This window comes from Candidatus Macondimonas diazotrophica, from assembly GCF_004684205.1.
Classification (GTDB): Bacteria; Pseudomonadota; Gammaproteobacteria; order UBA5335; family UBA5335; genus Macondimonas; species Macondimonas diazotrophica.
Map to the genome: position 1 here is coordinate 1 of NZ_SRIO01000004.1, position 54,199 is coordinate 54,199.

Annotated in this window: 60 protein-coding genes and 1 tRNA gene (1 of these 61 cut by a window edge); 33 read left to right on the forward strand and 28 right to left on the reverse strand. The window is 64.3% G+C overall.

Features of this window, described 5'->3' with window-relative positions:
* Positions 1-241: 241 nt before the first annotated feature.
* Entirely contained in the window at positions 242-1,042 is an 801-nt protein-coding gene (gene thiD, locus E4680_RS03825) for a bifunctional hydroxymethylpyrimidine kinase/phosphomethylpyrimidine kinase (protein WP_135281075.1), read from the forward strand.
* 26 nt (positions 1,043-1,068) lie between these two features.
* Here the strand turns inward: thiD and E4680_RS03830 are convergent, their stop codons facing one another.
* Entirely contained in the window at positions 1,069-2,238 is a 1,170-nt protein-coding gene (locus E4680_RS03830) for an alpha-hydroxy acid oxidase (RefSeq protein WP_135281076.1), read from the reverse strand.
* Between the two features lie 219 nt (positions 2,239-2,457).
* Between E4680_RS03830 and thiE the strand changes: the two genes are divergently transcribed.
* Both thiE and hemL read left to right on the forward strand, forming a co-directional pair.
* On the forward strand, positions 2,458-3,123 hold the full coding sequence (thiE, locus tag E4680_RS03835) for a thiamine phosphate synthase (RefSeq protein ID WP_135281077.1): 666 nt from the start codon (positions 2,458-2,460) through the stop codon (positions 3,121-3,123).
* Between the two features lie 2 nt (positions 3,124-3,125).
* A complete protein-coding gene (gene hemL, locus E4680_RS03840; protein WP_135281078.1) occupies positions 3,126-4,433 on the forward strand; it encodes a glutamate-1-semialdehyde 2,1-aminomutase in 1,308 nt (435 codons plus the stop codon).
* A 60-nt stretch (positions 4,434-4,493) separates the two neighbouring features.
* On the opposite strand, the gene E4680_RS03845 is transcribed toward hemL, so the two are convergent.
* The 8 genes from E4680_RS03845 to E4680_RS03880 all read right to left on the reverse strand — a co-directional run bounded on the left by E4680_RS03845 (position 4,494) and on the right by E4680_RS03880 (position 11,779).
* On the reverse strand, positions 4,494-5,432 hold the full coding sequence (locus E4680_RS03845) for a cation diffusion facilitator family transporter (RefSeq protein ID WP_135281079.1): 939 nt from the start codon (positions 5,430-5,432) through the stop codon (positions 4,494-4,496).
* 50 nt (positions 5,433-5,482) lie between these two features.
* Positions 5,483-5,698, reverse strand: coding sequence for a DNA gyrase inhibitor YacG (locus tag E4680_RS03850; protein WP_135281080.1), 216 nt, complete (start codon positions 5,696-5,698; stop codon positions 5,483-5,485).
* Positions 5,695-6,459 carry a cell division protein ZapD gene (gene zapD / locus E4680_RS03855; RefSeq protein WP_167792370.1) on the reverse strand — a complete coding sequence of 255 codons (765 nt, stop codon included), beginning with the start codon at positions 6,457-6,459 and terminating at the stop codon, positions 5,695-5,697. The genes E4680_RS03850 and zapD overlap by 4 nt, the downstream gene beginning before the upstream one ends.
* Positions 6,460-6,513: 54 nt before the next feature.
* On the reverse strand, positions 6,514-7,143 hold the full coding sequence (gene coaE / locus E4680_RS03860; protein ID WP_135281082.1) for a dephospho-CoA kinase: 630 nt from the start codon (positions 7,141-7,143) through the stop codon (positions 6,514-6,516).
* A 35-nt stretch (positions 7,144-7,178) separates the two neighbouring features.
* Complete coding sequence (locus E4680_RS03865; protein WP_135281083.1) at positions 7,179-8,063, reverse strand: prepilin peptidase; 885 nt, start codon at positions 8,061-8,063, stop codon at positions 7,179-7,181.
* A gap of 152 nt (positions 8,064-8,215) precedes the next feature.
* On the reverse strand, positions 8,216-9,439 hold the full coding sequence (locus E4680_RS03870) for a type II secretion system F family protein (RefSeq protein WP_135281084.1): 1,224 nt from the start codon (positions 9,437-9,439) through the stop codon (positions 8,216-8,218).
* A gap of 13 nt (positions 9,440-9,452) precedes the next feature.
* Positions 9,453-11,162, reverse strand: a complete 1,710-nt coding sequence (pilB, locus tag E4680_RS03875) for a type IV-A pilus assembly ATPase PilB (protein WP_205688742.1) — start codon at positions 11,160-11,162, stop codon at positions 9,453-9,455.
* 98 nt (positions 11,163-11,260) lie between these two features.
* Positions 11,261-11,779, reverse strand: coding sequence for an RNA pyrophosphohydrolase (locus E4680_RS03880; RefSeq protein ID WP_135281085.1), 519 nt, complete (start codon positions 11,777-11,779; stop codon positions 11,261-11,263).
* A gap of 129 nt (positions 11,780-11,908) precedes the next feature.
* Between E4680_RS03880 and E4680_RS03885 the strand changes: the two genes are divergently transcribed.
* The gene (locus E4680_RS03885) at positions 11,909-12,589 is read left to right on the forward strand and encodes a histidinol-phosphatase (protein WP_135281086.1); all 681 of its coding nucleotides are present in this window, start codon (positions 11,909-11,911) and stop codon (positions 12,587-12,589) included.
* Here the strand turns inward: E4680_RS03885 and E4680_RS03890 are convergent.
* Positions 12,580-13,347: an inositol monophosphatase family protein gene (locus E4680_RS03890; protein WP_135281087.1), complete on the reverse strand. Its 768-nt coding sequence runs from the start codon at positions 13,345-13,347 to the stop codon at positions 12,580-12,582. The two genes, E4680_RS03885 and E4680_RS03890, sit on opposite strands and share 10 nt — an antisense overlap.
* A 68-nt stretch (positions 13,348-13,415) precedes the next feature.
* On the opposite strand from E4680_RS03890, the gene E4680_RS03895 reads away from it, so the two are divergent.
* Positions 13,416-14,393, forward strand: coding sequence for a FecCD family ABC transporter permease (locus E4680_RS03895; RefSeq protein ID WP_135281088.1), 978 nt, complete (start codon positions 13,416-13,418; stop codon positions 14,391-14,393).
* Positions 14,390-15,157 carry an ABC transporter ATP-binding protein gene (locus E4680_RS03900; protein WP_135281089.1) on the forward strand — a complete coding sequence of 256 codons (768 nt, stop codon included), beginning with the start codon at positions 14,390-14,392 and terminating at the stop codon, positions 15,155-15,157. The genes E4680_RS03895 and E4680_RS03900 overlap by 4 nt, the downstream gene beginning before the upstream one ends.
* A 49-nt stretch (positions 15,158-15,206) precedes the next feature.
* Here the strand turns inward: E4680_RS03900 and pgi are convergent, their stop codons facing one another.
* The 9 genes from pgi to E4680_RS03945 form a co-directional block, all read right to left on the reverse strand.
* Positions 15,207-16,853 carry a glucose-6-phosphate isomerase gene (pgi, locus tag E4680_RS03905; RefSeq protein ID WP_135281090.1) on the reverse strand — a complete coding sequence of 549 codons (1,647 nt, stop codon included), beginning with the start codon at positions 16,851-16,853 and terminating at the stop codon, positions 15,207-15,209.
* A 135-nt stretch (positions 16,854-16,988) separates the two neighbouring features.
* Positions 16,989-17,375: an aspartate 1-decarboxylase gene (gene panD, locus E4680_RS03910; RefSeq protein WP_135281269.1), complete on the reverse strand. Its 387-nt coding sequence runs from the start codon at positions 17,373-17,375 to the stop codon at positions 16,989-16,991.
* Positions 17,376-17,553: 178 nt separating this feature from the next.
* The gene (gene panC / locus E4680_RS03915) at positions 17,554-18,411 is read right to left on the reverse strand and encodes a pantoate--beta-alanine ligase (RefSeq protein WP_135281092.1); all 858 of its coding nucleotides are present in this window, start codon (positions 18,409-18,411) and stop codon (positions 17,554-17,556) included.
* A gap of 13 nt (positions 18,412-18,424) precedes the next feature.
* A complete protein-coding gene (gene panB, locus E4680_RS03920) occupies positions 18,425-19,240 on the reverse strand; it encodes a 3-methyl-2-oxobutanoate hydroxymethyltransferase (RefSeq protein WP_135281093.1) in 816 nt (271 codons plus the stop codon).
* Positions 19,241-19,394: 154 nt separating this feature from the next.
* On the reverse strand, positions 19,395-20,069 hold the full coding sequence (locus E4680_RS03925; protein WP_205688743.1) for a class I SAM-dependent DNA methyltransferase: 675 nt from the start codon (positions 20,067-20,069) through the stop codon (positions 19,395-19,397).
* A 24-nt stretch (positions 20,070-20,093) separates the two neighbouring features.
* Positions 20,094-20,651: a Fur family transcriptional regulator gene (locus E4680_RS03930; protein WP_135281094.1), complete on the reverse strand. Its 558-nt coding sequence runs from the start codon at positions 20,649-20,651 to the stop codon at positions 20,094-20,096.
* A gap of 3 nt (positions 20,652-20,654) precedes the next feature.
* Positions 20,655-21,494, reverse strand: coding sequence for a metal ABC transporter permease (locus E4680_RS03935; protein ID WP_135281095.1), 840 nt, complete (start codon positions 21,492-21,494; stop codon positions 20,655-20,657).
* Positions 21,491-22,249: a metal ABC transporter ATP-binding protein gene (locus E4680_RS03940; protein WP_135281096.1), complete on the reverse strand. Its 759-nt coding sequence runs from the start codon at positions 22,247-22,249 to the stop codon at positions 21,491-21,493. Before E4680_RS03940 ends, E4680_RS03935 begins: the two co-directional genes overlap by 4 nt.
* Complete coding sequence (locus E4680_RS03945) at positions 22,246-23,139, reverse strand: metal ABC transporter solute-binding protein, Zn/Mn family (RefSeq protein ID WP_135281097.1); 894 nt, start codon at positions 23,137-23,139, stop codon at positions 22,246-22,248. The genes E4680_RS03940 and E4680_RS03945 overlap by 4 nt, the downstream gene beginning before the upstream one ends.
* Positions 23,140-23,196: 57 nt before the next feature.
* Here E4680_RS03945 and yidD point away from each other — a divergent pair, with 57 nt between their 5' ends.
* Entirely contained in the window at positions 23,197-23,496 is a 300-nt protein-coding gene (gene yidD / locus E4680_RS03950; RefSeq protein WP_135281098.1) for a membrane protein insertion efficiency factor YidD, read from the forward strand.
* Positions 23,497-23,505: 9 nt separating this feature from the next.
* Here the strand turns inward: yidD and E4680_RS03955 are convergent.
* Positions 23,506-23,582: transfer RNA gene (locus E4680_RS03955), tRNA-Pro, on the reverse strand.
* Positions 23,583-23,600: 18 nt separating this feature from the next.
* On the reverse strand, positions 23,601-24,578 hold the full coding sequence (locus E4680_RS03960) for a polyprenyl synthetase family protein (RefSeq protein WP_135281099.1): 978 nt from the start codon (positions 24,576-24,578) through the stop codon (positions 23,601-23,603).
* Positions 24,579-24,798: 220 nt separating this feature from the next.
* On the opposite strand from E4680_RS03960, the gene rplU reads away from it, so the two are divergent.
* The 4 genes from rplU to proB all read left to right on the forward strand — a co-directional run bounded on the left by rplU (position 24,799) and on the right by proB (position 27,874).
* Positions 24,799-25,113, forward strand: a complete 315-nt coding sequence (rplU, locus tag E4680_RS03965) for a 50S ribosomal protein L21 (RefSeq protein WP_135281100.1) — start codon at positions 24,799-24,801, stop codon at positions 25,111-25,113.
* 49 nt (positions 25,114-25,162) lie between these two features.
* The gene (gene rpmA / locus E4680_RS03970) at positions 25,163-25,420 is read left to right on the forward strand and encodes a 50S ribosomal protein L27 (protein WP_135281101.1); all 258 of its coding nucleotides are present in this window, start codon (positions 25,163-25,165) and stop codon (positions 25,418-25,420) included.
* Positions 25,421-25,504: 84 nt separating this feature from the next.
* Positions 25,505-26,578, forward strand: a complete 1,074-nt coding sequence (cgtA, locus tag E4680_RS03975; protein WP_135281102.1) for an Obg family GTPase CgtA — start codon at positions 25,505-25,507, stop codon at positions 26,576-26,578.
* A 171-nt stretch (positions 26,579-26,749) separates the two neighbouring features.
* A complete protein-coding gene (gene proB, locus E4680_RS03980; protein WP_135281103.1) occupies positions 26,750-27,874 on the forward strand; it encodes a glutamate 5-kinase in 1,125 nt (374 codons plus the stop codon).
* Positions 27,875-27,923: 49 nt separating this feature from the next.
* Here proB and E4680_RS03985 read toward each other — a convergent pair whose 3' ends face one another.
* Both E4680_RS03985 and rpsT read right to left on the reverse strand, forming a co-directional pair.
* A complete protein-coding gene (locus E4680_RS03985) occupies positions 27,924-28,298 on the reverse strand; it encodes an MAPEG family protein (RefSeq protein WP_135281104.1) in 375 nt (124 codons plus the stop codon).
* 147 nt (positions 28,299-28,445) lie between these two features.
* Positions 28,446-28,727, reverse strand: coding sequence for a 30S ribosomal protein S20 (gene rpsT / locus E4680_RS03990; RefSeq protein WP_135281105.1), 282 nt, complete (start codon positions 28,725-28,727; stop codon positions 28,446-28,448).
* A 196-nt stretch (positions 28,728-28,923) separates the two neighbouring features.
* Between rpsT and murJ the strand changes: the two genes are divergently transcribed.
* From murJ to lspA, 4 genes are read left to right on the forward strand one after another with little or no spacing between them, the layout of a single operon-like run.
* Positions 28,924-30,516 (forward strand): murein biosynthesis integral membrane protein MurJ, encoded by a 1,593-nt coding sequence (gene murJ, locus E4680_RS03995; RefSeq protein WP_135281106.1) that lies wholly within the window; start codon positions 28,924-28,926, stop codon positions 30,514-30,516.
* A gap of 26 nt (positions 30,517-30,542) precedes the next feature.
* Positions 30,543-31,484, forward strand: a complete 942-nt coding sequence (gene ribF / locus E4680_RS04000) for a bifunctional riboflavin kinase/FAD synthetase (protein WP_135281107.1) — start codon at positions 30,543-30,545, stop codon at positions 31,482-31,484.
* A gap of 20 nt (positions 31,485-31,504) precedes the next feature.
* Positions 31,505-34,321, forward strand: a complete 2,817-nt coding sequence (ileS, locus tag E4680_RS04005) for an isoleucine--tRNA ligase (RefSeq protein ID WP_135281108.1) — start codon at positions 31,505-31,507, stop codon at positions 34,319-34,321.
* Positions 34,318-34,839, forward strand: coding sequence for a signal peptidase II (gene lspA / locus E4680_RS04010; protein WP_479688843.1), 522 nt, complete (start codon positions 34,318-34,320; stop codon positions 34,837-34,839). Before ileS ends, lspA begins: the two co-directional genes overlap by 4 nt.
* Before the next feature lie 85 nt (positions 34,840-34,924).
* Here lspA and E4680_RS04015 read toward each other — a convergent pair whose 3' ends face one another.
* The gene (locus E4680_RS04015; RefSeq protein WP_167792371.1) at positions 34,925-37,006 is read right to left on the reverse strand and encodes a TonB-dependent receptor family protein; all 2,082 of its coding nucleotides are present in this window, start codon (positions 37,004-37,006) and stop codon (positions 34,925-34,927) included.
* Between the two features lie 196 nt (positions 37,007-37,202).
* On the opposite strand from E4680_RS04015, the gene E4680_RS04020 reads away from it, so the two are divergent.
* Genes E4680_RS04020 through E4680_RS04030 form a run of 3 tightly spaced genes read left to right on the forward strand, consistent with a single transcriptional unit; the run spans position 37,203 to position 38,810 of the window.
* Positions 37,203-37,571, forward strand: a complete 369-nt coding sequence (locus E4680_RS04020) for a VOC family protein (RefSeq protein ID WP_135281110.1) — start codon at positions 37,203-37,205, stop codon at positions 37,569-37,571.
* A gap of 41 nt (positions 37,572-37,612) precedes the next feature.
* Positions 37,613-38,419: a thioesterase family protein gene (locus E4680_RS04025; RefSeq protein ID WP_135281111.1), complete on the forward strand. Its 807-nt coding sequence runs from the start codon at positions 37,613-37,615 to the stop codon at positions 38,417-38,419.
* A gap of 58 nt (positions 38,420-38,477) precedes the next feature.
* Positions 38,478-38,810 (forward strand): excalibur calcium-binding domain-containing protein, encoded by a 333-nt coding sequence (locus E4680_RS04030; protein ID WP_167792372.1) that lies wholly within the window; start codon positions 38,478-38,480, stop codon positions 38,808-38,810.
* 56 nt (positions 38,811-38,866) lie between these two features.
* Here E4680_RS04030 and E4680_RS04035 read toward each other — a convergent pair whose 3' ends face one another.
* Positions 38,867-39,376, reverse strand: coding sequence for a hypothetical protein (locus E4680_RS04035; RefSeq protein WP_240696108.1), 510 nt, complete (start codon positions 39,374-39,376; stop codon positions 38,867-38,869).
* Complete coding sequence (locus tag E4680_RS04040) at positions 39,373-39,879, reverse strand: permease (RefSeq protein WP_135281274.1); 507 nt, start codon at positions 39,877-39,879, stop codon at positions 39,373-39,375. Before E4680_RS04040 ends, E4680_RS04035 begins: the two co-directional genes overlap by 4 nt.
* Positions 39,880-40,042: 163 nt before the next feature.
* Here E4680_RS04040 and E4680_RS04045 point away from each other — a divergent pair, with 163 nt between their 5' ends.
* From E4680_RS04045 to E4680_RS04110, 14 genes are all read left to right on the forward strand, one after another.
* Positions 40,043-40,840, forward strand: coding sequence for an ATP adenylyltransferase family protein (locus E4680_RS04045; RefSeq protein WP_135281112.1), 798 nt, complete (start codon positions 40,043-40,045; stop codon positions 40,838-40,840).
* Complete coding sequence (locus E4680_RS04050) at positions 40,831-41,142, forward strand: MTH1187 family thiamine-binding protein (RefSeq protein WP_135281113.1); 312 nt, start codon at positions 40,831-40,833, stop codon at positions 41,140-41,142. The genes E4680_RS04045 and E4680_RS04050 overlap by 10 nt, the downstream gene beginning before the upstream one ends.
* A gap of 38 nt (positions 41,143-41,180) precedes the next feature.
* Positions 41,181-42,485 carry an RsmB/NOP family class I SAM-dependent RNA methyltransferase gene (locus E4680_RS04055; protein WP_135281114.1) on the forward strand — a complete coding sequence of 435 codons (1,305 nt, stop codon included), beginning with the start codon at positions 41,181-41,183 and terminating at the stop codon, positions 42,483-42,485.
* A gap of 110 nt (positions 42,486-42,595) precedes the next feature.
* Positions 42,596-43,432, forward strand: a complete 837-nt coding sequence (locus tag E4680_RS04060) for a hypothetical protein (RefSeq protein WP_167792373.1) — start codon at positions 42,596-42,598, stop codon at positions 43,430-43,432.
* Positions 43,433-43,512: 80 nt separating this feature from the next.
* The gene (gene ccmA / locus E4680_RS04065; RefSeq protein WP_205688744.1) at positions 43,513-44,157 is read left to right on the forward strand and encodes a cytochrome c biogenesis heme-transporting ATPase CcmA; all 645 of its coding nucleotides are present in this window, start codon (positions 43,513-43,515) and stop codon (positions 44,155-44,157) included.
* Positions 44,154-44,837, forward strand: a complete 684-nt coding sequence (gene ccmB, locus E4680_RS04070; RefSeq protein WP_135281116.1) for a heme exporter protein CcmB — start codon at positions 44,154-44,156, stop codon at positions 44,835-44,837. Before ccmA ends, ccmB begins: the two co-directional genes overlap by 4 nt.
* A 1-nt stretch (position 44,838) precedes the next feature.
* Positions 44,839-45,570 carry a heme ABC transporter permease CcmC gene (ccmC, locus tag E4680_RS04075; RefSeq protein WP_135281117.1) on the forward strand — a complete coding sequence of 244 codons (732 nt, stop codon included), beginning with the start codon at positions 44,839-44,841 and terminating at the stop codon, positions 45,568-45,570.
* On the forward strand, positions 45,567-45,779 hold the full coding sequence (gene ccmD / locus E4680_RS04080) for a heme exporter protein CcmD (protein WP_135281118.1): 213 nt from the start codon (positions 45,567-45,569) through the stop codon (positions 45,777-45,779). The genes ccmC and ccmD overlap by 4 nt, the downstream gene beginning before the upstream one ends.
* Entirely contained in the window at positions 45,763-46,227 is a 465-nt protein-coding gene (gene ccmE, locus E4680_RS04085; RefSeq protein ID WP_135281119.1) for a cytochrome c maturation protein CcmE, read from the forward strand. Before ccmD ends, ccmE begins: the two co-directional genes overlap by 17 nt.
* A complete protein-coding gene (locus E4680_RS04090; RefSeq protein ID WP_135281120.1) occupies positions 46,224-48,200 on the forward strand; it encodes a heme lyase CcmF/NrfE family subunit in 1,977 nt (658 codons plus the stop codon). Before ccmE ends, E4680_RS04090 begins: the two co-directional genes overlap by 4 nt.
* Positions 48,197-48,739 carry a DsbE family thiol:disulfide interchange protein gene (locus E4680_RS04095; RefSeq protein WP_135281121.1) on the forward strand — a complete coding sequence of 181 codons (543 nt, stop codon included), beginning with the start codon at positions 48,197-48,199 and terminating at the stop codon, positions 48,737-48,739. Before E4680_RS04090 ends, E4680_RS04095 begins: the two co-directional genes overlap by 4 nt.
* The gene (locus tag E4680_RS04100) at positions 48,736-49,209 is read left to right on the forward strand and encodes a cytochrome c-type biogenesis protein (RefSeq protein ID WP_135281122.1); all 474 of its coding nucleotides are present in this window, start codon (positions 48,736-48,738) and stop codon (positions 49,207-49,209) included. The genes E4680_RS04095 and E4680_RS04100 overlap by 4 nt, the downstream gene beginning before the upstream one ends.
* The gene (ccmI, locus tag E4680_RS04105; protein ID WP_135281123.1) at positions 49,206-50,426 is read left to right on the forward strand and encodes a c-type cytochrome biogenesis protein CcmI; all 1,221 of its coding nucleotides are present in this window, start codon (positions 49,206-49,208) and stop codon (positions 50,424-50,426) included. Before E4680_RS04100 ends, ccmI begins: the two co-directional genes overlap by 4 nt.
* Before the next feature lie 75 nt (positions 50,427-50,501).
* Positions 50,502-50,903: a DUF6165 family protein gene (locus tag E4680_RS04110; protein ID WP_135281124.1), complete on the forward strand. Its 402-nt coding sequence runs from the start codon at positions 50,502-50,504 to the stop codon at positions 50,901-50,903.
* Here E4680_RS04110 and E4680_RS04115 read toward each other — a convergent pair.
* On the reverse strand, positions 50,888-51,946 hold the full coding sequence (locus tag E4680_RS04115; protein WP_135281125.1) for a glycosyltransferase family 9 protein: 1,059 nt from the start codon (positions 51,944-51,946) through the stop codon (positions 50,888-50,890). The two genes, E4680_RS04110 and E4680_RS04115, sit on opposite strands and share 16 nt — an antisense overlap.
* A 64-nt stretch (positions 51,947-52,010) precedes the next feature.
* Here E4680_RS04115 and E4680_RS04120 point away from each other — a divergent pair, with 64 nt between their 5' ends.
* Complete coding sequence (locus E4680_RS04120; protein WP_135281126.1) at positions 52,011-52,688, forward strand: hypothetical protein; 678 nt, start codon at positions 52,011-52,013, stop codon at positions 52,686-52,688.
* A 250-nt stretch (positions 52,689-52,938) separates the two neighbouring features.
* Here the strand turns inward: E4680_RS04120 and E4680_RS04125 are convergent, their stop codons facing one another.
* Positions 52,939-54,199, reverse strand: the 3' portion of a protein-coding gene (locus E4680_RS04125) for an ABC-F family ATP-binding cassette domain-containing protein (protein ID WP_135281127.1). Its footprint extends 629 nt past the window's final position; the window shows 1,261 of its 1,890 coding nt (coding positions 630-1,890); its start codon lies beyond the right edge, outside the window; the stop codon is at positions 52,939-52,941.

Below are 54,199 nucleotides of genomic sequence, written 5' to 3' on the forward strand. Positions count from 1 at the left end.
AAGCCGACCGGAGCGAGCCCGGTGCCCTGCAAAATCCACCAGATGCCCAGCAACAGGGCCAGGATGCCGATGATCCGGATGACTGCTCGCATGATTCGCTCCTCGGCTGATCCGGCTCCGCCGGCTTGGATGTCGACGATTCAAGCATAGTCGAGGGAGGCCCGGCTGGGATGCGTGCCACTGGGCTGGCCCGCCGCTACGCCGCCGGACGCGCAGCAGCGGGTGATAGACTCCGGATTCTATGACGCAACCTTCTTCCCCCCCCACGGTGCTGGTGCTCTCGGGACACGATCCGAGCGGCGGCGCTGGTCAGCAGGCCGATATCGAAGCCATCGCGGCGCAGGGCGTACACGCGGCCGTGGCGATCACCTGTCTGACGGTGCAGGACACGGCGAACGTCCGCCGCGTCGAGGCGGTCGCCCCGGAGTTGATCATCGCGCAGGCCAAGGCGGTGCTCGCCGACCAATCGGTGGCCGCGATCAAGCTGGGCCTGCTCGGCACCGGCGCGATCGTGACGGCGGTGGCGACGCTGCTCGCTCGCTATCCGGCGATTCCGGTGGTGACCGATCCGGTGTTGGTGGCGACCGGCGGGGGGCGGCTCGCGGCCGACGACCTCATCCCCGCGGTGCGCGAGGCCTTGTTGCCGCGCACCACCGTGCTGACCCCCAACGCCCCCGAAGCGCGCACCCTGGCCGGGGACGACGATCTCGCTGCCTGCGCCGAGACGCTGCGTGCGCTGGGCGCCCGCTATGTGCTGGTGACCGGCGGCGATGAACCCGGCGCGCAGGTGGAAAACCGCCTGCATGGCCCCGAGGGCGTGCAGGTCTTCACCTGGCCGCGCCTGACCGGACCGTTTCACGGGTCCGGCTGCACGCTGGCGGCGGCGCTCGCGGCCCGGCTGGCGCTGGGGGAACCCGTACCGCTTGCCGCCGAGCGGGCGCAGGCTTATGTGGCCCGCACCTTGGCGGCGGCGTTTCATCCCGGCTGCGGCGCGGCGATTCCCCGGCGTCTGGGCGACGGCAACGCGGAATCCGGGCGCTAGCGGGCCCGGCTCATCCGCGATGCCGGTCAACCGTTGGCCACGCGCTCGATCCGCTGGATGTACCGGGCATCGAGTGCGGAGATCGATTCACAGCCGATCAGTTGCATTACCCGTTCCATTTCGGTGCGGAGCAGGCCGAGTGCACGGCTGACCCCGGCTTCGCCACCGGCCGCCAGACCGAACAGGTAGGGCCGTCCGATGAGGCAGGCCTTTGCGCCGAGCGCCACCGCCTTGATGACGTCCGAGCCGCGCCGGATGCCGCCGTCAATGAGCACGTCGACCTGATCGCCCACGGCATCGACTACCTGGGGCAGCAGGGACAGCGCGGTCGGCGCCATGTCGAGCTGGCGGCCGCCATGATTGGAGATGACGATGGCACTCGCGCCGATTTCCACGGCTTTGCGGGCGTCTTCGACGCACTGGATGCCCTTGATGATGAAGGGCCCGCCCCATTGCTCGCGAAAGGCGATGGCATCATCCCAGTCGAGCGATGGATCGAGCTGTTCGTTGACGAACTCGGAGTTTTTCACCGCATCCCCATCATGCGGCAGATAGCGCGCCAAGGTCGCCAGGCGCATGGCCGGTTGGGTGGCCAGGCGATAGAGCCACAGGGGCGCTAGCAATGCGCCGAGGCCGGTCTTGATCTTGATTTCGAGTGGGCGCCCGAAGCCGTTGCGCAGGTCGCGCTCGCGATTGCCCAGGCTGGCGAGGTCGGCCGTCAGGTAAAGGCCCTGGTAGCCCGCGCTCTTGCAGCGCTCGATGAGGTCGTGGGCGATCGATCGGTCTTTCATGACGTAGAGCTGGAAGAACTTGGGCCCCGGCGTCAGCTGGGCGATATCTTCCAGCGCGGTCGAGGAGACCGTCGACAGTGAGTAGGGGATGCCGGCCGCATGTGCCGCGCGGGCGACGGCCACTTCCCCCAGATAGTGGAACATGCGTGACATGCCTGTCGGCGCACAAATCAGGGGCATGCTGGATGCGACGCCGAGCGCCTGGGTCGATAGATCGATCTGCGCCACGTTGCGGAGCACTCGGGGCGAGAATTCATAATCACGGAAGACCTCACGATTGCGTCGCATCGTGATTTCATCTTCGGCGCCGCCGTCGAGGTAATCGAAAATCGGTTTGGGGAGGGATCGCTTGGCTGTTATCCGAAGATCATCGATGCAATAGCAACGGGTTATATCAGGCCACATGGGCACTCCAGGGTATTTGAAGGAAGGAGGTCTTTGGCATGCCACAATCTAGCATGAGCAGTTCGCTGATCTATAGGGATCAACTGTTGCATGCCGTTGCGCGTTGCCAGGGGTGGCGCGCGGGTGCCTCAGCGGGGATCGACGGCGATGAGTCGAGCGCTCGGCGGCTGAGTTCGGCGGATTCAGGGGGAGTATCGAGTTGAGGGAAGGCGTGGCCTCATGACGGAGCGCGATTTCACGTGGCCGATCCGCGGGTTGTATGCGATTACCAGCGATGCACCCTCGCCAGCGGCACTGGCCGAGCGGGCCGCGGCATGGATTGCCGGTGGCGCGCGGGTGGTGCAATACCGCGACAAGGGCCGCGATATCGATCGCCGCTTGGCGGAGGCACAGGGTTTGCGGGCGGTGTGCCGCGCCGGCGGAGTGCCGCTTTTGATCAACGACGATGTGGCATTGGCGGCCGCGGTGGGCGCCGATGGGGTGCACCTGGGTCGCGACGACGCCGACCCGGCGCAGGCGCGCGCACAGCTGGGCGCGCAGGCGCTGATCGGGGTGAGCTGTTATGCGGATCTCGCCCGGGCACGAACCGCGGTTGCGCAGGGCGCCGATTACGTCGCCTTTGGGTGCTTCTTCCCGTCCGTCACCAAGCCCGAGGCCGCACTGGCGCCCATCGACGTGCTGCGGGCCGCGAAGGCGGCCTTGTCGGTGCCGCTGGTCGCCATTGGTGGCATCACGCCGGATAATGCGCCGATGCTCATCGCCGCGGGCGCCGATCTGGTGGCCGTGATCGGCGGCCTGTGCGGACGCGATCCGGCGGCGCAGGCGCGATCCTATGCCCAGCGGTTTACGGCGGCCGAGGCCGCATCTTTTTCCACAGGAGCCTGATCATGCCCAGTTCCGAAGCCTTGTTCGAAGAAGCGCAGCGCTATATTCCCGGCGGTGTGGATTCGCCGGTGCGCGCCTTTCGCGGCGTGGGCGGGGTCCCGGTTTTCATCGATCGGGCGCAGGGTGCCTACATGGTGGACGCGGCGGGGCGGCGCTACGTCGATTACGTCGGCTCCTGGGGGCCGATGATCGTCGGGCATGCGCACCCCGAGGTGGTCGGCGCGGTGCAGCAGGTGGCGGCCCGGGGGCTCAGCTTCGGCGCGCCGACGGCATTGGAAACGCAACTCGCGCGGCGGGTGTGCCAACTCATGCCGTCGATCGAGAAGGTGCGCTTCGTCAACTCCGGCACCGAGGCCACCATGAGTGCCATCCGTCTGGCGCGCGGCGCCACGGGGCGCGACAGGATCGTGAAGTTCGAAGGCTGCTATCACGGCCATGCCGACAGCCTGCTGGTCAAGGCCGGTTCGGGCGCCCTGACGCTGGGTGTGCCGACCTCCCCGGGGGTCCCGGCGGCGCTGGCGGCGCAGACGCTGACCCTGCGCTACAACGATTTGTCCACCGTGCGCGAGGCTTTCGCGCAATGGGGGCCAGAGATCGCGGCGGTGATCGTCGAGCCGGTGGCGGGCAACATGAATTGTGTGCCGCCGGCCGACGGCTTCCTCGCCGGTTTGCGCGCGCTGTGCGACGAGCACGGCAGCGTGCTGATCTTCGATGAGGTGATGACCGGGTTTCGGGTGGCGCTCGGCGGTGCGCAGGCGCGCTATGGCGTGCGGCCCGATCTCACCACGCTGGGCAAGGTGATCGGCGGCGGCATGCCGGTCGGTGCTTTCGGCGGACGGGCCGATCTGATGAACCAGCTCGCCCCGGACGGTCCGGTCTATCAGGCGGGTACGCTGTCCGGCAACCCGCTGGCCATGACGGCGGGACTGGCAACGTTGAATATCCTGAGCCAGCCCGGCTTTTTCGAACGGCTGGAGAACATGACCCAGCGGCTGGTCGACGGCCTCGCCGAGCGCGCGGCGGCGCATGGGATTGCGCTGACCACCCACGCCGTGGGCGGCATGTTCGGGCTGTTCTTTACGGACAACGCGGACGTGCGCCATTTCGAGGAGGTCATGGCGTGCGATGTGGCGCGGTTCAAGCGGTTTTTCCACGGCATGCTGGCGCGTGGGGTTTATCTGGCGCCTTCGGCCTTCGAGGCGGGGTTCGTCTCGGCCATGCATGGCGAAGGCGAACTGGCGGCGACGCTGCTGGCAGCGGACGAGACCTTTCGGGCGCTCTCCGCCCCCGTAACTCCGCGCGGCGCCTGACCTGCGACCTTCTACCTCGGCACACGGCGCTAGCGCGCCTGGGCGGTGACGCGCTGGGGCTTATCCGCGGTGGTGGAGGTCCGGCAGGGAGACGCTGAGTTCCTCATCGCTCGGCAGCATGGGCCACGGGTCCTGGTGGGCGATGACGTCACTGCCGGGAAAGCGCTTCCGCACCGCCGTTTCCACCCATTCCGCCGCCCGGTGCGCCTGCCAGAGCGGCAGGTCACGGCTCATCTCCAGGTGGATCTGCACGAACATCTGCTGCCCCGACTGGCGGGTGCGCAGATCGTGCACGCCGCGTACCTCCTCCGGTTGGTGTGCAAGATTCAGAATCGCCTCGCGTACGGCACCGTCCACTTCGCGGTCCAGCAGATGATGAAAGGCGTCCTGGGCGATGTGCCAGGCGCTGTAGAGGATGTAGCCGGCGATCGCGATCCCCGCCCACGCATCCAGTGCGGGAAAGCCTGCGGCCGCGGCCAGCAGGGCAAGGATGATGCTGAGATTGACGGCAAGGTCGCTGACGTAATGCAGGGAGTCGGCGCGTACGGCGGTGGAGCCGGTGCGGCGGATGGTGTAGCGCTGCAGCGTGATCAGCGCCAGCGTGACGGCGATGCTGAACACCATGACGGCGATTCCGATGCCGGCATCGTCCAGTGGTTTCGGACGGAGCAGCCGTTCGATGGCCTGCAGGACGAGAAAGACCGACGAGCCGGCAATGAACATCGCCTGACCGAGGCCGGCGAGCGCCTCGGCCTTGCCATGACCGAAGCGGTGTTCATCGTCCGGCGGGATCAGGGCGTAGCGGATCGCCAGGAGGTTGATCAGCGATGCGGCTGAATCCATCATCGAGTCGACCAGCGAAGCCAGCAGCGCAATCGAGTCGGTCAGCATCCAGGCCGCAGTCTTGGCCAGAATCAGCAGCATTGCGGTGGCCACGGAGGCCAGACCGGTCAGGCGCAGTAAACGGGCATTGGGAATCGACGCTGTCGTCTCAGCCATGCGGTCCTCCGGTATTCGCCGCTGCCCTGGGTGACGGTGCAGATATCAGGTCAACCCTGATGCTCAGGGTCCTCGGGGTGGGACCACGCATCACCGCCCGGATCGGCGGGCTGGGCTGGAATTCGGTAATCCTGACCCAACCAGGCGCCGAGGTCGATCAGCTTGCAACGCTGGCTGCAGAACGGGCGAAACGGATTGTCCCCGGCGCGCGTCATCTTGCCGCAGCGGGGACAGCGTAGCAGCCGTTCGGGCGTTTGCGATGTCATGACATCATGCCGCAACAGGCGAGCCGGAACGGGACATTTTCCCGGTAGAGCACGACGCGTTGGGAGAGATCGGGCTGATGCATGAACCGGAGCGTGAGGCGATGCCGGCCGGCGCTGATTTCCGGGAAAAGACCGCTGTCGGAGGGCAGGCTGATGCGCAGCATCTGATAGGGGCGCTCTGGGTCAAGGGTTTGCTCGAAACAGCCTTGGTGGGCCACTTCCTGGCTGCGCCGCGCAGTTTCCCGGATGAGTCGATTGTGGGTTTCCACGCATTCGGCCAACAGGTCGAACTCCCCCAGCCAGTGCTCAAGCTGAAGCTGGCGTTTTTCATGCGGCTGGTTGAGCCAACAATGCAGTGCGGGCAGATCGAATGGCGCTGCCCCGCCGGGAATGGCCGCGCGCTGCCGGAAGGTGGTCAGCAGTTCATGGTGGCGTAAGGCGTAGCCGGGTTGACCGGGAAGGGCATGCAGGCGATCCACCAGCTGCCGCAGCCGGGTGATGACTTCGCTCAGCTGGGACTGATCCACGCCATCGCGCTGCCTCAGCCGCTCGAGATGTTGGCTCTGGCGATCGAGTTCAGCGATGAGTTCGCTTTTGATGTCGCTGCGGCCCAGGGTATCCAGGATTTCGAGCAGATGGCCGAGCGTGGCGCGCGCATCCCAGGCCGTCCGCCCGTGCAGCGGATGCCGCGCTTGGGTCAGCACGAACTCCAGACGGAGAAACTTGCGGATGCGTTCGTTGAGGGGGTGTTCGAAATGCACGATGCCTCAAAATCTGCTGAACGAGATGGAAACGAACCGTGTGCGGGCAGGCGGTCAGGGTAATTGCCATCGCCTTTCGCGGGCATGGGGATCAGTCGCCATTTCCAGGTAGGCACGATGAAGGCTGTCCACCGCTGCATCCAGTGTTGCAGGTTCGCCTTCATTGTTGATGATATCGTGGGCCGCTGCCAAGCGCTGATCTCGACTTGCCTGTGCACCGAGGATGGCCTTCGCCTGGGTTTCGTCACAGCTATCGCGCCCCATGAGTCGGCGGACCTGAACCGATTCGGGGACATCCACGACCAGTACCCGGTTGACCAATCGATGCTGGCCAGTTTCCACCAGAAGCGGAACCATGAGGATGACATAGGGGCCCTGAGCGGCCTGCAAGGCCTGCTGCATGGCCCGGCCGATGGCGGGATGCATGATGCGGTCGAGCGCGCGGCGCTGCTCGGGCTTGGCGAAGACATGTTCGCGGAGTCGCTCCCGGTCCAGTCGGCCGTCCGGGGTGAGCATGTCGGTGCCAAAGGTCTGAATCAGCTGATCGAGCGCGGGCTGGCCGGGTTCGACGACATCGCGGGCCAAGGCATCGGCATCGATCACCGGGATACCAAGGCGCGTGAATCGTTCCGCAACGGTTGATTTGCCGCTGGCAATACCGCCCGTGAGTCCGACGATGAACATGGACCATCCCTCGTGGACGTGGCAAAAGCGTAAGCTTACGCCATACCCGACAAATTCAGATAGCCCCGATTCAGAAAGTCCCCGGCAATCAGCATGATCCACCCCCCGGCGGCGAGGAACGGGCCGAAGGGAATCGGCGTTTGGCGATTGCGCCCACTGACATGCAGAGCCACGCTGCCGATGAGGGCACCAAGCAGCGAGCCAATCAGGATCGCACCCGGAAGATGGGTCCAGCCCAGCCACGCCCCGATCAGTGCCAGGAGTTTGAAATCCCCGTAGCCCATGCCTTCCTTGCCGGTCAGCAGCCGGAACGCCTGATAGACGCTCCAAAGCGAAAGATAGCCGGCCATGGCGCCGATGAGTGCAGCCACAGGGTCGGTAAACGTGCCCCCGAGGTTGACCACAAGACCGAGCCACATGCCGGGCAGTGTCAGGTTGTCCGGCAGAATCTGGTGATCCAGATCAATCCCGGACAGCGCGATCAGCAAGCCCGTGAAGATCAGAGCGCCTAAGGCAGCGGGTCCGATCTCGAAACGCCAGGCGACGATTGCGAAGGCGAGCGCCGTGAAGAGTTCCACCAGGGGATAGCGCAGGCTGATGGGCGCGCCGCAGTGCCCGCAGCGTCCCCGCAGGGCGAGATAGCTCAACAGCGGGATGTTGTGCCATGGCCGCAGGTGCTGCCCGCAATGGCGGCAGCGCGACGGCGGACGGACGATGCCGGGCGGCGGTTCGGCGTCTTTACCGGTTGCGACCGGCAATGCCAGCGTTTCGCGCGCCTCGGCGCGCCAGCGATGGAACAGTCGGGGCGGCAGGCGCAGGATCACGACATTCAGGAAGCTGCCGACCAGCAGACCGAGTAAAAAGAACACCCCGATACGTATATCGGGTCGGGCTTGCAAGAGATTCAGCAGCGCATCCATGAAATGGTCCGTCGTTTATGGCCACGTATCGACCGGCGGTGTGGGAGCAGATCCCTGTCGCGTGGCCCCGATCGTGGCGGTATGTGCAGGCGGGCGCGGCGCCTCCGGGACCGTGCCCTGGGTGTCTCGCCCCAGGGCAGCCGGCGCACGCATCAAATCACATTCCCCATCTGGAAGATCGGCAGATACATCGCCGTGACCAGGCCGCCGACCAGCACGCCGAGAATGGCCATGATCAGCGGTTCCAGCAATGTGCTCAAATTGTCCACGAGATTATCCACCTCGGCCTCATAGAATTCCGCGACCTTGGCAGACATCTCGTCCAGTGAGCCGGATTCTTCGCCGATGGCGATCATCTGGATGGCCATGTTGGGAAAGAGGTCCATCCGCTCCTGCATGGACAGGTGCAGCTGCTGGCCGGTGGCCACCTGCTCGCGCATGGTCATGACGGCTTCCTGGAACAGGATGTTGCCGGTTGCGCCGGCGACCGATTCCATGGCTTCCACCAGGGGTACCCCGGCCGCGAACATGGTGGACAGCGTGCGTGTGAATCGGGCCAGCGCCGCCTTGTGAAGAATTCTGCCGATCACCGGTACGCGCAGCAGCAACTGGTCGCGCCGGCGCCGGAATTTTGGGGACGTCCGGTTGAAGTAGCGCAGGACGGCTGCGATGGCGCCAATGGATCCCAGGATCGCCCACCACCATGTCCGGACGAATTCAGACAGATTGATGACCAGCCGCGTGAAGGCGGGCAAATCCGCCCCAAAGCTGCCGAACAGCCCCTCGAATTGCGGGACCACGAAATAGAGCAGAATGCCGGTGACCACGAACGCCACGATCGTCACCACGGTCGGATAGGTCAGTGCCTTGCGAACTTTGGCCTTGATGGCTTCGGCCTTTTCCTTGTAGGTGGCAATCTTGTCCAGCAGGGTTTCCAGCGCGCCGGATTTTTCGCCGGCGCCCACCAGATTGACGAATAGATCGTCGAACTGGACGGGATGTGCAGCAAGGGCTTCGGAGAGAGAGGAGCCGCCTTCGATGGAGGCGCGGATACTGAGGATGAGTTCGCGCATTGCGAAGTTGTCATTGCCCCGCGCCACGATGTCCAGCGCCTGCACCAGGGGCACCCCCGCGCCGATCATGGTGGCCAGCTGGCGGGAGAAGATCGCGATATCGACCGGGCGAATCTTCTGCTTGCGCCGGCTGGAGGCCCGGTTGTTCTGTTTTTTGATCGTGGTCGGGTTGATGCCTTGGCGGCGCAGCAGCGCGCGGATGACCGCTTCGCTGGGCGCATTCTGCATTCCCTTGACGATTTTGCCGCTTTTGTTCTTGCCTTCCCAGACGAACAGGGCGTTTTTGACGGCTTGATTGGCCATGGGATGATCCGTTTCAGTCGATGGTGACGCGATGGATTTCTTCGAGACCGGTGAGCCCTTCCTTGACTTTGTTCAAGCCGGCGCGGCGCAGGTCGATGACGCCTTCCTCGGCGGCCTGTTTGGCAATATCCAGTGAATTGCCGCCGTCCATGATGATGCGACCGATGGCCGGGGACACCGGCAGAACCTGATAGATGCCGACTCGCCCCTTGTATCCATCGGTGCAGTGTTCACAACCTTTAGGCCCATAGATCACCAGTTCATCCAGTTCTTCCGGCAGGAAACCCAGCTGCAACAGGGCATCCCGCGGAACCTCCATCCGTGTCCGGCAATGACGGCACAATCGCCGCGCCAGCCGCTGGGCGATGATCAGGTGGACCGATGAGGCGATGTTGAACGGAGCCACGCCCATGTTGATGAGCCGTTCCAGGCTCTGCGGCGCGTCGTTGGTATGCAGGGTGGAAAGCACCATGTGGCCGGTCTGCGCAGCCTTGATGGCGATTTCCGCGGTTTCGAGATCGCGAATTTCCCCGACCATGATCACATCCGGGTCCTGACGCAGGAAAGCGCGCAGGGAATTGGCAAAGTCCAGACCGATGCGCGGGTTCACGTTGACCTGGTTAATGCCGGGCAGATTGATTTCGACGGGGTCTTCGGCCGTCGAGATATTGCGGTCGGTGGTGTTGAGGATGTTCAGACCCGTATAGAGGGTGACTGTTTTGCCGCTGCCGGTCGGGCCGGTAACCAGAATCATGCCTTGTGGTTTGGACAGGGTCTTGAGATAGATCGCCTTCTGATGCGGTTCGAAACCGAGGGAATCGATGCCGATCTGGGCGCTGGTGGCGTCCAGGATACGCAGCACGATCTTCTCTCCCCAAAGGGTGGGGCAGGTGCTGACACGAAAATCGATGGCGCGCTGTTTGGATAGTTTCAGTTTGATGCGACCGTCCTGCGGGACGCGCCGTTCGGCGATATCCAGCCGCGCCATGACCTTGAGACGGGCAGCCAGGCGCATGCCGAGCGTCACCGGCGGGCGATTGATGTCGTACAGGATGCCGTCCTGACGCCGGCGAATGCGGTAGAACTGCTCGTATGGTTCGAAGTGGATGTCGGAGGCGCCCTTGTTGACGGCATCGAGCAGAATCTTGTTGATGAACCGCACGACCGGCGCGTCGTCCACATCCGGTTCGGTGACGCTGGCTGCCGCGTCGCCGCCTTGGACATCGAGTTTTTCGAGATCGGCATCGGCCAGCGCGGTCAGGCGTGCATCATGGGCATCCAGGGCCTTGTCGAGCATCTCGAGCAGTTGCGTGTGCTCGCTGATGAGTCCCACGGCCTGCTTGCGGGTCGCAAAGGCGATGTCGTCCAGTGCCTGTTGGTTGGTCGGATCGCTCATGGCGACGTACAGGCGGTGGCCGCGCACAAAGATCGGCAAGACCTGATGCCGGCGCAACAGTTTTTCATCGACCAGGCGCATGGGCATGTTGCGCAGATCGAGCGCCGTGAGATCGATCACCGGCGTACCGAATTCCTCCGCCACCATCCGCGCCAGTTCGCGCTCACCTACCAGTTTGTGTTCATAGAGATAGACCACCAAAGCCTGTCGGCTGGCGGCGGCCTCTTCCAGGGCACGCAGCGCTGCTTCGTCGGTGAGCAGACCCGATTGCACCAGGCGGCGTGCCAGACCGGACAGGCGAGAAGGGCTGAGGGAGCTAAGGGCCATGGGCCGTGTTTCCTCGATACATTAAGGGAGAGGCGCAGTATTGGGGAAACCGCACCATCATTCTTAATATCGTGAAACACCCGGGTCGGCTTGAGGGCTCAGGCCGGATTTCGGGGTCGGCGGGTACCGACGAAGCCGCCATTGGCGCCGGTGAGCAAAGGTTCGAGTTCCTGCAGGGCGCGGCGGTAGACGCGCCGCTTGAAGAAAACGACTTCATTGACTGGGTGCCAGTAGGGCACCCAACGCCAATGATCGAATTCGGGTTTGGGTCCCAAATCCAGTCGGACACGATCTTCGGCGGCCGTGAGCCGCAACAGGAACCAGACCTGTTTCTGCCCGATGCAGCGCGGCCAGGCGTTGCGGCGGATGAAGCGCTTGGGCAGGTAGTAGCGCAACCAACCGCGCGTGCAGCCGAGTATCTGGACGTCTCCGGCGGTCAACCCGATCTCTTCGCGTAGTTCACGGAACAGCGCCTGTTCTGCGTTCTCTCCCGGATCGATGCCGCCCTGGGGGAACTGCCAAGCGTTCTGGCCGATGCGACGAGCCCACAGGAGTTCATGCTTGGCATTGGCCAGCATGATCCCCACATTGGGACGAAAGCCGTCGACATCGATCACAAGTGCACTCCGGTCTCAATTCGCTTGTGTAGTTTAGATAGCAGAAAACCTTACCAGTTTGAAGGGTTTCTCGACCAGCCGGGGCCGTTTGGGTATGCTTCGGCTCGCTTGAACAGGGGAGATTGGCGCGTGACTTTGGCTCTTTTCGATCTGGACAACACCCTCTTGGCCGGTGACAGCGATCATCTGTGGGGAGACTATCTGGTCACGCTCGGCGTGGTGGACGGCACGCATTATCGTGCGCAGAACCAGCGCTTCTATGATGCCTATCGCGCCGGCACGCTCGACATCCATGAGTTTCTCGCCTTTGCGCTCAAGCCGCTTGCCGATCATCCGCGCGAACGGCTCGAAGCCTGGCGTGAGCGGTTCGTCGCCGAATTGATCGGTCCCATCGTGCTGCCTGCGGCGCAGGCCCTGGTGGACCAGCACCGTCGACAGGGACACCGAACCGTGATCATCACTGCGACCAACCGCTTCGTCACCGAGCCGATTGCCCGCCTGTTCGGCGTCGACGCCCTGATCGCCACCGACCCCGAAGAAGAGGCCGGTGCGTACACCGGTCGGGTGGCGGGCGTCCCATGCTATCGCGACGGTAAAGTGATCCGTCTGGCCGAGTGGCTGGCTGGAGCGCAGCCGGCCGAAACCTGGTTCTACAGTGATTCGCACAACGACCTGCCGTTGTTGGGACAGGTGGAACATCCGGTTGCGATCGATCCGGATCCGCTGCTGGAGGAACAGGCGCGCCAGCGCGGCTGGCCTGTCCTCACGCTACGCCGGGGCGAGCAGCCGGTGCCGCTGCCTCAGGACTGAAGCAATTCGTTGACCGCGTGGCGCAGCCGGCCGTTGGTGGCCAGAAGCGAGCTGGTCTTGAGGTCCACCGGGTTGCCGTCGAGCTGGGTCACATCGCCGCCGGCTTCACGGATGATCACGGTCAGTGCCGCGATGTCCAGGATATTGAGATCCGATTCGATCACCACGTCGATCTTGCCCGCCGCGAGGAGGTGGTAGTGGTAGAAGTCGCCATAGCCGCGTGTGCGGTTCACTGCCTGCACCAGCCGGCCGAGCCCGGCCCAGCCGTGCGAGGCGGCGAGCGTCTTGATGTTGCCGACCGACAGCGTTGCGGCCTCGAGGAGGCTGATGTCGCTGACCTGGATGCGTTCGCCATTGAGAAAGGCGCCGTGCCCGCGTTCGGCCCAGGCCATCTCGCCGAACAAGGGCGCATTGGAGACGCCGAGCACCAGCTCTCCTTCGTGCATGAGGGCGATCTGGGTCGAAAAGAACGGGTAGCGGCGCACGAAGCTCTTGGTGCCGTCGATCGGGTCGATCAGCCATACCCACTCGGCGTCGGCGTTTTCCATGCCGCCTTCCTCGCCGTAGAACCCGTGATCCGGAAAGCGTTCCCGGATGATCAGGCGGATCGCCTCTTCACTTTCGACGTCGGCAGCGGTCACCGGCGTCTGATCGGCCTTGAGTTGAACCGCAAATTCCCCTTCGTAGTAGCGACGGATGATGGCCTCGGCGGCGCGGGCCGCGGCGATTGCCGTGTCCAACATTGGGCTGGTGGTCATGGTGGTGTCCTTGTCGAGTGTTCGGGAGCGCCGGATGCCGGCAGCCAGCGCATTTATGATAGCGGCCCATGCCTCGCTACGTCGCGGTCCTGATCAGTCTGGCTTGCGCTGCGGCAGCTGCGGTGCTGACCGGGCTGATGGTGGGCAGCTTGAATCTGTCGCCCCAGCGGGTGCTGTTCGCCCTGGCGGGGCAGGGCGACCAACTGGCAGGGCAAATCGTCTGGTCTGTGCGCCTGCCGCGCGCCCTGGCGGCCTTCGCGGTCGGCGGTCTGCTGGCGGTAGCCGGGGCACTGATGCAGGTGATGTTGCGCAATCCCTTGGCGGATCCCTATGTACTGGGTGTTTCCGGCGGCGCTTCGGTGGCGGCGTTACTGGGCTTGATGGCGGGAATGGGGACGGCACAGATCGCCTTGCCGGCGTTCCTCGGTGCGCTCGGGTCCATTGCGCTGGTTTTCGGCCTGGCCCGTCAGGGCAGCGGCTGGAATCCGGCGCGACTGCTGTTGAGTGGGGTGGGACTGGCGGCCGGCTGGTGGGCCTTGATCCGCTTCTTGCTGGCGGTGGCGGATCCATTTCATCTGCCCGGAATGTTGTTCTGGCTGATGGGTGATTTGGGCGCTGTGGTACGGACTCCATGGTGGGCGCTGGCGGTACTGGCGATACTGGCCGGTCTGGCTCTCCCGCTGGGGCGCAGCCTCAACGTGCTGGCGCGGGGCAGCCTCCAGGCCCGATCCATGGGCGTGCCGGTGGGCCGATTGCAACCGGCGATTCATATCGTGGCTGCGCTGGCGACCGCCTCGGCCGTGACCGTGGCGGGGAGCGTGGGTTTCGTGGGCTTGGTCATTCCCCATCTGCTGCGTCTGGCGATCGGCAATGATCAGCGGTTGTTGATTCCCGCGGCCGCGTTGGCCGGTGGCGGCTTTCTGGTGCTCGCCGATACGCTGGCGCGAACGATTCTGGCGCCTCAGCAGTTGCCGGTGGGGGTGGTAACGGCCTTCCTCGGTGTGCCGATGTTCCTGTATCTGTTGAACCGGCGCATTGCCCGATGACGTGTTTGGCGGCGTCCCGTCTGGTCCTCGACCTTCCCCGAACGTCTTCCCTCCATTCGCTCGACTTCGCCCTGAAATCGGGCCACATGACCGCCGTCCTGGGCGCCAACGGCAGCGGCAAGACCACTTTGCTTCATACGCTGGCGGGTTTGCGTGCTCCGCGTAGCGGGTCGGTGATGCTCGATGGGCGTCCGGTCGGTGCCTGGTCGGCGCGCGCGCGTGCGCGGCGATTGGGTTTGCTGTTTCAGGATGATGTCGAGCCGTTTCCAGCGACGGTCGAAGAGGCGGTCTGCGCGGGCCGGTTTGCGCATCAATCCCTATGGCGCAGCCTATCTGGCGCGGATCGGCAGGCGATTGGCTCGGCGCTGGCCGTCATGCAGCTCGCTGACTTCGCTACGCGTGCGCTCGATACCCTCTCGGGCGGAGAACGCCGCCGGGTCGCGCTGGCCACGTTGTTGACGCAGGACCCGCAGGTGATGCTGCTCGATGAGCCCGTGAACCATCTGGACTGGCATCACCAGATCCTGGTCATGGATCACCTGGCGAGCCTGGTTCGCGAGGCGGGTAAAACGGTCCTCGTCAGCCTGCACGATCCCAATCTGGCGGCCCGGTATTGCGCGCAGGTACTCCTGTTGGGGCACGACGGCACCGCTCTGTGGGGCCAGTCCGCCGAACTGCTCACCGCCGAGCGGCTCGGCTGGCTGTATCGACATCCCTTCGCCTGTGTGCAGCAGGACGGCGTGCGCGCGTTCCTGCCGAAGTAGCGGCGACTGCGGCGGGGAGATTATGGTCGCTGCGGGTCGGCCGGAATATTCAGTCGGTGGGAGCCAGGCAGGTGGTGAGCAAGGCGGCGGACCATGGATCATGGCTGGCGCCGATCTGGCCGCTCTCCAGCTCGCCGATCACGGTCTGGGCCATGATCTTGCCCAGTTCGACGCCCCATTGATCGAAGGAATTGATGCCCCAGATGGCGCCTTGGGTGAAAATACGGTGCTCATACAGTGCGATGAGGCTGCCAAGGGCTTCCGGAGTCAGCGCGTCGAGCAGGATCGTCGTGCTTGGCTGATTGCCGGGAAAGACATTGTGTGGGGTCAAGGCGTCGATGCGAGACTCGTCCAGCCCACGAGCGGCCAAAGCGGCGCGGGTTTCGGCCTCGGTGCGTCCGTGCATCAGCGCTTCGCTCTGGGCCAGCATATTGGCGATCAGTGCACGGTGATGGCGGGTATGGGGATGGTGCGGTCGAATGCAGCCGATGAAATCGGCGGGAATCAGGTGCGTGCCTTGGTGCATGAGCTGGAAAAAGGCGTGCTGGCCGTTGGTGCCCGGTGCGCCCCACACGATGGGGCCGGTGGCCCAGGTGACGGCCTGACCGTCCCGTGTGACCCGTTTGCCGTTGCTTTCCATGTCGGCCTGTTGCAGGTAGCTGGGCAGGCTGCGCAGGCGATCGTCATACGGCAGGACGGCCTGGCTCGCTGCGCCCAGGAAATCGGCATACCAGACGCCCAGCAGGCCCAGCCGCAGTGGCAGGTTGTCGATCATGGGGGCGTGGCGGAAATGCTCGTCCATCAGCCGTGCGCCGGCCAGCATCGATTCGAACCCGTCCATGCCGATCGCAATGGCGATGGCCAGGCCGGTGGCTGACCAGAGCGAGTAGCGGCCGCCGACCCAGTCCCAGATGGGAAACCGGTGTTCCTCCGGAATGCCGAAGGCCGACAGTGCCGCCTGGTTGGCCGAGACGGCCAGGAAATGCCGGCTCATCACGGCATCGAGCGGCAGGCCGGACTGTTGCAGCCAGTGCTTGGCGGTATCGGCGTTTGCTTTGGTTTCCAGCGTGCCGAAGCTCTTGGAATTGACGATGAAGAGGGTGCGGCGCGGATCCAGCGGCGCCAGCACACGGCTGATCTGTGCGCCGTCGATATTGGAGACGAAATGCACACGCGGCGTGTCGGTCAGGTAGGGTTGCAGCGCTTCGCAGGCCATGAACGGACCGAGATCGGAGCCACCGATGCCGATGTTGACGACATCGGTGACCGGCTCGCCGGCGGCGCCCAGCCAGGCACCGGCACGAAGCGTCTCACAGGCTTGGCGCATACGGGCCCGCGTCGCCATGATCTGGGGCATCACATCCTCGCCATCGACGCGAAAGACGCTGTGGGCATCCCCGCGCAACGCCATGTGCAGTACCGCGCGTTGCTCGGTGGTGTTGATGCGCGCGCCGGCAAACAGTCGGGCGATCTGCGCGGGCACGTCAGTCTGTTCGGCGAGAGCGAACAGGTGATGGAAGGTGTCTTCGGTGGCGCGGTGTTTGGTGTAGTCGACTTCGAGGTGACCCACGCGCGTCCGCCAGCGGTCTGCGCGCCCGGGATCGTCTGTGCACAACGCGCGCAGATGGCGATTCTTCATCTGATCGCGGTGGGTTTCGAGTGCTTTCCAGGCAGGCAGTTGGTCGACGGGGGTCACGACGCGCTCCTCGGAAAAAGGGGGGACCATGAGGATTGCACAGCTGGGCGTGTCGAATAAAGCAAAGCCCCCGTATCCGGACGGGATACGGGGGCTTCACGAAAAAAACACTCAAGAACTCGAGCGGGCTTCCGATCAGGCAGTAGCGAGCTGCACCGGAATGGTATTGCGGGTATGGGTCACGAAATTCTGTTCATCCAGATACACCAGCTTGGGCTTGAAGCGGGCGGCTTCCGTAGCCTCGAGGCCGACGTAGGCGCAGATGATGATGCAGTCGCCCACATTCGCCTTGTGGGCAGCGGCGCCGTTCACCGAAATGATGCGCGATCCTTCCTCGGCCCGAATGGCATAGGTGGTGAAGCGCTCACCATTGGTGACGTTATAGATCTGGATCTGTTCGTAATCCAAGATGCCCGCTGCATCCAACAGACGGCCATCGATCGCGCAGGAGCCTTCATACTCGAGCTCGGCGTGAGTGACGCGCGCGCGGTGTAGTTTGGCTTTGAGCAAGGTCAAGTGCATATCACCCATCTCGGCAGTGATGTGGATACGGAACGATCCATGGCCCTCGAGCGCAGCCGGCATCCCTGGCGACTCGCTCCCCAATTGCGTCAAACGACGGTATTCGACGTGAATTCAGAAATCCGGGCTGCCAATCGCGCGGCAACCCAAACCTGTCCCCGGCAAGGGGTGAGATTCATCATTCTGAGATGTTTACCTCAATATTGTCAATAAGCCTTGTTGATCCAACTTTGGCGGCCACCGCTACGACCAGCCGCTTTTCCCCGCCCTCCGGGGCTTTCAGATCATCAGCTCGAACGATGCGGACGTATTCCACGGCGAATCCGGCGTCGGTCAACCGCATGCCGGCCCGCGCTTCCAGCGCTGGATAGTCACGCTCGCCGGCGATCAGCTTCTCGGCGGTATCCGACAGGATCGCATGGATGGTCGGGGCCAGGGCGCGCTGCGGTGGATCCAGATACTGGTTGCGCGAACTGAGTGCCAATCCATCGGCTTCGCGTTGGGTTTCCACACCCACGATGCGGATCGGCATCGCCAGTTCACGCACCATCGTGCGAAGGATGGCCAGCTGTTGGTAGTCTTTCTGCCCAAAGATCGCCACGTCTGGCTGAACCAGATTGAAGAGCTTGGTCACAACGGTGGCCACCCCGCTGAAATGGCCAGGCCGGGAGGCACCGCACAAGCCTTCGGTCAATGGACCGCTCACCTCCACGCGTACGGCGCCGGGTGCGCCCGCCGGGTACATCACGGCCACCGGCGGGAGAAACACCAGATCGGCACCGCGTTCGGCCAGCGCGGCGCAATCAGCCTCGGGGGTGCGTGGATACACCTCAAAATCCTCGCCCGGTCCGAACTGGGTGGGGTTGACGAAAATGCTGACGACGACCCGCTGTGCCAATCCGCGCGCGCGGTCGACCAGGGCCAGGTGTCCGGCATGCAGGTTGCCCATGGTCGGCACCAGCGCGATGCGTTGCCCGGCCTGCCGCCAACGCGTGATCCGCTGACGCAGTGCTTCGGCCGTTTCGACGCGTTCCATGTCCGCCTCTCCGTCAGAAAGTGTGTTCGGCAGCGGGAAACGCGCCTTGCTTGACCGCTTGCGCATAGGCCTGCAGGGCTTCAGCGATGCTCCCACGCCCTGCTAGAAAATCCTTGGAAAAACGGGGGCGTTTGCCCAGCGAAATGCCCAGGATGTCATAGACCACCAACACTTGGCCGTCGACATCGGCACCGGCGCCGATGCCGATGACCGGAACCGGCACGGCGGCGGTGATCTCCGCAGCCAGGGTGGCCGGCACGCACTCGAGCAGCAGCATGTCGGCACCGGCTGCGACCAATGCTTCGGCTTCTCGGCGCATGGCGCTTGCGGCTTCGGTGCTGCGTCCCTGCACCTTGTAGCCGCCCAGCTTGTGAACGAACTGGGGTTGCAGGCCGATGTGGGCGCACACCGGCACCCCACGCGCGGTGAGATAGGCCACCAGTTCCTGCTGCAAAGCGCCGCCTTCGAGTTTGATCATGCGCGCGCCGCCTTCCTGCATCAGCCGCGCTGCGCTCTGCATGGCCTGTTCCGGGGTGTTGCAGGTGCCAAAGGGCAGGTCTGCGACGAGGAAGCCGCGCTGCAATCCCCGAGCCACGGCGCGGGTGTGGTGAATCATCGTGTCCAGTGTGACCGGCAGGGTGCTGTCGTAGCCTTCGATCACCATACCGAGCGAATCGCCGACCAGCACCCACTCCACCCCAGCGGCATCCATCTGGGCCGCAAAACTGGCGTCGTAGGCCGTGAGCGAGACAATCTTTTCACCTTCGGCCTTCATGCGCCGCAACGTGTCGAGGCTGATGGGCCGGGCCGAACGGTCGCCGCTATACATCGCGAACACCTCGGGGTGGCTGGGGAGGGACCCAAGAGTAACTCAGCCCGGGCATGGCTTCCATGGCCCATTGGCGTGCCGATGGCGGGGGCATGGTTCATGTGGCGCATCGGCGCTGGCGATGCCGCGCAATGCCGGAATTTCCCGCGAGGGTTCAGTCGCGACGGGCAATGAAGAGGATGGATGCAGGTGTGATGCTGCCGGGGGCCATGGGCTCGCGCAGGTCGATCAGCTTCAGGTGATGATCGCGGAACAGTGCGGCCCAGGACTGCAGGGTCCGGAAATACCAGGGCGGCGCAGTGTCGCCAACCGCGCTGAATGCGGCCCAGGAATCCTCCCGCCAGCCGTCCTGATAATGATCTGGAGCCAGCGAGAGAGGGTGCAGCGTTTGCACGATCAGATGGCCGCCCGGCTTCAGGATGCGGGACAGGGATGCGAACAGACCTCGGACCGATTCATCGCCCAGCAAGGCAAAGTTGCTGACGGCCATGGCGAAGGGGCCGAAAGGAATGGGCAGATCGCCGTAGTTTGCGACCCGAAAGGTCCCGATGCCCGCTTGTTGCGCGGCATGGATCAGCCGTGGTTCGGCATCAATGCCCGTGACGCCAATGCCAAGGGGGTGCAGGCGCCGGGCCAGCCAGCCTTCACCGCAGCCCAGGTCGAGGAGGTCGGTCGGCCGCTGGGTGAGAATGGCATCAATCAGCGCCTGATCGGTCGCGCCGATCCGGCTGCCGATGCGGCGTTCCCGGACGGCATCCACCCAGGCATCGCTGTGCTGGCGCCAGCGCAGTGCAAGCAAGGTTTCCATCGGGATTGCGGAGTCAGCCATCGCGGCGCGCTCGATGTCCGGGTTTCACGTATCGCTCCTGCGGAAAGTCTTGTCCGGCGCATCGGATGCGCTCGCGGTTTTTTCAGCCGGCTGATGCGGCGTGCAGCGTCGGCAGTAGCCCAGGATCTCGACGGCCTGCGCCACGAGGTCGAATCCGAGGTGATCGGCTTCTTCGCGAATGAGGCGGACCGGTGCCGGTGCGTCCAGTTCCATCACCGCGCCACAGGACTGGCAGATGAGAAACATGCCGGCATGCGGTTGGCCATGAGCGCCGCATCCAATAAACGCGTTAACGGTATCCAGCCGGTGGATCAGGCCGGCCTTGAGGAGGAAATCCAGTGCCCGGTAAACCGTCGGGGGGCCGGTCTTGACGCCCTGATCGCGGAGGGCATCGATCAGATCGTAGGCCTTGACCGGCTGATGATCCCGCCAAATGAGCGCGAGGATCTGACGGCGGATCGGAGTGAGCCGCAAGCCCTGATTCCGGCAGGTCGATTCGGCCTGTTCGAGCGCGCGATCGACGCAACGCCGATGATTGTGCCGGGTGTCGGCCGCGGCGCCGAGGATACGGGTGGCGGACATGGCTTACCTCGCGAGGGGGTGGCGGATGCGACGGCGCAGCGTGGCCAGAATCAGCGTGGCCCCGTAAGCGAACGCGCAGACCAGGATGATGGTGGGACCAGCAGGCCAGTCGGGTGCATAGGAGAGGGCCAGACCCGCCGTGGTGCAGCTGATGGCGAGTGTCGTCGCGCCGATGGTCAGCGCGGCAATCGAGCGCGCGAAGAGGCTGCATGCGGCAGCCGGCAAGGTGATCAGGGCCATGACCAGGATCAGACCCGCCACCCGGATCAGCAGGACCACGCTCAGGGCGACCAGGATCAGGAGAATCAGATAGGTGGCTGCGACCGGAATGCCGCGTGAACGGGCAAAAGCCTCGTCGAGGCTGATGGCGAGGAAATGGCGATGCAGCAAGACGACGATCCCCAGGACCAGCATATCGATCAGGAGCATGAACCATAGGTCCCGCGCGCTGACCAGCAGGATGTTGCCGAACAGATAGCTCATGAGATCTGTGGTGGCGCCTGGTGTGTCGTAAATGAACAGCAAACCCACCGCCATGCCGACGGACCACAGGGCGCCGGTCAGCAGATCTTCCTGGGTTTCCCAGTACAGATGGATCAATCCAATCAGCAGGGCCACGACCACGGCTGCAGCAATTGCCCCGACGAGTGGGGAACCGCCCAGAAAAAAGGCGATTCCGAGGCCCCCCAGAACCGCGTGGGCGATTCCCCCGGCCAGATGGCTCATGCGACGGATCAATACCCAGGGGCCGATCAGTCCACAACCCAGACTCGCCAACATACCGGCCAGCAGGGCGCGCTGCAGGAAGGCCTGATCGGCCAGGGCATCCAGAAAGCCGGTCATCCAGCAATCTCCGGAAAATGCGCAGCCGTGGACTGCATTTCTGGATGACGACTGTAGGCCCACTGCAGCGCTGCAGCATCGAGCGCATCCGGCTCGATGAGGCGCAGGCGGCCGTTCAGCAGCGCGATCCGGTCGGCATGCATGCGGAGTAGCGCAGGATCGTGAGATACCACGACCACGGTGCGAGCAGGCGTCATCCGGCGAAGCAGGGTCCAGATCCGGGTTTCAGCGGCTGGATCAATGTGCGCGGTGGGTTCATCCAAGAGCAGCAGGGCCGGGTCCGCGGCCAATGCCCGGGCCAGCAGGGCACGTTGCAGTTCGCCGCCGGACAGTTCGCGCAACAGCCGCGGCGCCAGTTCGGTGAGTTCCATTTCTATCATGGCGGTGCGTGCACGCTGCCGATCGATGGCGCGGGCGCGCCCCAGGGATCCCCAGCCCTGCAGGCAGCCCAGTTGCACCAGCGCGGAGACTGTCACCGGCACGTGAGTCACCTGGGGTGGTCGCTGGGGGACATAACCAATGTGGGCGCGCATTTCACGCAGCGGACGATCGAAGACTTCGATGTCACCCCCCGAAGGGGCGATCACGCCCGCCAGCAGCTGGACAAGACTGCTTTTTCCGGCTCCATTCGGTCCCAGGATGCCCAGGAATTCCCCGCTTTTGACTGTAAGATCAATTGCCTGAAGAACAGCGGCTCGTCCCGCGTGCGCAAATCCAAGATTCCGGGTGCGGATGGCCGGCGTGTCGGCACTCATGGGATTTCGGGTGCCGTTTGCAAGGCGCGGACGAGCGTGCGGATGCTGCCGAAATAATCCGCCGCCAGCGGGTCGGCGATGATCACCGGGATGCTCAGTTCGCGCGCGACTTGGCGTGCAAGCCGATCACCGTGACCCGGCTGCAGGAACAATGCGCGGGCCCCGCGCTGGCGAGCCAGATCCATCACGCGTTGCAGCTGGGCCGCGCTGGGTTCACGACCGCCCACCTCGATCGGGATCTGGCGCAGACCGTAGCGGTCCGCAAGGTAGCCCCATCCAGGATGAAAGACCAGCAGGACGCCGCCGCGCAGGGGCGCGAGCACCGGGGCGATTTCGGCGTCGAGCGCGCGCAAGTCCTGGCTTACACGCTCACTACGCTCCCGGTAGTGCGCTGTCCCGTCCGGGTCAAGCGTGATCAAACGATCCTCGATGGCAGCGATCAGCTGCAGCGCGCGGACCGGGTCAGTCCAGACATGCGGGTCGGGTGAACCGCCGTGGCGATGGTTGGTCGTCAGAGAATCATCCGTCATGCGAGTGCCGCCGATCTGGCGCAGGTCGAGGATGTCCAGTTTCGGATTGATCGCCCTGAGGCGGGGTACCCAGCTGGTTTCGAATGGCAGTCCCGCGAGAACATAGAGTTGTGCATCAGCCAGCGCCGCGATCCGGCGTGCCGAGGGCTCGAATGCGTGCGGATCTCCGCCGCCATGCAGGACAAGCGTCTCGACACGCTCGCCGCCGACGCCTGAGACCAGCGTCTGGAGCGCCGGCACACCGACCGCCACCCGTAACGGGGCGCCGGCGGCGGGCGTGACGAAAAGGGCCAGCAACAGGATCACCAAACGCACGAGACGCCGGAGGCGCGTGCGCATCGAGGGGAAGAGCGCATTCATGGGCGTAATGGTATAACGTTTCAATCATGCCGGGGGTCAGGGGGTCAGACTGGGGAAATGCGGTGGATCACACGATGGCGTCAACGGCTGGATCGAGCCGTGCAGCGCGGACTGGAGGCGCTGATCGGGATTTACCAGCTGGCGATATCCCCATGGTTGGCGCCGCGCTGCCGTTACACGCCCACGTGCTCCACCTATGCGCGTGAGGCGCTTCGGTGTCATGGTCCGTGGCGGGGGGGCGTCTATGCGGTTCGGCGGCTGATGCGGTGCCACCCTTGGGGCGGGTTTGGGTATGATCCCGTGCCGCCTGCGAGAGACTGCGGAGGCGAGCCCAAAAACCGCTCGCATGATCCATAAGTGACGATTTGGTCGGGGTGACAGGATTCGAACCTACGACCTCTGCTTCCCGAAAGCAGCGCTCTACCAAGCTGAGCTACACCCCGATGGTGCTGGATATGCGGTTAGCAATCGCGCTGGACCGCGAAACGTGCCAGGGCGGAAAGTGATTCCCGATAGGGCGTCGGGTCTAGTTCCGACAGGGCATCAATGGCCTGTTCGCTCTCGTGCGCCGCAAGGCGCGCAGTGTAGTCGATGGCGGCGGTTGATTCAATTGCTTTGAGGATCGCGGGCAACTGTTCCAGGCTGCCCTTGCGAATTGCTTCGCGGATGCAGTCTGCCGCTTCGGTGGGAGAGTGTCGGATAGCATGGATCAAGGGCAATGTGGCTTTGCCATCGGCCAGGTCGTCGCCGAGGTTTTTCCCGATGACATCCACCGAGCCGGTGAAGTCGAGGGCATCATCGATCAGTTGAAACGCGTTGCCAAGATGAATGCCGTAGCGTGCCAGTGCCCGTTCGCGGGATTTGGATGCCCCGGAGATCATGGCGCCGACCTGGGCGCTGGCCTCGAACAGGCGGGCCGTCTTGTTGCGAATGACATCGAAATACTGTTGCTCGGTCAGCTCCGGGTTGTGGCGGTTGGCCAATTGAGCAACTTCGCCTTCAGCGATGTCGTTGGCTGCCGTGGCCAGGATTTCGACGATGTCCAGTCGCCCACATTCCACGATCATCTGCGTCGCGCGCGAATACATGAAGTCGCCGACCAGCACACTTGCCTCGTTGCCCCAGACCTGATTGGCAGTCGCGCGGCCGCGGCGCAGCCCCGAGCTGTCGACGACATCATCATGCAGGAGGGTCGCGGTATGCACCGCTTCGACCGCGGCAGCCAGGCGCAGATGTTGATCGCCCGTGTAGCCGCAGGCCCGCGCCGAGAACAGCAGCACCGCCGGCCGCAGGCGCTTGCCGCCGCTGCCGACAATGTAGTGGTTGATTTCGCCAACCAATGGCACGACGGAATTCATGGCGCGCTTGAGGACGGCATCCATGAGCTGCATGTCTGCCTGGATGGGCGCTAGGACTTCCGTGATCTCGGGATTGTGCATCGAAGGCGTTCCGTTTGCCGTGCTGAGTTCGATTCGCGCGCCGATCTGGGCACGGTGGGTTTAGGTAGGTTGGATGGCTGAATCATTGAATGGGAGGCCATGCCGCGAAGCAGGCGTCACGCGTCGAGGTGATGCCCGGTTTGACCTGTTCTGAGGGTAGCGGTAGAATGCCCGTCCTTTGTGACCCAAGCCGTCAAGGCCCTTGTGGAGACAGTGAGTAATGTACGCGGTGATCCATACCGGAGGCAAGCAATATCGGGTTCAGCAAGGCGAGGTGCTGCGCGTGGAGAAACTCCCGGCAGAAGCAGGTAGCCAAGTCGAATTCGACCGGGTTTTGCTGATTGGCGAAGGGGACAACCTGGCTGTTGGTCGGCCGTTTGTCGAAGGCGGCAAAGTGACCGCCACGGTGCGGAATCACGGCAAGGGTGACAAGGTCGAGATCGTCAAGTTCCGCCGTCGCAAGCACTACATGCGGCGCAAGGGACATCGCCAGTCCTTCACCGAGCTGGAAATTACCGGGATCCAGGGCGGCTGATTCCGCCAGAAGATCGCGATCCCAAGTCGAAGCGAGCAGGTAACTACCCATGGCACATAAGAAAGCAGGCGGCAGCACCCGGAACGGCCGTGACTCTCATTCCAAGCGTCTTGGTGTGAAGCACTTCGGTGGCGAGCGGGTGACGGCGGGTCATATTTTGGTTCGGCAGCGCGGTACGCGGTTTCATGCCGGTGTGAACGTGGGCTGTGGGAAAGACCACACCTTGTTCGCCAAGGCGGACGGCCGCGTGGTGTTTCAGGTCAAAGGTCCAAATAACCGCAAGTTTGTGAGTATTCTCGCGGACTGAGCGTTCCCAAAGACCACTTGTTCTCCAGCGGCCTCGCGTGAATCAGCGCGGGGCCGCTTTGCTTTTTTGGGATGGGGCCAGCCCATGCGATTCGTTGACGAAGCCATCATCACTGTCCAGGCCGGAAACGGCGGCAACGGATGCGTCAGTTTCCGGCGCGAGAAGTTCATTCCCCTCGGTGGCCCCGACGGCGGGGACGGCGGGGACGGCGGAAGCGTTTATCTGGTTGCCGATGGCGGCATCAACACGTTAGCCGATTTTCGGGTACAGCGGACCTATCGCGCGCAGAACGGAGCCGGCGGAAGTGGCAGTCAATGTACAGGTCGCGGTGGCGAGGATTGCTTCGTTCCTGTTCCGGCCGGAACGTTGGTTTACGAGGCCGATACCGGTGAGCTACTGGGTGATCTGATCGTGCCGGGGCAGCAGCTCAAGGTGGCGCAAGGCGGTTTCCACGGGCTGGGTAATCTGCGCTTCAAAAGCAGCGTCAACCGTTCCCCGCGCCAATCCACCGAAGGCACGCCGGGTGAAATGCGGCGCTTGCGTCTGGAACTCAAGCTGCTGGCCGACGTGGGGCTGCTCGGTTTGCCCAATGCGGGAAAATCGACCTTGTTGCGAGCGGTTTCGGCAGCCCGGCCCAAGGTGGCTGACTATCCGTTCACTACGTTGCATCCCCAGCTGGGCGTGGTGAGTCTGGGCATGAATCGTAGCTTCGTGATGGCGGATATCCCCGGCCTGATCGAGGGCGCTGCCGATGGTGCGGGACTTGGCCTCCGGTTTCTGCGTCACTTGCAGCGGACCCGTTTGTTGTTGCAGGTGGTCGACCTTGATCCTTCGGCCTCGGAGTCGAGCGTGGCGAAAGGGGTCGAGACGATCGATGCCGAGTTGCGGGGGTACAGTGAGGATCTGGCGGTCCGCGATCGCTGGCTGGTCTTCAACAAGGCCGATCTACTGCCTGAGCCCGAGCGATCCGCACGGGTCGCCGCATTGACGCATGCGTTGCATTGGACGGGGCCGGTCTTCGTCGTTTCTGGTGCTACGGGTGAAGGCATTGGGCGATTGTGCGAAGCGGTATTCGCCAGACTGCAGGCGCTGGCGATCACATCGGAAACCGGGGTTTCGGATGCGGCGGATATTCCTTACGATCCGACCCGCAGCTAGCGCAAATGCACCGGACTGTGGGTGAGCCGCCAGCGGTGCGAGCGATCTACCGGTTGTCGTGTTCGGCCGCCCGGGGCGCTGAGGTGAGTCGAATTTCGCGCGGCGCGAATACAATCCATGGTTCACCAAAGGTGTTTCGGCATCGGGGTGTGGCATAGGGAGAATTGGTGGATGAAGGATCGCGGTGCTCTGGGACGGAGCCGGCGGTGGGTCGTGAAGGTCGGCAGCGCGCTGGTGACCAACAATGGCCAGGGTCTCGATGAGGGGGCGCTGGCGGATTGGGCGGCGCAGTTGGCTGCTTTGCGTGCGCAAGGCAAGCAGGTTTGCCTGGTCTCGTCAGGCGCCGTGGCAGCCGGGATGCAGCGACTTGCCTGGCACAGGCGGCCCCAGGCGCTGCATGAATTGCAGGCTGCCGCTGCGGTGGGGCAGATGCGGCTCGTCCAGGCTTACGAAACAGAATTCGCACGTCACGGCCTGTATGCAGCGCAGATTCTCCTCAGTTATGCCGATCTCACCGATCGCCAGCGCCATCTCAATGCGCGCAGCACGCTGAAGACCCTGCTTGATCTCGATGCCATTCCCATCATCAACGAAAACGATACCGTCAGTACCGAAGAGCTGCGCTTTGGGGACAATGACAGCCTGGCTTCTCTGGTTGCTAACCTGGTTGAAGCGGAGCTGATGGTGATCCTCACCGACCAGGATGGGCTGTTCGACTGTGATCCGCGCAACAATCCGGGCGCGCGGCTGATTCAGGAGGGTCAGGCCGGTGATGCGGCATTGTTGGCCATGGCCACGCCAACGCCCGGTGCCCTCGGTCGCGGAGGCATGTTCACCAAGCTGACGGCGGCGGCACGGGCCGCGCGAAGCGGCGCAGCGACGATCATCGCCAACGGTCGCCATCCACAGGCGCTCCTGCGCATTGCCCAGGGTGAGGCGGTCGGGACGCTGCTCCATCCGGCCAAGGAACCGCTCGCCGCTCGCAAACAGTGGATCAACAGTCATCTTCAGGTTCGTGGCGAGCTGATCGTTGATGACGGCGCTGCGCGCGTATTGCGCGAGGCCGGACGCAGCCTGTTGCCAGTGGGGGTGACGGCGGTCGTGGGGTACTTCCGTCGCGGGGATGTGGTGATTTGCCGGGACGCGGCCGGGATGGAAGTGGCGCGCGGATTGGTGAACTACAGTGCTGAAGAGTGCCGACTGATCAAAGGGCAGGCGAGCGCGCGCATTCTCGATCTGCTGGGTTATGTGGATGAGGCCGAGCTGATTCACCGCGATAACATGGTGGTGAACTGACCGGAACGCACCGCCTCGGAAGCGACGGCTGCCGAGGCGGACGAGTCAATCAGGCGGCAGCAATGAACAGGCCGATTACACAGGCGAGGCCGGCGGTCCATACCAGGCTGCGCAAGGTGGCCAGATTGGCGAGATACATGCCGCCATAGACGAGTCGGATGATGATGAACGCCACGGCCAGCGAGTTGATGGTCCCCTGATCGGCGCCGGCCTGGTGCGCGATGATGACCGCGGCGGCGAATGCGGGGAAGGCTTCATAGCCATTCTGTTGAGCCCAGTTGGCCCGTTGCCGCCAGCCGGTCTGTTTGTCCAGATAGCTGCGTACAGCGTGATTGTCGAATCCCGGGCCGCCGGCTTTGGCGAGCGTGGACATCATCATGGGGATAATAGCGGCGATCAGCACGCACCAATAAGCGGTGGTCATGGGTCAGATTCCTGTCTGTTCAGAGCGCGAATCGCCCCGGTGGGATCATCTTAGCGGAGATCTACCATGTTTTCCGCCTTCGGATGCAAAAAAAAGCCCTGCGTGGCAGGGCTTTTTGCGGCCTTGTCGAGCCGGAATCTGATCGAATCAGCCCGCAGTAGCGGCCTGGCTTAGCGCTTTCAAGCGCTTGTTGAGGCGGCTTTTGTGGCGAGCGGCCTTGTTACGGTGAACGAGGCCCTTGTTGACCATGCTGTCGATGACCGGGATGGCGGCGGTGAGGCTGGCTTGCGCCGTACCCAAGTCGCCTTCGTCAACGGACTTGATGACTTTCTTAATGGACGTGCGCATGCGCGTCTTGTGGCTGATATTGCGCTGACGGGCCACTTCTGCCTGTCGCGCGCGCTTACGGGCCTGTTTGCTGTTCGCCATGGGCTGTTCGTCCACCGGAAAACTGGGAAAAAATCTGTGTCGGAGCTTTCGCGCCGCCGTTCGAGACGGGCAATAATGCGCCATCCGCCATGGGCTGTCAATCCATCGCCAAACGCATGGCGATCGAAGAGCAGGGTCGCTACCATGCCGCGTCATGACTCGTCCGCCGGACGGCCTTCAGGACAAGCGAGTATCTATGGCTCATGGTCTGATGCGATCCACCGCTGTGGTCAGCGTGATGACACTGGTTTCGCGGGGCTTTGGCTTTCTGCGGGATTTGCTGATGGCTCGGGCGTTCGGTGCGAGTCCGGCCATGGACGCGTTTTTCGTGGCGTTCAAAATTCCCAACTTCTTGCGCCGGCTGTTCGCCGAGGGGTCGTTTTCGCAAGCGTTCATCCCCGTGCTGGCCGAGCAGCGTACCCAGGGGGAATTGGCGCAAGTCCGCGCATTCGCCGATCGAGTGGCGGGTACGCTGGGCGCGATCCTGCTGGTGGTGACGGTGCTGGGCGTGGTTCTGGCGCCCGTGTTGATTTTTCTGTTCGCTCCCGGTTTCGATGGCGCCCATGGCCAGCGCGAACTGGCGATCGGGCTGCTGCGCATCACGTTCCCATACCTTCTGTTCATATCGCTGACCGCGTTCGCTTCCGGCTTGCTCAACACCTACGGCCAGTTCGCCGTACCGGCATTCACACCGGTGCTGCTGAATCTGAGCCTGATTGCGGCGACGCTGTGGGTGGCGCCACGCATGGAGGAGCCGGTTTATGCGCTGGCCTGGGGCGTGTTCATCGCTGGGATGGTCCAACTGGGGTTCCAGTTGCCGTTTCTGATGCACCAGGGTTTGCTGCCGCGGCCGCGCTGGGGCTGGCACTATCCGCCGGTGCGCCGCGTGATGACGCTGATGGTGCCGACCTTGTTCGGCTCGTCGGTGGCGCAGGTGAACTTGCTGGTGGATACGTTGATTGCGTCCTTGCTCGCGGTGGGCAGCGTGAGCTGGCTCTACTATGCCGACCGCCTGATGGAGTTTCCGCTGGGTGTCTTCGGAATTGCGCTGTCCACCGTCATTCTTCCGCATCTATCGGCACGCCATGCCGCGGCTGATCCGCTCCGTTTCTCGCAAACGTTGGATTGGGCGCTGCGCAGCGCCCTGCTGATCAGCCTGCCAGCGGCCGTGCTGATGGGGGTGATCGCCCATCCGCTGCTGGCGACCCTGTTCCATGGCGGCGCTTTCGAAGATCATGATGTGACCATGTCGGCTGCCGCCCTGTCGACCTATGGCCTCGGCCTGACGGGATTCATTCTGGTCAAGGTGCTGGTGCCCGGCTACTATGCCCGTCAGGACACCCGTACGCCGGTGCGGATAGGACTCATCGCGATGGGTGCCAATACCGGGGTCAACCTGATTCTGCTGATTCCCGCCGTTCAACAGAGCCTTTCGGCGCCGCACGCCTTTCTGGCGCTGTCGACCAGCCTGGCAGCCTATCTCAATGCCCTGCTGCTTTATCGCGGGCTGCGCCAGGCCGACGCCTACCGGCCGAGCCCGGGATGGCCGCGATTCCTGCTGCGCATGGTGCTTGCCAACGGGTTGATTGGGGTCGGGTTATGGTGGTTCGTGCCGGCGGGGCCTTACTGGGTCTCGATCAGTGGTCATGATCGGGTGCTGGCTCTGAGTGGTGTGCTGCTGGCCGTGGGACTGGCCTATCCGGCCTTGCTGCTGATTCTGGGTGTGCGCCTGCGGCATTTCCGGCTGCCCAGTGATGAGGCGGTGACAAGTTCAGCCGAGACTTTATAATCGACCCCTTTCACGACAGGTTGGTCATGGAACTGATCCGAGGTGTCCACAACCTCCGTCCTGCGCACCTTGGTTGTGTCGCGACGATCGGGAACTACGATGGCGTGCATCTGGGGCACCGCGCCGTATTGGAGCAGGTCCACAATCTGGCCCGGCCGCTGGGCTTGCCGGTTACGGTCGTCACTTTCGAGCCCTCGCCCCAGGAATACTTCGCTGCCGAAGGGGCACCGGCCCGGCTCAGCCGATTGCCGGAGAAGCTGGCTGAACTGGCGGGCGCCGGTGTGGATCGGGTTCTGTGCCTGCGTTTCGATCGGGCGCTGGCGCGTCTGTCGGCGACCGAGTTTGTCGAGCGCCTGCTGATCCGCGGCCTCGGTGTGCGCGAGCTCGTCGTCGGGGATGATTTCCGATTCGGGCGTGGCCGCGAAGGCGACTTCGACCTGCTTGCGCAAATCGGGCACCAAGCCGGATTCGGAGTCCATCGAACGCGCACCCTGACCGTGGACGGCGAGCGCGTGAGCAGCAGTCGAATTCGCTCGTGTCTGGCAAACGGCGATTTGCCGCAGGCTCGGCGTTTGCTGGGCCGACCCTACAGTCTCTGCGGGCGCGTCGTGCATGGAGAGAAATTGGGTCGCGAGCTCGGCTTCCCCACGGCCAACCTGCCAGTGCGGCGGCGCGTGAGCCCCTTGCGCGGCATCTTCGTGGTCCAGGCACAACTGAGCCACGGTGCGGCGCACGCCGGCGTGGCGAGTCTCGGCACCCGGCCCACCGTCAACGGACGGGAAACGCTGCTTGAGGTTCACTTGCTCGAGCCGGCTGGCAATCTGTATGGCCGGCGCATGCGGGTTTTCTTCCTCAAGCACTTGCGCGATGAACAGCGCTTCGAGTCCGTCGAGCTCATGCGCCAGCAGATTGCCCTCGATGTACAGGCGGCGCGCGACTATTTCAGCCAACCCGGCTGGGCCGAATGACCCGGTCGACCGAGAGACCCATGGACTACAAGCAAACGCTCAATCTGCCCGGCACCGAGTTTCCGATGAAAGCCAATCTGGCGCGGCGCGAGCCGGCTGTATTGGCCCATTGGCAGCAGACGCGGCTCTACGAACAGCTACGCGCGGCGCGGGCCGGCCGGCCGCGCTACGTGCTGCATGACGGGCCGCCGTATGCCAACGGCGAGATCCATATCGGCCATGCGGTCAATAAGATCCTGAAGGACATCATCAACAAGAGCCGCCTTCTGGACGGATTCGATGTGCCTTACGTTCCGGGCTGGGACTGCCACGGCCTACCGATCGAACTGGCCGTGGAAAAGGCGCAGGGCAAGCCGGGCGTGGATGGAGCGCGGGATTTCCGCCGGGCCTGTCGGGCTTATGCCGAGGCCCAGGTGGCCCGCCAGCGCGAGGATTTCATCCGTCTGGGCGTGCTGGCCGACTGGGAGCATCCCTACCTCACCATGGACCCGGCCTATGAAGCCGACATCGTGCGGGCTCTGGCGCAGATCGTCGCCAACGGCCATCTGCAGCGCGGGGCCAAGCCGGTGCACTGGTGCGTTGATTGCGGCTCGGCCCTGGCCGAGGCCGAGGTGGAATACGCCGAGCATCAGTCGCTCGCCATCGACGTGCGCTTTTCCTGCCCGGAGCCCGAAGTGCTGTTTGCCCGGTTGCAGCACGCGCCCGAGGGCAAGGGCGACGGCCCGGTTTCGGTCGTCATCTGGACCACCACGCCCTGGACGCTGCCGGCCAATCAGGCGGTGGCGGTGCATCCCGAGCTGGATTATGTGCTGATCGAAGTGGAGGGTGCTCAGGGTCGCGAGCGCCTTGTCTTGGCCCAGGCGGAGGTCGATGCCGTTCTGGCCCGCTGGGGCATCGAGACCCATCGCGTGCTGGCCTATGGTCCGGGCGCCGCGTTGGAGGGCGTGCGACTGCGTCATCCTTTCCAGGCGCGCGAAGTGCCGATGATCCTGGCCGATTTCGTGACCACCGGCACCGGCACCGGCCTCGTTCACATCGCGCCGGCGCATGGTCCAGACGACTATGCGGTGGGGCAGCGCAACGCGTTGCCGGTGGACAATCCGGTGGGGCCGGATGGTCGCTACTTTGACGATATTCCCGATCTGGCCGGAAAACCCGTCCTCACCGCGCACGATGCGGTGCTCGATCTGCTCAAAACGAGGGGCTCACTGGTCCATGTCGAGCGGCTCCGGCACAGCTACCCGCATTGTTGGCGGCACAAGACGCCGGTCATCTTCCGCGCTACGCCGCAATGGTTCATCGCCATGGACGCCACGGGCCTGCGCGATACGGCCTTGGACGAGATCGCACGCGTGACGTGGCTGCCGGCCTGGGGGGAGGAGCGCATCCGCGGCATGGTCGCCGAGCGCCCCGACTGGTGCGTGTCCCGCCAGCGTCTGTGGGGGGTGCCGCTGGCGCTGTTCGTTCATCGGCGCACGGGCACCCTGCATGCGGATACGGTCGCGCTCATGGAGCAGGTGGCTGCCCGTATCGAGCAGGCCGGCGTCCAGGCATGGTTCGATCTCGATCCGGCCGAGCTGTTGGGCGCAGAGGCAGCGGATTATGAGAAGGTGAACGATACGCTGGATGTCTGGTTCGACTCTGGCGTGAGCAGCGCGGCGGTGCTCGAGCGGCGCGAGGAGCTGGGCTTTCCGGCCGACCTTTATCTGGAAGGGTCCGATCAGCACCGCGGCTGGTTCCAGTCCTCGCTCTTGACCGCGGTGGCGCGGCGTGGCGAGGCGCCCTATCGCGCCGTGCTCACCCATGGCTTCACGGTCGATGAGAAAGGCCAGAAGATGTCCAAGTCGCGCGGCAACGTGGTGGCGCCGCAGGCGGTGGTGGACACCCTTGGCGCCGACGTGCTGCGGCTGTGGGTGGCGGCGACCGATTACCGCGCCGAGATGGCCGTTTCTCAGCAGATTCTGAGCCGCATCAGCGATGCCTACCGGCGTATTCGCAACACGGCGCGCTTTCTGCTCGCCAATCTCAAGGGTTTTGATCCGGCGACCGATGCGCTTCCCGCTCCGGAGTTGCTGTCGCTCGACCGCTGGATCCTGCATCGCGCCGATGTTCTGCAAGAGCGGCTGCGCGATGCCTACACGCGTTTCGAGTTTCACCGCGTCTATCAGGACGTCCACAACTTCTGTTCGGTGGATCTGGGCGCATTCTACCTCGACGTGATCAAGGACCGGCTCTACACCACGCCCGCCGACAGCCGCGCCCGACGTTCCGCCCAGAGTGCGCTCTACCACCTTGCCGAAGCGCTGGTGCGCTGGATCGCACCGGTCCTGAGCTTTACTGCCGAGGAGATCTGGCGATCCTTGCCTGGTGCGCGAGCGGAGTCGGTATTCCTGGCCGAATGGCATGTCTTACCCGAAGTGGCCCCGGACGAGGCGTTATGGGCGCGCGTGCTGGCGGTGCGCGAATGCGTCGGCCCCGAACTCGAACGCTGGCGCGTGGCGACCGGAGCCGGCGCCAATCTCGAGGCCGAGGTATCGATTTACGCCGGCCAGGAGCTCTTCGAAGCGCTGCAGCCGCTCGCCGGGGAGCTGCGCTTTGCGCTGATCACCTCCGAGGCTCACCTCGCCCGCGAGACGGCACGTCCGCCCGAGGCGGTTCACGCCACCCTGGACGGCGGCGATGAGCTGTGGATCACCATCCGCCCGGCGGAGCATGCCAAGTGCCCGCGCTGCTGGCATCGCCGTGCGGATGTGGGCAGTCATCCCGATCATCCCGAGCTGTGCGGGCGCTGCGCCAGCAATGTCGCCGGACCCGGCGAGGATCGGCAGTGGGCGTGACCGATGCTGGCCACGCATCCGTGGCCGCCCGGATCCTGGACCGGCCGGGCCGCATGGCCCTGTGGCTGGGACTGGTGGCCGGGCTCGTCGGCCTGGATCAGGCCAGCAAACAGATGGCCGAGGCGTTGCTCACGCCCTACATGCCACACGCGGTGGTGCCGGGCTTTTTCAATCTGACCCTGGCCTACAATCCCGGCGCCGCGTTCAGCTTCCTGGCAGGCGCCGGTGGCTGGCAGCGCTGGTTCTTTCTGGCCTTGGCACTGGGCGTGGGCGGCGTTCTGCTGCGCTGGCTGTTGCTGCGCCCTGCGCGGGAAGTCTTCTGGCCCCTGGCCTATACTCTCATCCTCAGCGGCGCGATCGGCAACGCGGTCGATCGCGCCCTGCACGGCCACGTCATCGATTTCATCCAACTCTATTACCAGGACTGGTACTGGCCCGCTTTCAATCTCGCCGACTCGGCCATCACGGTCGGCGCCGCGCTCTACATCTGGATGAGTTTTCGCGAAGGCGGGGACTGAAGGCCTTTCGCTGGAGACGTCGGGATATCGTGGTAAGAACCAGGCGCCGCATCGTTTGCAGCGCCCGGTTTTTTGCAACTGGGCGCTACCAGCGCATCGTCATTCCGGCGTAGACCGCCCGGCCGTCGCCGGGGATGAATTGATTGGTGTTGGGGCCGAAGGCACCCACGGCCGGCTCGGTGATGAGGCCGGTGGTGGCGGCATACTTCTCGTCGGTCAGGTTGCGTGCATCCAGGAAGATCTCGATCTGGCGCGTAATCTCGTAGTTGGCCGTGAGCCCCAGCAGCGCGTAGGCGTCCGTCTCGAGGCTGTTTTTGAAGTCGATCGGATAGCCCTGCGGCACCCACTCCACATTCGGTCCGATTGCGAATCCCGCCGGATGGCGATAGCGCAGTTCGGCGCGCAGGTAGTGATCGGGAATGCCGGGAATGGCGTTGTCGCCCCATTGCGGATCGCCGTCGAACTTGAAATCGTTGTAGGTGTAGGCGAGGCGACTGGTGAGGCTCTGGCCGTCGAACTCGGCGAGTCGGGTGCCCACACCCAGCTCGATGCCTTGGTGGATGGTTTTGTCGGCGTTGAGTACGGCGCTCTGGCCGCCGTCGCCGAGTGCGGTGAACATCAACTCATCGCGCACCCAGCTGCGATAGAGGCTGGCATCCCAGCTCAGCGCTTGCCATTCGCCCCGGCTGCCGACTTCCAGCGTGGTGGAACGCTGCGCGTCGATGTCCGCCAGTCCGCTCACGCCGGGAATGCTCTGGGTGAGTTCGGAGAACGTTGGCGGTTCGTAGGCCTGGCTCACGTTTGCAAACAGCTGTAGCGTCTCGGCGGCGTCCCAGAGCAGGCCCAGCCGCGGGCTCAGTCCGCGATAGGTCTTGGTGCCGCTGCGGTCGCCGTCGCTGGCAAAGCGGTCGTCATAGTCGCGTTCGGCGTAGGTGCCCTGCGCTGCGACGATGCCAGTCCACTCCGGCGCGAGCTCGGTGCGATTTTCGGCAAACAGGGCGGCGTTGCGGGATTGCTCGCGCGCCTTGCTGGTCAGGTCGCCATAATCGCCGGCGAGGTTCACGTAGCGCCGGGCGTCGGTATCCCCGGTGCCGACGCGGGTGCCGACCGTCAGCCGGTTGGCTCGGCCGGCCAGTGCTCCGTCCTGGCGCCATGTGGCGTAGGCGCCATAGTTCATCGAATCCTGGTCGATGATCTGGAAGATGGGGTGGTAGAGCTGTTTGCTGACGGCATAGATACCGCCCGAGATCTCCTGATCCTCGCGCTTCCAGGTCGTCTTGTTGGCGACACGCAACACCTCGAAGTCTCGCTGGTAGTTGTTGCGCACGTTGCCCGGATTGGCCTGTGTCGGATCGTCCTCGAGCTGGGCCTTGGACAGGCTGCCGGGGAGTTCCTGATTGATGTCGCCATAGGTGAGATAGAAACGGGTCTCCAGATCATCGCTCAGGCGATAACCCGCATTGCTGAATAACCGGGTGTTGGCCTGGTCCATGAAGTCGCGAAAGCCATCGGAGCGCAGGTGGCTGACGGACAGGAAATAGTCCCCCTTGCCGATGACATCGCCAGTGGCGACCTGGGCGCGGCCGGTTGTGAAGCTGCCGCCTTCGAGGCGTAACCTGAGCCGGTCGGCGTCGTATCCGGTGGGCGTGACGAAATTGATCGCGCCGCCGAGCGCGGCGGTACCGAGCTCCAGGGCATTGGCGCCCTTGAAAACCTCGACGTATTGGAAGGCGAGGGGATCGATATCCTGAAAATCACCGCCGCCATCGGCCAGGTTGATGGGGATGCCATCCTGAAACAGACCGATGCCGCGAAGATGGAAGGTCCGCGACAGACCAGAGCCGCGGATCGACAGGCGCAGCTCCTCGGCGTAGCGCGGCTGGGCGTAAACGCCCGGTACATAGTCCAGCATGTCCTTGATCGTGACCGCCCGGGTATCTTCATAGGTTTCCGCGTCGACCACTGCTGCGCCGCCGGGGATCTCGCGGATGCGTGCCTCGGCGGCGGCGGCGTCCGGCACGGTGAGGCTGCCAGCTGTCCCTTCCACGGTGACTTCCGGCAGAACGGGGCGGGTGATCGGTGATGAATTTTCGGCCTGCGCCGTTGCCGAAAGGGCACCGAGGGTCGCGAGCAGGCCAGACAGGCGGTGAGCGTTGGATGATGGCATGGACATTCCATTGTCGAGAATGACGGTTTGACTCGAAAGCGCGCATTCTCCTTGGAAGGCGGTGAGGGTTCGCGGGCTGCGACAATATGACGCAGGTCGGCGTGCGCTCCAGAGGGGCTGCGAATGGCTTGCGTGCGGCGAGGAGTTGTCTCAAGATAACGACTGCGCATGTGCGCGACCTTGAGGTTTCTGTCTTATGGATGTGCCCCAACGATGGGCGAGTGCATCTCCCACCATTCCCGCGCTTGAAGTTCGTGATCTCCTCAAATCCATCCGGTTCTACGAGCAGGCACTCGGGCTTGAACTGACCCAGTTCATGACCGCCGAGCGGCGTGCACTCCTGTCTCACGGCGATTGGCAGCTGTGCCTGGCCGAGGAGCGTGAGCCGCATCCCATTACCGCCTGTTTCCATGTTGCCGAAGCCGAAGCGCTCTATCGGCGGTGCAATGCGGCCGGCGCGACCGTTGCCGGCTATCTCCGTCGTGCAGCGGATGGACATCGACATTTCGAAATCGAAGACCCGGATGGCCATCGTCTGCGCATCGACGAACAGTCCGCGCCCTGAACGCCCACGCTGATGTTGCGACGACGTCAAGGAATGACGCCATGAAAGATGCGCTTTATCACCGCGATGGGCCGCTCTACGTCCCCACCGAGCGCACCAACTCCCCATGGGACAGCCGCCTGCTCCATGGCGGCGCGATCGCCGGGTTGATGGCCCATGTCATCGATCGGCATGAACCGGATCCCGAGTGGCGCATCCTGCGGTTGACGCACGATCTGTGCCGCCCGGCACCGCGGGTGCCACTGGAAGTGGTCACCGAGACCCTGCGTGCGGGCCAGCGCATCCAGCTCATCCAGGCGCGCATGCTGGCAGACGGCCAGGAAGTCGCGCGCAGCACCGCGTTGCGCGGTCGGCTCCAGCCGGTCGATTTGCCCGAACACGCCGTCGTGAGCGGTGGTGTGCCCAACGGCCCCGAAGGATTGGCATCGGAAGGATTCCTGGGCGGGCGCGGGCAGCCCGGAAAGCGGCCGCCCGGGCTCAATGCCGCCATCGAGATGCGGCGCGTGTCCGGTTTTGCCTTCAAGGGCGAGGGCACGGCCTGGCTGCGGATCGAGGCCGATGTCGTGGCCGGCGAGCCCACCACACCGATCAGCTACATGGGCATGATGTCGGATTTCGGCAACGGCATCGGCCAGCTTTATCTCGGCGGCAAGATGGGCTGCATCAACGCCGACATCGACCTGCACCTCAACCGTTACCCGGACGGGGAGTGGATCTGCCTCGAAAGCCATACCCACATGGAACCCACGGGTCTCGGCACCACCCACACCCGGCTCTACGACACCCGTGGCCCGATCGGTCGCGTCGATCAGTGCCTCGTACTGCGCCCGATGCAGTTTCTGGGTTAAGCCGGTAGTCGTCGCGCCGATCGGCGTGGGGCGACTGGCTTGAAGCGGAGATCTGCACATGAATCGGTGGGTTGTGGCTGGACTGATCGCGATGGCCGGCTGGCAGGCGTATGGCCGTTATGGCCAGCATCTCCCGTTTCCGCTGACGGCACGACCTGAGATTGCTACTGCGGCGCCAGCCGATCGATTGTCACAGTCGATGCCTGCCGCGGTCGTTCCTGCGCCGCCCCAGTTTGCCTGTGATGGCCGCCTTCACTGTTCGCAGATGCGCTCTTATGAAGAGGCGAAATTTTTTCTTCGTCATTGTCCCGGCGTGAAGATGGACGGGGATAGCGACGGCATTCCCTGCGAGCAGCAGTGGGGGCACGGTGATTGGAACGCCGCCCGTTAGCGTTTCCGGCTTTTCGTGGCCCGAACAGGCGGCACCCCGGTGCGTCTGACGCACCTTCAGGCCGGGACAGCGTCGGGCACCGCCAGCAGCCAGGCCAGCGCCCCGGCGATCAGCGGCAGCGGCAGGGACACAAGGAGGCGCAGCAGCACGAAGCGCGACCCCATGAGCGGCAGTTCGAAACTCAGCGTTCGGTGGATGGCGAGGACCGACCAGGCCGTCATCAGCGCGACCAGCGGGGCAAAACCCATCCCGGCCTGCTTGAGCAGAATCACGAACGGGAAGCTCACCATGGGCCCGCCGGGCAATAGAGCCCCCAGCCCGCTGGCCAGCACGATGCCCCACCACCCGCTCTGGGGTCCGAGTGCGTTGGCCAGGACGGCTTGCGGCAGTAATTTCCCCAGCAAGGAAGCAGCCAGCAGTGCGAGCGGCAAACGCAGCGCAATGAGGCGCAGCTGTGCTCCTGCGATCAGCGCTGCCTCCCGGTGCAGCTGACGATTGCGCCGATGTGCGACGGCCATCAGTGCGGCCAACAGGACGGTCAATGCGAGGAGGGATGAGCCGATCACGCGGTTTCCTCGCGTGTGGTGCGGCGTTCAAGCCGATATGCCCAATGGGCGGCCAGCCACGGTAGCGGCAGGGATATCAGCCAGCGCAGTAGCGCGAAGCGCCAGCCGAGCCAGGGGATTTCCCAGATGATCATGCGGTGCAGGCCGAGCACGGACCAGGCGGTGAGAAAGGCGATACAGGTGCTGAGTGGTGCGCCCGATTGACGGAGTACCAACACCACGGGAAACGCCGCAAACGGTCCACCGGGCATCAGGGCTCCGGCCAAGGCAGCCAGTCCGGTGGCGCGCCATCCGGCGTGGCGGCCGAGCTGGCTTTCGACCCAGCGAGGGGGGATGAGGCTTTGCGCGTATCCGGCAAGGAGTAGAGCCAACAGCACCAGCGGGGTGATCGAAATCAACAGGATGAGCCCTTGTGCGAGGCCATCGCGCAGCGCATCAAGGCCGCCGCGTTGGTAGAGCAAGCCTCCGGCGAGAACCGACAACATAATGAAAAACAAGGACATTCCATCGGGTCGACGGGGCTTTTCCGGCGTCGGATTGGTCATGATCGATCACAGCAGCGAAGCGGAAGGCCGGGGAGTGCATCCGGGTGACTTGCGTTCTCTCCAGAGTGGTTTAGTCTCAGGGAAAACTGCCTCATTCTGGCATGGCGGGAGAGCGGAACCAATGCAGACAGGATCGTCAGCATGGTGGATGGCCGTCGACCGGGCGCGGGAACGGGCGGAAGCGGCGAACTTGCTGGCGTCGCCGGCCACGCTGATTTCCTGTCCCGGGCACGACGGTCCCTACCTGATTGCATGGCGCGATGCGCGCCCGGGTGTAGGCGCAGCGGTGCCGCCGATCATGATGGATTCGTGTCTGCAGCAGGGCCTGCATCGTGTGGCGCTCCTTCGCCGCCCGCTGCTCAAGGGCCAGATGCGTTTGGCCCGACGTCAACCCTGTGTGCGCCAGGGCGGCCTGGATGCCGAAGATTTCACCATGCTGTGGCGTTGTCTGCAGGGGCGTGATGTGCTGGCTTTCGTACCGGCGCGCAGCGGGGACGTGCCAAGAACGGTGGACATTGTGCCGCTTCCACTGCATCCGGAAATCGCGCTTCCGGCATCCAAGGCATTGATTCAAGCGGATTTGCGCAGTCAATTCGGTGTCGTTCCGGGCTGGGCATTTCCCCATCGCGTCGCAGCGGTCTCGCCGGAATGGCTGGCGCAGCCCGAGCAGGGCGGCCGCATTGCTTGGGTGCTCTATCTGCGCATGCGACGCGCGTTGCAAGGAAAGCGTGGAGACCGGGATTTCCACATGCTGGTGACGCGGCGATGGATGTGGTTGGTGCCTTGTCCGATTGGAGCGGCCCTGGAATATGCGGGCGTGGTGGCCGTCCGAACCACGGAGCAGTGGGAAAGGATGATGCAATCCGGGCCCTGGAGCGCATTGTCCGCAATCGCCGAGGAAGCCTCGCTATGCGGGTGAGCGTGGATATCTGCGTGATCCCGATGGGTGTCGGCGCGTCGGTATCTGCCGAAGTGGCGCGCTGCGTGGAAATCTTGCAGCACCATGGTCTGCACCCTCGATCGCACCCCTTCGGAACGGCCGTGGAGGGCGAGTGGGATGAGGTATTCCGGGCCATCCGGGCTTGTCATGAGGCCCTTCATGCGACGGGGGTTCCCCGCTTGATGACGACGCTGAAGGTCGGGACACGGGTGGACAAGCCACAGAGCCTCGACGATAAAATGCGCGCTTTGGCCGATCAGTTGTCCGCACCGCTGCCTTGAGCCGGGCGCACTTCCCCGGCGCCGCAATCTGGAAGTCCATGCAAACTTTGCCCGATGCTTCAAGCATCCGTACGGCCCAGTTTCGTCAACTCACTGAAGCCTTGGAAAGCCTTCGTCAGGAGCGTTTGCCGGCGGATCGGGCGCTGGACCGATTCTTTCGGACGCGGCGATTCCTGGGTGGACGCGATCGCCGGTTCATTGCCGATGGCGTTTTCGGCATTCTGCGACGCCAGCGTTTTCTGGAATATTGCCTGCAGGACGGTTTGACCGGAACGCCGTCAGCGTCTGATCTGGCTGGATTGTTCCTGCTGACGCAGGGCTGGTCGGAGCGTGCACTCGCCCGATTCCTGCCCGCCGGCCAGGCCGCGCGGCTGAGCGATGCCCTGCGGCAGGCCAATCAGCAGTCGATGTCGTTTGCTCTTCGGCACAGTCTGCCCGACATCCTGGCCGAGTCTCTGATAAGGGACTGGGGCGAATCCGAAGCCGAGCAGCTGGCGTGTGCCTTGGCGACTACCGCACCGCTGGATCTGCGTGTGAACACCTTGCGGTCCGATCGTGATCATCTGCGTGCGCGTTTGTTCGAGAGCGGAATCGAGCTCGACAATACCCCCTTCGCGCCGCATGGTTTGCGAAGGGAAAATCGGGCTGCCCTGTTCAAGGCGCCGGGTTTCAAAGAGGGTGCCTTCGAGGTTCAGGACGAGGGGAGCCAGCTACTCGCGGCGCTGGTGGATGTGCCGACACGCGGGCGCGTGGTGGATTATTGCGCCGGGGCCGGCGGCAAGACGCTGGCGTTGGCCATGGACATGAATAACAAGGGCGAGATCCTGGCGTGCGATGTGATCGGTCGCAAGCTAACGGAGCTGGCGCGCCGGGCCCGACGCGCCGGAGCGCACAACATCCGCATTCATTCCCTTGCGGACAACGGCGCGCTGGCCCTGCAGACCCAGCGGCGACGGTATGACCGAGTGCTGGTCGATGCGCCCTGTTCGGGGTCCGGAACATTGCGGCGCAATCCGGATCTGCGCAATCGTGCGCTGGATCTGCCGGCATTAACCACGTTGCAGCGCCAGATTCTGGAGTCAGCTGCCGATTTGGTGGCCCCTGAAGGACGGCTGATCTATGCCACGTGCAGCCTGCTCCATGCCGAGAATCAGGCCGTCGTGTCCGCCTTTCTGGCGGATCACCCTGATTTCATCCATCTGCCCGCACAAACCGTAATGACGCAGCGGGGGCTCGGCTTGCCGACGAGCATGTTTCGTGACGGGAATTTTCAACCCGTTCCCCATTTGCACGGTACCGACGGTTTTTTTGGAGCCGTCCTGAAGCGAGCCGGGATGCCATGAGCCACCCATCGACCGGATTTGAAAGGGCGCGTATGCTACGCGCTCCGATGAGAACCTTTCCCGAGAGATCGGGGTCTATCCGTCACTTATTCACTTTTAGAGACGAAATAATGCGTGAAATTGCAGTGTCGTGGTCCCGCTTCGTGATGATTGCGCTGGCGCTGGCCGTATTCGTGGGGTCGCCGGCCCAAGCCGCCGACAAGCGCGCGCTAGCGGCCGAGATCATGCGCGCTTCCGGGCTGGAACAACAGCTGAGCCATACCACCCGGTCGATCAAGGACAGCCTGCAAAAGGCTGAAGAAAGCGGCAAGGCAACGTCCGAACAGCGTGAAATCGGACAGATCATGCTGGATGCGTTTGGGCCTCCGACCATTTTGAGTTCGGTCGGCAAGCAGCTCGCTGATCAGTTGAGCGAAGGGGAGCTTCAGAAAGTGCTGAGCTGGTATGAAGGCAATCCCGGAAAAAAACTGATCCAACTCGAGAACCAGCTGGGTGATCCCGAAAAAGCCAAAGATCTGGTCGAATTTGCCAAGCAGACGGAGCAAAACCCGATTCCTGAATCGCGCCAGGCGCTTTATCAGCAAATCGACAAGGCGACACTGACCACGCAGACCACGGTGGATATGCAGCTGAATTCCCGTGTCGCCATGGTCAAGGCCATGAACAAGACCGCCAAGAGCGAGAAGAAGCTCACCGATGCCGAGATCGACGCCAAGATCGCGGCTCAGCGTCCTCAGGCCACGGCCTTCCTGCAGCAGATCAATCTCATCAAGTTTGCCTATCTGTACAAGGATCTGCCGGAAGGCGACATGAATGCGTATCTGAAGTTTGCCCAGTCCGATGCAGGCAGCAAATTTTTCAAGGTTCGTTCCAAAGCATTGGATGCCGCAATGCAGGAAGGTTCCCGCAAAGTCGGGGCAGCCATGGGCAGTCGGATCAAGGAGTAACGTAGTCCTCTGCGCGGTCGGCCGGACCTTTGTGGCCCGTTCGACCCGGCTGGTTGCGCGAGCGGGATCGGATAGATCACATGGCGAGTGAAGAAAAGCCCCTGTTGGCGGCCGTCGATTTGTGCTGTGTGCGGAGCGATCGGTTGCTGTTCCAAGGCTTGGGATTCGCGCTTCGCCCCGGCACCCTGATCAAGGTCGCGGGGCCGAACGGTGCCGGAAAGACCAGCCTGCTTCGCATTCTGGCTGGCCTTGCCCAGCCTGAGGATGGAGAGGTGCAGTGGCAGGGACAGCCGATTGCGCATCATGCGGCGGAATACGCCGCCGATCGGCGCTATCTCGGTCACCACAACGGGCACAGTCTGGCGCTCACGGCGCGGGAGAATCTGCGTGTCGCGGCGGCGCTGCAAGGCGTCGAGCAGTCGGCTGCGGAGCGGGATGCGATTCTCGAAACCGTCGGCTTGGCTCATGTGCTCGACGCTCCGGTGGCGCGCTTGTCATCCGGACAGCGGCGACGTCTGGCGCTGGCCCGGCTGCTGTTGGGCCGCGCCGGGGTGTGGATTCTGGACGAGCCGCTCAATGCGCTGGATCGTGCGGGCCAGACGCTGGTGAACGGGATGCTGGCCGAGCACTTGTCTCGGCAGGGCGTAGCGGTGGTGAGCACGCATCACCCCTTGGCCCTGCCCTCTCCGGCGCGGCAGCAGACCTTGACCCTGGCTGCGTCATGACCGCTTCACTCGCCCATGCGTGGTGGGCTGTGCTGCGGCGGGACCTGATGCTCTCGGTGCGCCGGCTGGGCGAACTCGGCAATCCTGTGGTGTTCTTCGCGGCCGTGGTGAGTTTGTTTCCCTTGGCGCTGGGTGCCGATGTCGCCTTGCTGCGCGCCGTGGGCCCCGGTGTGGTCTGGGTCGGTGCGCTGTTGGCCAGCCTGTTGTCCCTCGAGGGACTGTTCCGGGCCGACTTCGAGGATGGCAGCCTGGAACAGCTGCTGCTCAGCCCGCATCCGACCAGCGTGCTCGTGTCGGCCAAGATTCTCGCGCACTGGCTGGTGACCGGTGTGCCCTTGTTGTTGATCACGCCTCTGCTGGGCGTCTTGCTACAATTGTCGACCCCGGCTCAGGTGGTGCTGTTCGGCGGCCTGTTGCTCGGAACCCCGATTCTCAGTCTGCTGGGATCGGTGGCGGTGGCGTTGACGCTGGGGCTGCCACGGGGCGGTCTGCTGGTGTCGGTGCTGCTGTTGCCGCTGTTCGCCCCGGTTCTGGTATTCGGTGCCGGTGCGGTGAGCAGCGCGCTTTTGGAGATGCCTGTGTTGCCTTATTTCTACATGCTCGGGGCCGAACTGGTGCTGGCGATCACGGTGGTGCCAGTGGCGACTGCGGCCGCACTGCGCGCCAGCCTGGGTTCCTGACATGATCGCCATGTTGAGCCGCTGGGCGTCCTTGCCCACATTCTACCGGTGGACCGGGGGGTTGATCCCGTGGCTCTGGGGCGCTGCGGTGGCGTTGCTCGTCGTGGGCGCCGTCGGCGGCCTGGTGCTGGCGCCGGTGGATTACCAGCAGGGGCAGGCCTATCGCATTCTCTTCGTTCATGTACCCAGCGCGTGGATGGCAATGTTCGTCTACATGTTCATGGCGGGTGCGAGCGCTGTCGGTTTCATCTGGCATGTCAAGCTGGCGGAGATTCTGGCGCGTGTCAGCGCGCCGCTCGGCGCGGCGTTCACCGGAATGGCACTGGCCACCGGATCGCTGTGGGGGGCACGCATGTGGAATACCTGGTGGGTGTGGGACGCGCGGTTGACCTCTGTGCTGCTGCTGTTCTTTCTCTATCTGGGATTCATGGCGCTACAGGCCGCGATCGAGGACCGCCGCCGTGCGGCGCGGGCCGGTGCGGTATTGGCACTGGTCGGGGTCGTCAACATCCCGATCATTCATTACTCCGTCGAATGGTGGAACACCCTGCATCAGGGGGCAACGGTTTCCAAGCTCGACAGCCCGTCCATGACCTGGGACATGCTCTGGCCGTTGTTGACCATGGCGATCGGTTTCATGATGTATTTTGCGGCCGCCGTCCTGGTCCGGGCCCGCTGCGAGATCCTCGAACGCGAGCGCCATCGTCGCTGGGTGAGTGAAGAAGTCACATGAACGCCGCGATCGCCGAATTTTTTGCCATGGGGGGCTATGCCTTCTATGTGTGGAGCGCCTACGGACTGGCCGTGCTGGTCTTTGTGTACAACGCCTGGATTCCGGCACGTCGCCATGGGCGTTTGCGCCGTTCGATCCAGTCCTCCAAGCGCATGAGCGGCACGCCGAGCCGGCCCGTGCATCGGATCGATGATGAAAGCAGCCCGTAAGAATCGATTGTTCCTCGTTCTGGTCTTGATCGTCGGGGTCGGGATTGCCGCCTTTCTGGCCAGCCTCGCCTTTCGCGAGAACCTGACATTTTTCTTTACCCCGGCGCAGGTGGCGGCAGGTGAAGTGCAGCCGGGCCAGCCCTTCCGCGTCGGCGGCCTGGTGATTCCAGGCAGTGTCGAGCGCTTGGCCGACGGGGTCACGGTGCGTTTCCAGCTCACCGATACCGAAGGCGTCGTGACCGTGCAGTACACCGGCGTGCTCCCCGACCTGTTCAAGGAGGGTCAGGGAATCGTGGCGCGAGGCACACTGGACGGCGCGGGAACGATCATGGCCGATCAAGTGTTGGCCAAGCACGATGAAAACTACATGCCGCCCGAAGTCGCCGAGGCGCTGCAGGCCAGAGGCGCGATGCCCGAGCATGAAATGCTGCGGAAGGTGCAGCCATGATCATCGAATGGGGGCATTTCGCGCTGATCCTGGCGTTCGTGCTGGCGCTGGTGCAAAGCGTGTTCCCAATTTGGGGCGCAGCGCGATGCCGCCCGGACTGGATGGCGGTGGCCGTGCCGGCGGCCTGGGGGCAGTGGCTGTTTCTGCTGCTTGCCTACGGTGCGCTCACCTATGCCTTCGTGACGCATGACTTCTCGGTCCTGTATGTGGCGCAGAATTCAAATACCTCATTGCCGCTGATCTACCGGCTCACCGGCGTCTGGGGCGGCCATGAGGGCTCGATCCTGCTGTGGGTGCTGATTCTCGCCAGCTGGACCGTGGCGGTCGCGATGAGTGCCCGCAGCCTTCCGACGGTCTATGCAGCGCGAGTCATCGGTGTCATGGGGCTCATCAGTACGGGCTTCCTGGCGTTCATTCTCTTCACCTCCAACCCGTTCGAGCGACTGTTCCCCGTTCCGGCCGACGGTCAGGATCTCAATCCGCTGCTGCAGGACCCGGGGATGGTGATCCACCCGCCCATGCTGTACATGGGCTATGTCGGTTTCTCGGTGGCCTTCGCACTGGCGGTCGCCGCGCTGCTCGGCGGCCGGCTGGATGCCACCTGGGCACGCTGGTCGCGTCCATGGACCACGGCAGCGTGGATGTTCCTCACCGTCGGGATCGCCCTTGGTAGCCACTGGGCGTACTACGAGCTCGGCTGGGGTGGCTGGTGGTTCTGGGATCCAGTGGAAAATGCCTCGTTCATGCCTTGGCTGACCGGTACCGCGCTGATTCACTCCTTGGCCGTCACGGAAAAACGCGACGGCTTCAAGGCCTGGTCGGTTCTGCTCGCCCTGACGACGTTCTCCCTGAGCCTGCTGGGTACCTTCCTGGTGCGCTCGGGCGTACTGACTTCGGTGCATGCCTTCGCCACGGATCCGGGCCGCGGCCTGTTCATCCTCACCTTCCTGACACTGGTGGTGGGGGGGGCGCTGCTGCTCTATGCCTGGCGGGCGCCGCAGGTGCGCGCGACGATCAGCTTCGCGCCGTGGTCGCGTGAGAGCCTGCTGCTGGCCAACAATGTGCTGCTGATGGTGGCGGCTGCAGCGGTGCTGCTGGGCACGCTGTACCCGCTGGCGGTCGATGCCTTGGGCATGGGCAAGCTGTCCGTCGGCCCGCCCTATTTCAACGCGGTGTTCGTTCCCCTGATGCTGCCGCTGGTGGCTCTGATCGGACTGGGGCCGCTGGTGGCCTGGCGGCAGGGCCGAATGGACGAGGTGCGTCGTCTGGTGCTGCGGATCGGGCTGCCAACTCTGATTCTGGCCGCATTATGCCTGGTGGTGTTCGGGCTGGGATGGCGGCGTTACGTACTCGGTTTGAGTCTGTGGCTGGCCTTCTGGACCTTGGGGTTGTCGGCCTACGGGATCGGACAGCGCCTGGCCCGTCGTGGATTCGCGTTGGGGGGATGGCGACAGTTGCCGCGTGGTTTCTGGGGCATGCATTTGGCGCATGCCGGGATCGCGCTGTTCATCATCGGCGCCGGCGTGGTGAGCACGCTGGAGGCCGAGCGGGTGGTACGCCTGTCATTGAATGAATCGACGGAATTGGCCGGCTATGATTTCCGGCTGGAATCGGTCTATCCCGTTTCCGGGCCGAACTACGAGGCCGATGAGGCACTGATCGTCGTTTCACGCGAGGGGCGTGAGGTCGCTCGCCTGAATCCCCAGAAGCGTTTGTATACGGTGCGCCAGCAGATGATGACGCAGACCGCTTTCGATGCCGGTATTACCCGTGATCTCTTTGCAGCGTTGGGCGAACCACTGCCTGACGGCGCCTGGTCGGTGCGGGTGCATTACAAGCCCATGGTGCGCTGGATCTGGTTCGGCACCATCCTGATGACACTGGGCGGCATCCTGGCGGTAACCGATCGTCGCTACCGGACGGCCGCGTTGAAGGCTGGGGCCAGCGCTCCGGCGGGAGCGGCCAGGGCATGATGCGTTTTTTTCTTCCGCTGGGCGCTTTCGTGGTGTTGGTGGGTCTGCTGTATGTCGGCTTGGGCCTGAATCCGCGCGAGGTACCCTCGCCACTGATGGGGCGTCCCGCGCCGGTTTTCTCGCTGCCCGCCCTGTTCGATTCCGAGCGGACCATCACCGAGCGCGATCTCGCCGGGCGGCCTGTGACCGTATTCAACGTATGGGCCTCCTGGTGCGCTGCCTGCATCGAAGAGCACCCGGTCCTGAGTGGCTGGGTTCAGCGCCGCGAGCTGCCGCTGGTCGGTCTCAACTACAAGGATGATTCCGACGAAGCGCGGGCTTGGCTGGCACGTTTCGGCAATCCATTCGATCTGGTCGCGGTCGACCGGGAAGGTCGTGTCGGGATCGACTGGGGTGTCTACGGGGTGCCGGAAACCTTTGTGGTCGATCATGCCGGCGTGATTCGCTACAAGCACATCGGTCCGTTGACCTCGAAGGTGATCGACGAGCGCCTCGATCCTTTGGTCGACGAATTGCAACGCACCGGGATCGCGCCATGAAGCACTTTTCACGCATCGTGATCATGCTGTTGGCGGGGCTGCTGTGCTGGAGCGCGGGTGCCATTCCGCCGCGCAGCTTCGAACAGGCCGATCAGCAGCGCCAGTACGAACAGCTGTTGACCGAGCTGCGGTGCCTGGTATGCCAGAACGAGACGCTGGCCGAGTCCGAGGCGCCGCTCGCCGATGACCTGCGCCGCGAAGTCGCGGAGATGGTTCGGGAGGGACGCGGCAACGCTGAGATCCGGGACTTTCTGGTGGCCCGGTACGGCGATTTCGTGCTCTACCGCCCGCCGGTCAAGCCGCTGACCTACGTCCTGTGGTTCGGGCCCTTTGCGCTGCTGGGGGTGGGTGCGGTGATCTGGCTGGTCTTCAGCCGCCGCCGGGGCCGCGCTGCATCGCCGATGCTGAGCGAGGTGGATCATCGGCGCGCGCGCGCGTTGCTCGATGGTGACGAGGAATCGCAGCCATGATCACGACCGTCTTCGCGCTCATCTGCTTGGTGCTGGCGCTGCTGGCCGTCGGGTTCGTGGCGCGACCCTTGTGGCGCGGCGCCGTTGAGGGCCAGTCCGAAGCCGATGCGCTGCTCGCGATTCACCGCCGCAAGCACGCCGAGCTGGCCGCAGAGCTCGCCGATGGGGCCATCGACGCCGAGCAGGCGCAGTCGCGGCGGGTCGAGCTCGAAGCGGCGCTCCTGGACGACTGGGCGGCGCAGAACCGGTCGCGGCCCGGCGATGCGCCGGCCAAAAGCCGCCGCATCGCCGGTGTGCTGGCGCTGGTCATTCCGTTGCTGGCCGGCGCGCTGTACCTCCAGCTTGGCGCCTGGCCGGTCATTGCGACGCCGCCCGAGGGGAGTGCGGATCTGGATCGGCTGGTGGACAATCTGGCCGAGCGGTTGGCCGCGAATCCCGAGGAACGCGAAGGCTGGATTCTGCTGGGCCGGTCCTATGCCGGTCTGGGGCGGCAGACCGACGCAGCGCAGGCGTTCGGCAAGGCCCTGGCGCTGGAACGGGACGATCCCGAGGTGCTCTCGCAGCGTGCGCAGGCTCTGGCGCTGCAGTCCAATCCGCCGCAGTGGGCCGGCGAACCCGCGCAGCTGCTCGATGAAGCGCTGGCGCTCGATGCCGATCATCCGCGCACGCTCTGGCTGGCCGGTGTCGCGGCTGCAGCGCGTGGGGATGCCGAAGCAGCTGGCCGGCATTGGCGGCATCTGTTGACCTTGATCGGGCCCGAAGCACCGGTCGCCGATACCCTGCGCCAGGCGCTGGCGCAGATCGGTCAATCGCCGGAATCGGCTGATTCGGGGCCCGTCGAGGCGGCGGTCCAGCCCGGCCCGACGGTGCGGATCGCACTGACGCCCGATCTGGCGGCGACCCTTTCGGCCGAGACGACGGTCTTCGTGGCGATTCGGGACAACCCGCAAGGCGGCATGCCCGTCGGCGCGATCCGCAAGCAAGTGGCGGATCTGCCGCTCAGTCTGGTGCTGACCGATGAGATGAGCCTGATGCCGACGCGCCGGCTGTCTTCGCTCGAGACGCTGTGGATCAGCGCGCATGTTTCCTCGAGCGGGTTGGCCCAAGGCGCGACGGACGACCCTCGCGCCGGGCCGGTGTCGGCCCGTTGGCAACCCGAGGAAGCAGTTTCGCTGGTTATTGGCGAGCAAGCCACGCCGGTCGGTGCGAGCCCGTGATCGGGCCGCGTTTACCCGGCGCGCCGGCGCCGGTAGACTCGCGACCGTTCGCGATCGCGCTTACAGGAATGGCAGATGAGTGAAATCCAGATCCCCGTTTCGTATGGTGAACTGATCGACAAGATCACCATTCTCGAAATCAAGCAGGCGCGTATCACCGATCCGGTCAAACGGGACAACGTCAGCCATGAGCTGACGTTGTTGCAGGCCGTCTGGGCCGCATCGGCAGCCGCACGGGGCGCTGCTGTCGACGACCTGCGCGCAGCTTTGAAGACCGTCAACGAGGCGCTGTGGCAGATCGAGGACGATATCCGCGACAAAGAGCGCCAGCAGGCCTTCGACGATGGCTTCATCACGCTGGCCCGGGCCGTCTATCACCAGAACGACCGGCGCGCGGCGCTCAAGCGCGAGATCAATCTGCGTCTGGGTTCGACGCTAATCGAAGAAAAATCCTACGCCGGCTACGCCTCACCCTGAGCGGTCCGCCACGCCATGAGGGCGTCGAGTCGCTCGGTCACTGCTTCGGGCTCAATGAGATCCATCACGCCCGGAAACTCTAGCTTGCGGCCCCAAGGAAGAGCGGCGGCCGGCTTTCCGAGGAACTTCCGCGCTGCCGCATCGTAGCGGTCCACGCACCACTGCCGACTGTTGTAGGGCCCGCTGCGGACGGGATTGCTGGCGGCATACAGGCCGATGACCGGTGTGCCCGTGCAGATCGCCATGTGGGCTGGGCCCGAATCCGGGCTGATGAGGGCGCAGGCGCGTTCCAGCAGCGCCAGAAACCGCTTGAGGGTGTCCTTGCCGATCAGGTCGAGCGGCGGCTCGCCGGTGATGGCGGCTGTGATGGCATCACCCATGGCGCGCTCGGCTGGCGAAGGGCCGCCGCACAGGATCACCCGCAGGCCATGGCGCCGCGCGGCGTGATCGGCCACATGCGCATAATGTTCCGCACGCCAGTTGCGCTGCGGATGGCTGGAGCAGGGGCTCAGCAACAAGACCGGCCGATCCGGCGGGCACTGCGCCGCCGCCCAGTTTCGGGCCTCATCCGGGATGGGCAGATCCCAGCACCATTCGCGCGCCGAGAGGCCGGCGGCTCTCAGGAAGCCGAAAAAGCCCTCGATGACATGCTCGCCAGGACCGGGCATGATGCGCTGATTGACGAACAGGCCGTGCCCATCCTTGGCGCGTGCACGGTCAAAGCCGATGCGGACCGGCGCGCGGACGGCCAGGCTGGCCAGATTGGCGCGCAGCGCCACCTGCATGATGCAGGCGACATCGAAGTGCCGCCCCGCCAATTGGCGATGCAGGTCGTGGTAGCCGCGCCAGCCCGCACGCTTGTCGAAGGTGATGAACTCGACATCCGGCAGGTCGCCCACCAAGCGTGCTTCGAACTTGCCGATGACCCAGGTCAGGCGCGTCTGCGGCCAGTGCCGGCGCAGCGTGTGCACGATGGGGAGCATGTGGGTGACGTCGCCCAGGGCGGACAGGCGTAGCAAGCAGATCGATTCAGGTACGCTCATGACTTTACGGTACGGTGGGGGAACGTTGAAGATGGTGAAGACTAACCCATCTGCCTGGGGGAGGGTGAAACACCGCCTTCGTAATGCGGCGCTGCTCATGCTGGCTTCGTTCACCTCTGTGGCCTGGGCCGATCTGACGCAGATCTGGCGGCTGCAGAATGGCGAGCCGTTCACCGTGGAATATCGCGACGACGCGACACTGCGCCTGACCTGGAACGGTCAGGTGCTGCTGTTCCGCGATGGCAGCGGCTATTGGGTGCGCCGGATGGAAGGGTTTTGGCAGGTTGTCGATCTGGACGATGCCCAACAGAGTCCTTTAGGTCCGTTGTTGCAGTCGCTGCTCACCGAGGCCGGGCCGCTCGGACCGGTAGCGTTCCGGCTGACCGGTTCGACCGGTTCCCAGGAACAAATCGCCGGCATCACCGGCAGGGTCTACACCGCCAGTGGCCGCCTGCCAGATGGAACGACGCTGGCCGACACCGTCGTGCTTGCGGCCGACCCCGAGTTGCAGCGGGTGCAACATGCGCTGGTGCAGCGCTTGCGCCGCTATGGCCGCCTGCTGGGCTCGGGGCCGCTCGATCTACCGCCTGAACTTGAGCGCGACGGCGGTCTTGCCCTGCTGCGCTACGGCAACGAGATCAGGCTGGAACGGCTGTCCCGCGCACCGATCGATCCTCTGCGGCTGGCGCTGCCTGCTCCGCCCATGCCGTCACGGCTGCCTTGGCCGGTCATGCCGAATTGATCGGAACGCAGTGGCTTCCCTCCCCCCTGCCGAGCCTGGCTCGGGACCGGCCTCGGGGCCAGCCTGCTGATCTCGAGCGGGACGCGGTAAACACATGTGCGGGCGAGCTGTTCGCGCTGATCTCGCATCGGAGCGGCTGATCGGGGCAATCATTCCGGCTTTCCGGCGAGCGGAGCCAATGCCTGCACGCCGGATCACCGGGTGCCATTCCGACGATCCGACAGACCGGAAAGGATTCGCAAGGCGCGCTTCAAGGCTGCGCGGCGGCTTCGATCTCGGTCTGCAACTCGAGCCAGCGCGTTTCCAGTCGTTCCTGTTCCTCGCGCGCTTGCGCCTGCTGGCGCAGCAGTTCGGTCAGCCGGTCCCGATCCCCGCCGGTGTACAGCGCGGGATCGGCGAGGGCAGTTTCGATCCGCTCGATGGCGGCCGCGCCCTGATCCAGCTGAGCCTCGATCCGCGCAAGCGCCTTGGTCAGTGGGCCGAGGCGAGGCTTGGGGCGGCCTGGGACTGCCGACGTCTTTGCCGTTTCCGCTTTGGCTGGTCCGGCGCGCCGCTGCGCGGCCTCCTTGAGCAGCCACGTTCGGTAGTCGTCCAGATCGCCCTCATAGGCGTGCACCTCGCCGCCTGCGATCAGCAGGAACTGGTCGGTCGTGGCGCGCAGCAGATGGCGGTCGTGGGAGACCACGATCAGCGTCCCATCGAATTGCGCCAGGGCCAGCACCAGGGCCTCACGGGTTTCCAGATCCAAGTGATTGGTCGGTTCGTCCAACAACAGCAGATTGGGTTTTTCCCACACGATGAGGGCCAGGGCCAACCGTGCCTTTTCGCCGCCCGAGAACGGCGCGATCGGCGTGGTGGCCATGTCACCGCGGAAATTGAAGCCGCCGAGGAAACTGCGGAGTTCCTGCTCGCGTGCGCTTGGCGCCCGCCGCATCAGGTGCTCGAGCGCCGAGTCGTCCGGCTGCAGGGTTTCAAGCTGGTGCTGGGCGAAATATCCAACCTGCAGACCCTTGGCAGTCTGCAGCCGTCCGGCGAGCGGCGCCAGGGTGCCGGCCAGGGTCTTGATGAAGGTCGATTTACCTTGACCGTTGGCGCCGAGCAGGCCGATGCGCTGGCCCGACTGGATCGACAGCGTGACGGCGCGCAGGATCGTGCGGGCCGCATCGGTGGTGGGATACCCGCAGTCCACGGCCTCCAGGGACAGCATAGGATTGGCGACGGAATCAGCCGGGCGAAAGGCAAAGCTGAATTCGCGGGCGGCCTGGACAGCGCTCAGCTTCTCCAGCTTCTCCAATGCCTTGACGCGGCTCTGGGCCTGCTTGGCCTTGCTTGCCTTGGCCTTGAAGCGGGTGATGAAGCTTTGCAGATGAGCGATATGTTGCTGCTGCTTGTCGAAGGCCGCCTGCTGCAGGGCGAGCCGCTCGGCACTCAGGCTCTCGAAGGCGGAGTAGTTGCCGCTGTAGCGGGTGAGCTTGCAGTGCTCGATATGCAGGATGGCCGTGCAGACCGCA

Bases quoted from the DNA above. Each gene is read 5' to 3' on its own strand.
- thiD (WP_135281075.1), top strand. From the start codon at position 242: ATGACGCAACCTTCTTCCCCCCCCACGGTGCTGGTGCTCTCGGGACAC.
- E4680_RS03830 (WP_135281076.1), bottom strand. From the start codon at position 2,238: ATGTGGCCTGATATAACCCGTTGCTATTGCATCGATGATCTTCGGATA.
- thiE (WP_135281077.1), top strand. From the start codon at position 2,458: ATGACGGAGCGCGATTTCACGTGGCCGATCCGCGGGTTGTATGCGATT.
- hemL (WP_135281078.1), top strand. From the start codon at position 3,126: ATGCCCAGTTCCGAAGCCTTGTTCGAAGAAGCGCAGCGCTATATTCCC.
- E4680_RS03845 (WP_135281079.1), bottom strand. From the start codon at position 5,432: ATGGCTGAGACGACAGCGTCGATTCCCAATGCCCGTTTACTGCGCCTG.
- E4680_RS03850 (WP_135281080.1), bottom strand. From the start codon at position 5,698: ATGACATCGCAAACGCCCGAACGGCTGCTACGCTGTCCCCGCTGCGGC.
- coaE (WP_135281082.1), bottom strand. From the start codon at position 7,143: ATGTTCATCGTCGGACTCACGGGCGGTATTGCCAGCGGCAAATCAACC.
- E4680_RS03865 (WP_135281083.1), bottom strand. From the start codon at position 8,063: ATGGATGCGCTGCTGAATCTCTTGCAAGCCCGACCCGATATACGTATC.
- E4680_RS03870 (WP_135281084.1), bottom strand. From the start codon at position 9,439: ATGGCCAATCAAGCCGTCAAAAACGCCCTGTTCGTCTGGGAAGGCAAG.
- pilB (WP_205688742.1), bottom strand. From the start codon at position 11,162: ATGGCCCTTAGCTCCCTCAGCCCTTCTCGCCTGTCCGGTCTGGCACGC.
- E4680_RS03890 (WP_135281087.1), bottom strand. From the start codon at position 13,347: ATGACCACCAGCCCAATGTTGGACACGGCAATCGCCGCGGCCCGCGCC.
- E4680_RS03895 (WP_135281088.1), top strand. From the start codon at position 13,416: ATGCCTCGCTACGTCGCGGTCCTGATCAGTCTGGCTTGCGCTGCGGCA.
- E4680_RS03900 (WP_135281089.1), top strand. From the start codon at position 14,390: ATGACGTGTTTGGCGGCGTCCCGTCTGGTCCTCGACCTTCCCCGAACG.
- panD (WP_135281269.1), bottom strand. From the start codon at position 17,375: ATGCACTTGACCTTGCTCAAAGCCAAACTACACCGCGCGCGCGTCACT.
- panC (WP_135281092.1), bottom strand. From the start codon at position 18,411: ATGGAACGCGTCGAAACGGCCGAAGCACTGCGTCAGCGGATCACGCGT.
- panB (WP_135281093.1), bottom strand. From the start codon at position 19,240: ATGTATAGCGGCGACCGTTCGGCCCGGCCCATCAGCCTCGACACGTTG.
- E4680_RS03925 (WP_205688743.1), bottom strand. From the start codon at position 20,069: ATGGCTGACTCCGCAATCCCGATGGAAACCTTGCTTGCACTGCGCTGG.
- E4680_RS03930 (WP_135281094.1), bottom strand. From the start codon at position 20,651: ATGTCCGCCACCCGTATCCTCGGCGCCGCGGCCGACACCCGGCACAAT.
- E4680_RS03935 (WP_135281095.1), bottom strand. From the start codon at position 21,494: ATGACCGGCTTTCTGGATGCCCTGGCCGATCAGGCCTTCCTGCAGCGC.
- E4680_RS03940 (WP_135281096.1), bottom strand. From the start codon at position 22,249: ATGAGTGCCGACACGCCGGCCATCCGCACCCGGAATCTTGGATTTGCG.
- E4680_RS03945 (WP_135281097.1), bottom strand. From the start codon at position 23,139: ATGAATGCGCTCTTCCCCTCGATGCGCACGCGCCTCCGGCGTCTCGTG.
- yidD (WP_135281098.1), top strand. From the start codon at position 23,197: ATGCGGTGGATCACACGATGGCGTCAACGGCTGGATCGAGCCGTGCAG.
- E4680_RS03960 (WP_135281099.1), bottom strand. From the start codon at position 24,578: ATGCACAATCCCGAGATCACGGAAGTCCTAGCGCCCATCCAGGCAGAC.
- rplU (WP_135281100.1), top strand. From the start codon at position 24,799: ATGTACGCGGTGATCCATACCGGAGGCAAGCAATATCGGGTTCAGCAA.
- rpmA (WP_135281101.1), top strand. From the start codon at position 25,163: ATGGCACATAAGAAAGCAGGCGGCAGCACCCGGAACGGCCGTGACTCT.
- cgtA (WP_135281102.1), top strand. From the start codon at position 25,505: ATGCGATTCGTTGACGAAGCCATCATCACTGTCCAGGCCGGAAACGGC.
- proB (WP_135281103.1), top strand. From the start codon at position 26,750: ATGAAGGATCGCGGTGCTCTGGGACGGAGCCGGCGGTGGGTCGTGAAG.
- E4680_RS03985 (WP_135281104.1), bottom strand. From the start codon at position 28,298: ATGACCACCGCTTATTGGTGCGTGCTGATCGCCGCTATTATCCCCATG.
- rpsT (WP_135281105.1), bottom strand. From the start codon at position 28,727: ATGGCGAACAGCAAACAGGCCCGTAAGCGCGCGCGACAGGCAGAAGTG.
- murJ (WP_135281106.1), top strand. From the start codon at position 28,924: ATGGCTCATGGTCTGATGCGATCCACCGCTGTGGTCAGCGTGATGACA.
- ribF (WP_135281107.1), top strand. From the start codon at position 30,543: ATGGAACTGATCCGAGGTGTCCACAACCTCCGTCCTGCGCACCTTGGT.
- ileS (WP_135281108.1), top strand. From the start codon at position 31,505: ATGGACTACAAGCAAACGCTCAATCTGCCCGGCACCGAGTTTCCGATG.
- E4680_RS04015 (WP_167792371.1), bottom strand. From the start codon at position 37,006: ATGCCATCATCCAACGCTCACCGCCTGTCTGGCCTGCTCGCGACCCTC.
- E4680_RS04020 (WP_135281110.1), top strand. From the start codon at position 37,203: ATGGATGTGCCCCAACGATGGGCGAGTGCATCTCCCACCATTCCCGCG.
- E4680_RS04025 (WP_135281111.1), top strand. From the start codon at position 37,613: ATGAAAGATGCGCTTTATCACCGCGATGGGCCGCTCTACGTCCCCACC.
- E4680_RS04030 (WP_167792372.1), top strand. From the start codon at position 38,478: ATGAATCGGTGGGTTGTGGCTGGACTGATCGCGATGGCCGGCTGGCAG.
- E4680_RS04040 (WP_135281274.1), bottom strand. From the start codon at position 39,879: ATGTCCTTGTTTTTCATTATGTTGTCGGTTCTCGCCGGAGGCTTGCTC.
- E4680_RS04045 (WP_135281112.1), top strand. From the start codon at position 40,043: ATGCAGACAGGATCGTCAGCATGGTGGATGGCCGTCGACCGGGCGCGG.
- E4680_RS04050 (WP_135281113.1), top strand. From the start codon at position 40,831: ATGCGGGTGAGCGTGGATATCTGCGTGATCCCGATGGGTGTCGGCGCG.
- E4680_RS04055 (WP_135281114.1), top strand. From the start codon at position 41,181: ATGCAAACTTTGCCCGATGCTTCAAGCATCCGTACGGCCCAGTTTCGT.
- E4680_RS04060 (WP_167792373.1), top strand. From the start codon at position 42,596: ATGCGTGAAATTGCAGTGTCGTGGTCCCGCTTCGTGATGATTGCGCTG.
- ccmA (WP_205688744.1), top strand. From the start codon at position 43,513: ATGGCGAGTGAAGAAAAGCCCCTGTTGGCGGCCGTCGATTTGTGCTGT.
- ccmB (WP_135281116.1), top strand. From the start codon at position 44,154: ATGACCGCTTCACTCGCCCATGCGTGGTGGGCTGTGCTGCGGCGGGAC.
- ccmC (WP_135281117.1), top strand. From the start codon at position 44,839: ATGATCGCCATGTTGAGCCGCTGGGCGTCCTTGCCCACATTCTACCGG.
- ccmD (WP_135281118.1), top strand. From the start codon at position 45,567: ATGAACGCCGCGATCGCCGAATTTTTTGCCATGGGGGGCTATGCCTTC.
- ccmE (WP_135281119.1), top strand. From the start codon at position 45,763: ATGAAAGCAGCCCGTAAGAATCGATTGTTCCTCGTTCTGGTCTTGATC.
- E4680_RS04090 (WP_135281120.1), top strand. From the start codon at position 46,224: ATGATCATCGAATGGGGGCATTTCGCGCTGATCCTGGCGTTCGTGCTG.
- E4680_RS04095 (WP_135281121.1), top strand. From the start codon at position 48,197: ATGATGCGTTTTTTTCTTCCGCTGGGCGCTTTCGTGGTGTTGGTGGGT.
- E4680_RS04100 (WP_135281122.1), top strand. From the start codon at position 48,736: ATGAAGCACTTTTCACGCATCGTGATCATGCTGTTGGCGGGGCTGCTG.
- ccmI (WP_135281123.1), top strand. From the start codon at position 49,206: ATGATCACGACCGTCTTCGCGCTCATCTGCTTGGTGCTGGCGCTGCTG.
- E4680_RS04110 (WP_135281124.1), top strand. From the start codon at position 50,502: ATGAGTGAAATCCAGATCCCCGTTTCGTATGGTGAACTGATCGACAAG.
- E4680_RS04115 (WP_135281125.1), bottom strand. From the start codon at position 51,946: ATGAGCGTACCTGAATCGATCTGCTTGCTACGCCTGTCCGCCCTGGGC.